This window comes from Blautia sp. NSJ-140 (assembly GCF_022868965.1).
Taxonomy (GTDB): domain Bacteria; phylum Bacillota; class Clostridia; order Lachnospirales; family Lachnospiraceae; genus Blautia_A.
The window spans coordinates 1-57,671 of record NZ_JALIFS010000016.1 but is presented as its reverse complement, the minus strand read 5'-3'; the positions used below and the strand labels follow the sequence as shown (position 1 = coordinate 57,671).

At 43.7% G+C, this 57,671-nt stretch carries 48 protein-coding genes, 2 tRNA genes, 1 rRNA gene and 1 pseudogene (1 of these 52 running past the window's edge); 9 read left to right on the top strand and 43 right to left on the bottom strand.

The features are described 5' to 3' along the window. The 10 genes from MUB50_RS15570 to MUB50_RS15525 form a co-directional block, all read right to left on the bottom strand. A protein-coding gene (locus tag MUB50_RS15570; protein WP_227574332.1) for an oligosaccharide flippase family protein crosses the window boundary here: on the bottom strand, positions 1-587 show its start. It extends 850 nt beyond the left edge of the window; only the first 587 of its 1,437 coding nucleotides appear in the window; the start codon lies at positions 585-587; its stop codon lies off the left edge, out of view. Next, on the bottom strand, positions 584-1,342 hold the full coding sequence (locus MUB50_RS15565; protein WP_118369088.1) for a hypothetical protein: 759 nt from the start codon (positions 1,340-1,342) through the stop codon (positions 584-586). Before MUB50_RS15565 ends, MUB50_RS15570 begins: the two co-directional genes overlap by 4 nt. Beyond that, positions 1,333-2,601, bottom strand: coding sequence for an O-antigen ligase family protein (locus tag MUB50_RS15560; RefSeq protein WP_227574331.1), 1,269 nt, complete (start codon positions 2,599-2,601; stop codon positions 1,333-1,335). Before MUB50_RS15560 ends, MUB50_RS15565 begins: the two co-directional genes overlap by 10 nt. Continuing rightward, on the bottom strand, positions 2,601-3,407 hold the full coding sequence (locus tag MUB50_RS15555) for a glycosyltransferase family 2 protein (protein ID WP_118369092.1): 807 nt from the start codon (positions 3,405-3,407) through the stop codon (positions 2,601-2,603). Before MUB50_RS15555 ends, MUB50_RS15560 begins: the two co-directional genes overlap by 1 nt. Before the next feature lie 16 nt (positions 3,408-3,423). Then, entirely contained in the window at positions 3,424-4,422 is a 999-nt protein-coding gene (locus MUB50_RS15550) for a Stealth CR1 domain-containing protein (RefSeq protein ID WP_118369094.1), read from the bottom strand. 6 nt (positions 4,423-4,428) lie between these two features. Beyond that, on the bottom strand, positions 4,429-5,529 hold the full coding sequence (locus MUB50_RS15545) for a glycosyltransferase family 4 protein (protein ID WP_118369096.1): 1,101 nt from the start codon (positions 5,527-5,529) through the stop codon (positions 4,429-4,431). Continuing rightward, positions 5,529-6,113, bottom strand: coding sequence for an acyltransferase (locus MUB50_RS15540; protein WP_118369098.1), 585 nt, complete (start codon positions 6,111-6,113; stop codon positions 5,529-5,531). The genes MUB50_RS15545 and MUB50_RS15540 overlap by 1 nt, the downstream gene beginning before the upstream one ends. Before the next feature lie 15 nt (positions 6,114-6,128). After that, the gene (locus MUB50_RS15535) at positions 6,129-7,409 is read right to left on the bottom strand and encodes a glycosyltransferase family 4 protein (protein WP_227574330.1); all 1,281 of its coding nucleotides are present in this window, start codon (positions 7,407-7,409) and stop codon (positions 6,129-6,131) included. Between the two features lie 64 nt (positions 7,410-7,473). Further along, positions 7,474-10,551 (bottom strand): fucose pyrophosphorylase domain-containing protein, encoded by a 3,078-nt coding sequence (locus MUB50_RS15530; protein ID WP_244791605.1) that lies wholly within the window; start codon positions 10,549-10,551, stop codon positions 7,474-7,476. A gap of 209 nt (positions 10,552-10,760) precedes the next feature. Then, positions 10,761-11,966 carry a transposase gene (locus MUB50_RS15525; protein WP_244791603.1) on the bottom strand — a complete coding sequence of 402 codons (1,206 nt, stop codon included), beginning with the start codon at positions 11,964-11,966 and terminating at the stop codon, positions 10,761-10,763. An 802-nt stretch (positions 11,967-12,768) separates the two neighbouring features. Here MUB50_RS15525 and MUB50_RS15520 point away from each other — a divergent pair. The 3 genes from MUB50_RS15520 to MUB50_RS15510 all read left to right on the top strand — a co-directional run bounded on the left by MUB50_RS15520 (position 12,769) and on the right by MUB50_RS15510 (position 14,673). Next, positions 12,769-13,335 (top strand): hypothetical protein, encoded by a 567-nt coding sequence (locus MUB50_RS15520; protein ID WP_244791601.1) that lies wholly within the window; start codon positions 12,769-12,771, stop codon positions 13,333-13,335. 263 nt (positions 13,336-13,598) lie between these two features. Further along, positions 13,599-13,672 (top strand) — tRNA-Pro (locus MUB50_RS15515). Positions 13,673-13,776: 104 nt separating this feature from the next. Beyond that, positions 13,777-14,673 (top strand): LysR family transcriptional regulator, encoded by an 897-nt coding sequence (locus MUB50_RS15510; RefSeq protein WP_244791599.1) that lies wholly within the window; start codon positions 13,777-13,779, stop codon positions 14,671-14,673. A 161-nt stretch (positions 14,674-14,834) separates the two neighbouring features. On the opposite strand, the gene ilvC is transcribed toward MUB50_RS15510, so the two are convergent. The 3 genes from ilvC to MUB50_RS15495 form a co-directional block, all read right to left on the bottom strand. Continuing rightward, entirely contained in the window at positions 14,835-15,854 is a 1,020-nt protein-coding gene (gene ilvC, locus MUB50_RS15505; protein ID WP_118515940.1) for a ketol-acid reductoisomerase, read from the bottom strand. A gap of 97 nt (positions 15,855-15,951) precedes the next feature. Further along, the gene (gene ilvN / locus MUB50_RS15500) at positions 15,952-16,449 is read right to left on the bottom strand and encodes an acetolactate synthase small subunit (protein WP_015526774.1); all 498 of its coding nucleotides are present in this window, start codon (positions 16,447-16,449) and stop codon (positions 15,952-15,954) included. A 164-nt stretch (positions 16,450-16,613) separates the two neighbouring features. After that, entirely contained in the window at positions 16,614-17,654 is a 1,041-nt protein-coding gene (locus MUB50_RS15495) for a tyrosine-protein phosphatase (RefSeq protein WP_244791597.1), read from the bottom strand. A 153-nt stretch (positions 17,655-17,807) separates the two neighbouring features. On the opposite strand from MUB50_RS15495, the gene MUB50_RS15490 reads away from it, so the two are divergent. Then, a complete protein-coding gene (locus MUB50_RS15490) occupies positions 17,808-18,752 on the top strand; it encodes an AEC family transporter (RefSeq protein ID WP_244791595.1) in 945 nt (314 codons plus the stop codon). Between the two features lie 182 nt (positions 18,753-18,934). Here the strand turns inward: MUB50_RS15490 and MUB50_RS15485 are convergent, their stop codons facing one another. The 17 genes from MUB50_RS15485 to eno all read right to left on the bottom strand — a co-directional run bounded on the left by MUB50_RS15485 (position 18,935) and on the right by eno (position 35,783). Then, positions 18,935-19,744, bottom strand: a complete 810-nt coding sequence (locus MUB50_RS15485) for a Cof-type HAD-IIB family hydrolase (protein WP_138277623.1) — start codon at positions 19,742-19,744, stop codon at positions 18,935-18,937. A gap of 17 nt (positions 19,745-19,761) precedes the next feature. Further along, positions 19,762-21,030 carry a M18 family aminopeptidase gene (locus MUB50_RS15480; RefSeq protein WP_022426517.1) on the bottom strand — a complete coding sequence of 423 codons (1,269 nt, stop codon included), beginning with the start codon at positions 21,028-21,030 and terminating at the stop codon, positions 19,762-19,764. An 84-nt stretch (positions 21,031-21,114) separates the two neighbouring features. Next, the gene (locus MUB50_RS15475; protein WP_244791593.1) at positions 21,115-22,173 is read right to left on the bottom strand and encodes an FUSC family protein; all 1,059 of its coding nucleotides are present in this window, start codon (positions 22,171-22,173) and stop codon (positions 21,115-21,117) included. A 224-nt stretch (positions 22,174-22,397) separates the two neighbouring features. Next, positions 22,398-23,672, bottom strand: a complete 1,275-nt coding sequence (locus tag MUB50_RS15470; RefSeq protein WP_280520164.1) for a peptidoglycan-binding protein — start codon at positions 23,670-23,672, stop codon at positions 22,398-22,400. Between the two features lie 123 nt (positions 23,673-23,795). Further along, complete coding sequence (locus MUB50_RS15465) at positions 23,796-23,957, bottom strand: hypothetical protein (protein ID WP_244791591.1); 162 nt, start codon at positions 23,955-23,957, stop codon at positions 23,796-23,798. Positions 23,958-24,079: 122 nt separating this feature from the next. Next, positions 24,080-25,357: an RIP metalloprotease RseP gene (gene rseP / locus MUB50_RS15460; RefSeq protein ID WP_286188081.1), complete on the bottom strand. Its 1,278-nt coding sequence runs from the start codon at positions 25,355-25,357 to the stop codon at positions 24,080-24,082. Positions 25,358-25,367: 10 nt separating this feature from the next. Continuing rightward, positions 25,368-26,510, bottom strand: coding sequence for a 1-deoxy-D-xylulose-5-phosphate reductoisomerase (gene dxr, locus MUB50_RS15455; protein WP_118625621.1), 1,143 nt, complete (start codon positions 26,508-26,510; stop codon positions 25,368-25,370). Positions 26,511-26,521: 11 nt separating this feature from the next. Further along, positions 26,522-27,316: a phosphatidate cytidylyltransferase gene (locus MUB50_RS15450; RefSeq protein WP_021652949.1), complete on the bottom strand. Its 795-nt coding sequence runs from the start codon at positions 27,314-27,316 to the stop codon at positions 26,522-26,524. Between the two features lie 3 nt (positions 27,317-27,319). Next, positions 27,320-28,027: an isoprenyl transferase gene (locus tag MUB50_RS15445; protein ID WP_118515930.1), complete on the bottom strand. Its 708-nt coding sequence runs from the start codon at positions 28,025-28,027 to the stop codon at positions 27,320-27,322. Between the two features lie 66 nt (positions 28,028-28,093). After that, entirely contained in the window at positions 28,094-28,645 is a 552-nt protein-coding gene (frr, locus tag MUB50_RS15440) for a ribosome recycling factor (protein WP_118515929.1), read from the bottom strand. A gap of 45 nt (positions 28,646-28,690) precedes the next feature. Beyond that, positions 28,691-29,386 carry a UMP kinase gene (gene pyrH, locus MUB50_RS15435; protein ID WP_244791589.1) on the bottom strand — a complete coding sequence of 232 codons (696 nt, stop codon included), beginning with the start codon at positions 29,384-29,386 and terminating at the stop codon, positions 28,691-28,693. Positions 29,387-29,400: 14 nt separating this feature from the next. Next, a complete protein-coding gene (locus MUB50_RS15430; RefSeq protein ID WP_118515928.1) occupies positions 29,401-30,426 on the bottom strand; it encodes a hypothetical protein in 1,026 nt (341 codons plus the stop codon). A gap of 228 nt (positions 30,427-30,654) precedes the next feature. Then, positions 30,655-31,146 carry an acyl-CoA thioesterase gene (locus MUB50_RS15425; protein ID WP_114002727.1) on the bottom strand — a complete coding sequence of 164 codons (492 nt, stop codon included), beginning with the start codon at positions 31,144-31,146 and terminating at the stop codon, positions 30,655-30,657. 54 nt (positions 31,147-31,200) lie between these two features. Further along, positions 31,201-31,671 (bottom strand): SsrA-binding protein SmpB, encoded by a 471-nt coding sequence (smpB, locus tag MUB50_RS15420; protein WP_021652954.1) that lies wholly within the window; start codon positions 31,669-31,671, stop codon positions 31,201-31,203. Between the two features lie 11 nt (positions 31,672-31,682). After that, a complete protein-coding gene (gene rnr / locus MUB50_RS15415; protein WP_244791587.1) occupies positions 31,683-33,974 on the bottom strand; it encodes a ribonuclease R in 2,292 nt (763 codons plus the stop codon). Positions 33,975-34,129: 155 nt separating this feature from the next. Then, a complete protein-coding gene (secG, locus tag MUB50_RS15410; RefSeq protein WP_118515926.1) occupies positions 34,130-34,363 on the bottom strand; it encodes a preprotein translocase subunit SecG in 234 nt (77 codons plus the stop codon). Between the two features lie 70 nt (positions 34,364-34,433). Next, positions 34,434-35,783, bottom strand: a complete 1,350-nt coding sequence (eno, locus tag MUB50_RS15405; protein ID WP_138277632.1) for a phosphopyruvate hydratase — start codon at positions 35,781-35,783, stop codon at positions 34,434-34,436. A 633-nt stretch (positions 35,784-36,416) separates the two neighbouring features. Here eno and MUB50_RS15400 point away from each other — a divergent pair. After that, entirely contained in the window at positions 36,417-37,274 is an 858-nt protein-coding gene (locus tag MUB50_RS15400; RefSeq protein WP_244791585.1) for a polysaccharide deacetylase family protein, read from the top strand. 177 nt (positions 37,275-37,451) lie between these two features. On the opposite strand, the gene MUB50_RS15395 is transcribed toward MUB50_RS15400, so the two are convergent. Further along, a complete protein-coding gene (locus tag MUB50_RS15395; protein WP_118515923.1) occupies positions 37,452-38,759 on the bottom strand; it encodes an O-acetylhomoserine aminocarboxypropyltransferase/cysteine synthase family protein in 1,308 nt (435 codons plus the stop codon). A gap of 261 nt (positions 38,760-39,020) precedes the next feature. After that, positions 39,021-40,109, bottom strand: coding sequence for a tRNA 2-thiouridine(34) synthase MnmA (mnmA, locus tag MUB50_RS15390; protein ID WP_118515922.1), 1,089 nt, complete (start codon positions 40,107-40,109; stop codon positions 39,021-39,023). A 205-nt stretch (positions 40,110-40,314) separates the two neighbouring features. Between mnmA and MUB50_RS15385 the strand changes: the two genes are divergently transcribed. Then, a complete protein-coding gene (locus tag MUB50_RS15385) occupies positions 40,315-42,474 on the top strand; it encodes a SulP family inorganic anion transporter (RefSeq protein WP_244791583.1) in 2,160 nt (719 codons plus the stop codon). A 32-nt stretch (positions 42,475-42,506) separates the two neighbouring features. Here the strand turns inward: MUB50_RS15385 and MUB50_RS15380 are convergent, their stop codons facing one another. After that, the gene (locus MUB50_RS15380) at positions 42,507-43,382 is read right to left on the bottom strand and encodes a LysR family transcriptional regulator (protein ID WP_118625635.1); all 876 of its coding nucleotides are present in this window, start codon (positions 43,380-43,382) and stop codon (positions 42,507-42,509) included. Positions 43,383-43,689: 307 nt separating this feature from the next. Here MUB50_RS15380 and MUB50_RS15375 point away from each other — a divergent pair, with 307 nt between their 5' ends. After that, the gene (locus MUB50_RS15375; RefSeq protein ID WP_244791581.1) at positions 43,690-45,456 is read left to right on the top strand and encodes an ABC transporter ATP-binding protein; all 1,767 of its coding nucleotides are present in this window, start codon (positions 43,690-43,692) and stop codon (positions 45,454-45,456) included. Then, entirely contained in the window at positions 45,453-47,216 is a 1,764-nt protein-coding gene (locus MUB50_RS15370; protein ID WP_244791579.1) for an ABC transporter ATP-binding protein, read from the top strand. The genes MUB50_RS15375 and MUB50_RS15370 overlap by 4 nt, the downstream gene beginning before the upstream one ends. 77 nt (positions 47,217-47,293) lie before the next feature. On the opposite strand, the gene MUB50_RS15365 is transcribed toward MUB50_RS15370, so the two are convergent. The 8 genes and pseudogenes from MUB50_RS15365 to MUB50_RS15330 all read right to left on the bottom strand — a co-directional run bounded on the left by MUB50_RS15365 (position 47,294) and on the right by MUB50_RS15330 (position 56,499). Then, entirely contained in the window at positions 47,294-47,980 is a 687-nt protein-coding gene (locus tag MUB50_RS15365) for a hypothetical protein (RefSeq protein ID WP_244791577.1), read from the bottom strand. A gap of 236 nt (positions 47,981-48,216) precedes the next feature. Further along, the gene (locus MUB50_RS15360; RefSeq protein WP_244791575.1) at positions 48,217-49,944 is read right to left on the bottom strand and encodes an ABC transporter ATP-binding protein; all 1,728 of its coding nucleotides are present in this window, start codon (positions 49,942-49,944) and stop codon (positions 48,217-48,219) included. 13 nt (positions 49,945-49,957) lie between these two features. Then, the gene (locus MUB50_RS15355) at positions 49,958-51,703 is read right to left on the bottom strand and encodes an ABC transporter ATP-binding protein (RefSeq protein WP_244791573.1); all 1,746 of its coding nucleotides are present in this window, start codon (positions 51,701-51,703) and stop codon (positions 49,958-49,960) included. Between the two features lie 66 nt (positions 51,704-51,769). After that, positions 51,770-52,396 (bottom strand): TetR/AcrR family transcriptional regulator, encoded by a 627-nt coding sequence (locus MUB50_RS15350; RefSeq protein ID WP_021977956.1) that lies wholly within the window; start codon positions 52,394-52,396, stop codon positions 51,770-51,772. Between the two features lie 461 nt (positions 52,397-52,857). After that, the gene (gene hydF / locus MUB50_RS15345; protein ID WP_118625650.1) at positions 52,858-54,087 is read right to left on the bottom strand and encodes a [FeFe] hydrogenase H-cluster maturation GTPase HydF; all 1,230 of its coding nucleotides are present in this window, start codon (positions 54,085-54,087) and stop codon (positions 52,858-52,860) included. Between the two features lie 193 nt (positions 54,088-54,280). Further along, positions 54,281-54,897, bottom strand: a pseudogene (locus MUB50_RS17285) (sugar O-acetyltransferase). Positions 54,898-55,357: 460 nt separating this feature from the next. Beyond that, a complete protein-coding gene (locus MUB50_RS15335; RefSeq protein WP_021977953.1) occupies positions 55,358-55,918 on the bottom strand; it encodes a flavin reductase family protein in 561 nt (186 codons plus the stop codon). Next, positions 55,915-56,499, bottom strand: a complete 585-nt coding sequence (locus MUB50_RS15330; RefSeq protein WP_021977952.1) for an NUDIX hydrolase — start codon at positions 56,497-56,499, stop codon at positions 55,915-55,917. Before MUB50_RS15330 ends, MUB50_RS15335 begins: the two co-directional genes overlap by 4 nt. Positions 56,500-56,732: 233 nt before the next feature. On the opposite strand from MUB50_RS15330, the gene MUB50_RS15325 reads away from it, so the two are divergent. Continuing rightward, a complete protein-coding gene (locus MUB50_RS15325; RefSeq protein ID WP_021977951.1) occupies positions 56,733-56,984 on the top strand; it encodes an RDAC family protein in 252 nt (83 codons plus the stop codon). A 105-nt stretch (positions 56,985-57,089) separates the two neighbouring features. Here the strand turns inward: MUB50_RS15325 and MUB50_RS15320 are convergent. Beyond that, positions 57,090-57,162: transfer RNA gene (locus MUB50_RS15320), tRNA-Asn, on the bottom strand. A 288-nt stretch (positions 57,163-57,450) separates the two neighbouring features. Beyond that, positions 57,451-57,671 (bottom strand): 23S ribosomal RNA (locus tag MUB50_RS15315); the annotation flags it as partial.

Below are 57,671 nucleotides of genomic sequence, written 5' to 3'. Positions count from 1 at the left end.
GGCTTAATATATTTAATTACTTGAGGCCACAAAGAAAAATTACCAATCAAGGTTATGCCATGAATTATTATTGCATATATATATAAATCATTATGTTCTCTTACCAAAGCAAAAATCAATACTATGTTTAATACTTTTATTATAATGTTTCTCATTGCAAGCATTTTGAACCATTCAAGTCCCTGTAAAATAAAAGACACATCATTCATTTGACCTAATATATAGAGACTTAACACACTATACAACAGTTTATATTGTTTTGATGCTTTTAAAATAACAACAAAGTAAATTAATAAACTTATCATTAATGTAACTAAACGCCCAAAAAATATTTCACTCACAGTTTTATGCAACAATTTCTTATTATCTCTATTTCTGGCAATTTCTAATTGTCCATATGTTGCAGTTCCAAGGCATCCAAATATTCCAAAGTATGTCACAATAGATAAAGCATAACTATATTTTCCGATTCCATCAGCTGACAAAACACGAGAAATATAAGGTGTCGTGAATATAGGTGTTATAACTGCAAGAATCTGATAGATCAAATTAAATAGAAAATTACTTTTCAAACTTGTTTGTTTCACTTATCAGTCACCCTCTTATTTTTACAGCTTGCTATTATATTCCATAAAATCTCATTGTTATATATATTAGTTTTACATAAAAAATCTATAATAATTTCATGTTTTTTTCTAATGTCTTCATACTTTCTTCCTGTACTTCCCGAAATACCCAAAAACAAAGGTCTTTCCATAAACATTTTATATTTGATTTTATATTTCTTTAGTGCTTCATAAAATACATGCTCTAAGTACTTTCCTTGAGAATCATATGTATTTTTATATACATTGAGCATATACTTTTTATAAGTATCTATAGATATACAATAAAATCTCGTATCAATTTCTTTTGAATAATGCTTTTTCATAAAACAATTTCTATCTTTTCGCAACAAGTTTTCTATATTTGAGATTCTTAGTCTTCCTGTTATTTTACAAAAAAAGTAATCACTGTCAGATATTATTTTACTATTATTCAAAACATATTTAATAATTTCTCCTTCACCATATCCTTTGCCATATGTATTCACTAAATCAGGGCTAGCCTGAAAACATAACCATTCAAATTTTTTAAACCTTATTTTTGCGAGATCTTGAATTTCTTTATCATCATATACATATCCACTATTATCGCAAAAAACAATTTTATCAAAAACTTCTGACTCTATTGCCCATTTAATTGTTGATATATAATCATCTAAGCGCAAGCGATCATCTCTTACTGCAACATATGGCGTATTATCATTTACTTTTATACATCCCGTTATTATTAATAACATTTATGTATCCCTTTCATTTCTAATTTATTGCATGAAACATATATATATTCAAACAATGCAATACATATAGCAAAACAAGGCATTCTTTGATAATTTACAATTATTAGCGTTGCACTTGTGACAATAATATAGCAAAACATTCCTATAAGCATAAGGTACTCTGAATACGAACTAATTTTACCTTTTACAGATTGTAAAACAAATAACATTCTCATAATAGGAATAATATATATAACAATAATCCCAACAATTCCAGCAATGCCTAAGAAACCAATAATTCCTATATCTTCATAATTATGATTCTGCCAATACGCAATTCCGTATTCATTCATAATTTTCTCCGGCGATATAATTCCAATACCAAGCAATTTGTTTTCAATAAAATGGCTCATATAAAATTGAATTTCATTCAATCTATAAAGTGTTGAATTACCATTATTTTGAATTGAAAATTTAGATAATATCTGGTCGATCATTCCACCAGCAATAGAAAAAAACCCTCCTAAAATCAAAAAAATCCATGTTAATATTTTAGAAAATTTGTTCTTTTTTGAAAAAAGTAACATTGCTATCAACATGAACAGCAACGCAATTGTTCCCATTCTTGTTTTTTCAACATATATTTGTCCTAATAATACTATGCACATCTTAAAAAAATCCAATTTTCTATTATGTACAACACTGTTAGAAAATAAATATGCTATAACTAATGGGGTAAAAACCGCACAATCAACAATTCGTATATATCCATTCTTTTGTGCTAGCGCATCTCCGCTTATTTTTAACAGCATAAATCCAAAATGATTATTCATAAATGCATTAATAATCAATGATATATATCCTATCACTGTTATGTTTGCAATCGTATCCAATACCTTTTCGCTATTACTATTTAACAGCAAATAAAACAATGGAATAATCCATATAAGAAAAAAATAATGCTGAGCAGCACTGTAGAAAGCACTTAATGATTGATTATATCTAGAGTGTGTGTACAAAAATTGTGGTATCACAAAACCTCCCGCTAATATAATCATGTACTTGTTTATATAATTATCTACTTTCTTTATACGTTTAAATAATATAAAAAAATATATCAATGATACAACTGAAAAAAAGCCAAAAATCTGCATATGAATATATTGATATTGTTGAGGTAAATAGAATCTATATCCTCTGCAGCTTACAATTACTATCACATACAACAGTAAACAAATTAATGTAGTTTTGTTGAGATGTATTGTTTTTTTATGAAGCATTATTTAATAATCTCCCGTTTTTTATATTTACGATAAATATCATCTATACTACTTACTATATTTCCAATCCAACTATTTTCAGATAATAGTAATTTGAAATATATATTTTTAATTTTTTGTGTCAATGATTTTGCATCAACCAATCCTAAGTCTTCCTTTATTTTCAACGTACCCAAATATGTTTTATATTTTTCTTGATTTGAGTAACCATTCATACTATAATCAGCGATTATCAAATCTACATATTTAAAAGTCCCGCCATTTAAATAAAGTCTAAGAAAAAAATTGTAATCTGCCACTCGATAAGCTAAATCAAAAAATTCTGTTTTCATAATACTTGTTTTTGTAATACTTGATTGATGGCAAAATGGCATATTCCATTTCATGAATTCAATAGGATCTGCTTTTGTCATCCATTTTTCATCTCTAGAAACTCTAACTGTATTTCCATATATAACATCATCGTCCAATTCTTGATTTGCCAAAAGTGTTTCTAATACTTCTGAATCATGAAATTTATCATCCGCATTCATAAAATTGATATATCTTCCTCTAGCCATTTGAATTCCTTTATTCATTGCATCAAAAATTCCTTGATCTTGCTCAGAAATATGACGGTACTGCACCCCTCTATTTTTAAACTTCTTATCATATGAACATACTATTTTGTAAGTATTATCTGTGGATTTCCCATCAATTAAAATATATTCATAATCTGTATATGTTTGCTTCAAAACTGATTCGATTGTACTCTTTATAGTTCTTTCAGCATTATAACAAACTGTCACTATACTTATTTTACACATGTTATTCTCTCTCTTTTTATAATTCGTAATTTGATTTTTGGGGGAATTTTTTTTCAAATGCTCTCAACACTTCTGATTTAGTTTTTTCAAAATTCGAAATTTTACTTGAATCGTTAATACAAATAGTTTTATGCTTATTCATTTCTATATCCTTTAATATTAAGGTCGTATCATCATTTATAATATACATTTTTCCAAAATCGGGAGAACGCGGTACAAAGTTTCCATTCGCAAGTTGCCAGTATCTCATCAACCATTGATTTACATCTTTGTCATCTCTGAATTTATGTTCACACACCTCTTCCAAATATTTTTCTTCTTTTTCCCAAACTTCTCTAAATGTTTCCTTTAAATAAGAATATGGTGTATGTAATTCATAAAATCCTGCAAATTCTTTCCATGGTAATAAGAATAATGTTCTTAGCATATATTTCCCATATCTCGGATTAATCCATTTAGTTAAATTTTTTTTAAATTGAAGTTTAAAATCAAAATAATCCGAAAGCACACATAAATTATTAACAATAATATGTGGAATTCCTTGTCTGTCCATTTTTATAGTATTTAGCACTGCACAATCTTTAGGTGTAGTTTCGGAAAAAAAATCCTCCGGTTTAACATAATCGTTCAAAAACATATCATCATTAAAATAAACAAATTTTTCAGTCAGATCTGGTATCCTATGTAAGTTAAGCTCAATTACATGTGAACTAAATGTGGGCAAATATTTTTCATCTATATAATCTTTATGGTCGACTAAGTTCAATTTAGGATGATTTATATTAAGCCATTCAGGTTTCTGACCACATGTTACAAAATGTATTTTCCTAACCCAAGGTGCATATTTTTCAACAGCTCTAAACCAATATTTCAAATTTTGCCAATCTCTATAACGCACTTCATTATTAGTATGATTTCCTTGTTGACCTTTATATTTATTTTTGTCCTCTATCCATATTGGATCCTGATCATCTACCCATAATATAACAAAATCAATATCCGCTTTTTCACTCATAATATTTCACCATTTATTATATATTTCTTTCATTTTTCCCAAATAGTTCTTTTCACTAAAATGTGATTGACATATTATACGATTATTATTACAAATTGCCTTTAAATCAGTGACAGAAACATAAAGCATTTCTTTATAAATCATTTTCTTATTTTGTTCATTAAATATCACAATTCCATTTACGCCATCCTCCACGATATCTGGAATACCAGCATGATCAGTTGTAATAATGAACATTCCATTTCCCATTGCCTCAAGAATACTAATAGGTTGACCTTCATTGGGATATCTGGTCGGCAATGCAAAAATATAGCATTTTTTTAGAAGTTCTCTCTTCTGTTCGCCACCTACAATCCCGTAATATGTAACATACTCTTCCAGCCCGTTTTCTTTTATATAGCTTTCAAAGTAATCTTTTTCACTGTCTTCAAAGAACTTGCCTGCAAAATCAAAATGGAATCTTTTCTCTCCACCAGCGTCTACACGCTCTTTTTCGGCTTTTGCCATTTCAAGAACGAATGAATATCCCTTACTTCTAATAAAGTTGCTCAGCCAAAGGACATGAAGAACTTTTTCATTTTCTAATGCTTTCAGCTTTTCTTCGATTTCTTGGTCTGTGAGCAAATACTGATCATCAACGCAGTTTTCTACGACAAAAATCCTGTCATCATCAATCATCCCCTCAAAAATCTTCTTCAGAGAGTTTGATAGAACAATCGCACCAGATAGTTTCTTGATAGCCTTATAATTTGCTTTGCGTTGCCAGCCAGCCATATCGTTATCGACTAACTGACGATAATATCCGCCATGGAGATGAATCAAGCATTTCTTGTGCTGCAATTCCAACAGCTTAAAAATGACCAAGTCCCGAAGATTTCCGCCTTTCGTTTGGCTGATTGTAAAATAAAACAAATCAGCCTTGCTACGGCTTATCTTCAGGAGATTCTTAATAAAGTTCTTGTTATTGGTAATATCCACCTTTTCAAATTCAAACTCCCCTTGCGAATCAATCTCAAAATTCAAATTTGAATTATAAAGAGTCTCAACTGCCTTGGATAAGCCATGCATTGGAGGAGGAAACTGAGCAATAAAACATATTTTCTTCATCAGCTATTGCCCTCCAACCTCTTAATAACTCTCGCCGGATTACCAGCAATCACACAGTTATCTTCGAATTTTCCGCATACCACAGCACCGGCACCGACAACGCAGCCATCCCCCAGCACTGTGCCTTTCAGGATTATACTGTTGCACCCGATGAAACAGTTCTTACCGATCTTGATTTCTCTGCTTGGCACCAGATCACTGTCACCACCATTTTCATCCCGGAGCAGTTTGTTTCTGGTTTCTGTTTCAATAGGATGGAAGTCATTATCCAGAATCTTGCAGTTACCACCAATGCAGGTATTCTCACCAATCGTGATCTTCTTGCGGGCGTAAATCGTAGCACCTGAAATTCCCACATTATCTCCGATTTCAATCTCTGCACCAGGTGCACGGGTAACGATGATTGTCCGGCTGTAAAGTCCAACCAGATTACTGAGGAAGCTGCTCTTAATCGTGGCGTTCTCACCGATCTTCAGCTTGGCACCACCTTTGTTGAAGATGATTGGTACGCCTTTCAGCAAGAGGTTCTTTCCATATTCAACTTTCGTCATCTTCATAACCAGCTTGAACCAGTTACTATTCATTCCCTCTCGCCTCCTTTACAGCTTCAGAATTTCTTCTGCATACTTCTGTACACTTACATTTCTGGTCAGATTTTTTTCAAGGTTTTCCCGGCTTCTGGCTCCCATGGCCTTCAGCTTTTCACTTCCAGCATTCTCAATAAACCAGCGGATGTTTTCTTCCACCTGGTCATACTCGCCCGGCTCGCAACACAGGCCACCCTTTGTGTCCTCAATAATGCAGCGAATCTCAGATCCAGATTCCAGCACTCCAATTACTGGCTTTGCAGCAGAAGCCAACCCGTAATATTTTGACGGACAGCTCACGCCTTTAATGCCTTTCGCATTCACACACCAGTGGACATCTCCAGCATTCAGACTGTAAATCAAGTCTGCCTTGTCCTGATATGGGATAAAAACTACATTCTCCATATGATGCTCGGTCACATAGTCTTCCAGTGTTTTCAACACAGAACCAGCACCGACAAAGGCAAAGACAACCTCTCGGCCATCTGCCGTCTTGGTATCAGCACCAAACTTCTCAACCACTTTGATCAGGTTCTCAAGGTCATAGTACAAACCGATATTGCCGGAGTACATGATGACAAACTTGCTATCTAGGCCGTACTTCTTCTTAAAAGCAACTACTCTCTCGTTGCCTGCTTCCAGCGGATAGATTTCATTTTCATCGATCCAGTTATTGATCATGACAGTCTTCGGGACTTTCTTGCCCTTGAATCTGCCTTCTACCGTCTCGACCAGATCCCGCCCAACTGTGATGATCAAGTCACTTCTCTTGCAGCTGAACTTGTCAAACCACATCATAACGTCCGTAACGAACTTGCTCTTGGTGTAGCCAACGGCTAGCACCTGCTCCGGATTGAAGTCCTGAATATTATAAATGTACTTGGCGTGTTTCATCCATTTGCCCCAAACGCCAAGGAGACCGCCGAGAATAGGAGGCTGAGAAATTGAGAACACATAATCCATCTTTCCAACCTTAAAGGTTGCTCCCATTGCTCCAAAGAAATAAGAAACGATGTTCTTTACACGACTCTTCTTATTGGTCTTGCTAAATTCCGGTACTCGGATCCGCAGTACTTTTACGCCGTTGATTTCTTCTTCATAATATTTTTTTGTTTTATATTTATCTTCAATCGTCCCTAAATAACTGGGCACTACACAAATGACTGTGATGTTAAATTTATCCAGCATACCCTCCGCCAGTTCACGGAGGATCTGCCCCGTTGACGCAGTATCTGGAATATAGTAATGAGCATAAATCAGAAGATTTTTCTTACCTGCTCTCTCTTTCTTCATCTGCTATATTCCTCCAAATTTACTTCATTCCTTATTAAGAAATGAAGTTTTTCAAAACTTATCTTCACACAAACTCCACGTTCCAGACATCCACTCCGGAATCCTGGAACACCTCTCTCAACCTCTGATGCAGCATCTCCTGTGTGATGCCTTTCTTCAGTATTACCTGAAGGAAACCGCCGCCTCCGGCTCCGGAGATGAATTTTCCGTCGATCATGTCTTCACATACACTGAAGATCTGGTCTATGCAGGTGTTGGTTGAGCCGGCATCCAGCTTTTTGGAGATTTCCCAGTGCTGGTTGAGAAGGTTCGCGAATTCGTCGATGTCTTCTTTTTCCAGGGCAAATTTCATGAGTGCTGCTACTTTCTGCATCTCATCCAGTGCCTCCAGAGATTCTTTTCGGCCGCCGATGTAATTTCCTACGACTTCTCTGAGAAGGTTTCGGGCAAGGCGCCGCTGGCCTGTATAGATCAGAGCGAATCGTTCCTGAAGCTCCTGTTTCGTTTTTTCCGAGATTTCTACCTTTTCTACCTTCAGCTGCTGCCGGATTCCGGGTCTTGATGTGATAAATTTGATTCCGAGTGTCAGGCCGCCAACCTGATCCTGCCAGCCGCCGCCTGTGCTCATGATCTGCTCCAGGTTGAGGACTGTATCATAGATCTGGCTGTCATCCCAGTTCTCCCCAAGAAACTCTGCAAAAGCTTTAACGCAGGCTCCTGCAAGAATACTGCTTGTTCCAAGGCCGGATCCTTTGGGAACGCCTTTGACGCAGGTGGAAAGGTAGAATCCGCCGCCCATTTTTTCCAAGACCTTTTTCAGATCGGCCTTTTCCTCCAGCGGAAGGATCCCGCAGGCGATAATGGCTGCCTTGTGCAGGGCAAAAGGATCGTATGGATTATGGCAGTCCTGGATCTCTTCTGCACTTTCTGCTGTTCCGTAAGCACCTGTGTCTGTACTTGCCAGCTCAATATGTAATTCCGGTATCTTCCGAATCTCTACCTCGATGGGTTCACAGCCTCTCAGCAGGATTGCTGCGTTAAGAACAGTTCCGCCGTGTTCGTTGCAGTATGGCGGTGTGTCTGACCAGCCACCGCCCCAGTTCACACGTACCGGCAGATTTACCTTTACCTGTTCTTTTGCGATCGTATAGCCGCTGTTTCCTGTCAGCTGTGTCTGAGATGCGATCTCTTTCTGGATCTGTGAAAAGCACTCCTGCTCCAACACATCGTATGTTTTTCCGTCAAAGCATTTTTTAGTGAATTTCATGGAGCGTGATACTGCATACAGGATCCGTATTTTCTGTGAAAAATCTGCTTTTTCAGCTTCTTTCATCAGCAGGTGGTAATGTCGTTCCTGAATTTCTTTTTCACCAAAGATCTTAAGTGCAGGAATGTAATGTCCGCCTTTTTTCAGTTCTCCCAGAAAAACTGCCACCAAGATCCTTGCTTCCAGATCTTTTTTCCAGGAAAGGATATTTTCTGTATTTCCATACCGGAAGGATTCTTCCAGACTCAGTCTCGGCTGTTTTTTCCAGCTCTCGATCTGCTGGGGTTCAGCAAGTCCTTCGCTCATTTTTACAAGAAGGTTTCCTGCCTGTGCTGCTTCCTGGAATGTTTTGCAGACCGGATACAGTTTTGCATTCCAGAGTGCGTGGGTTTCGCCGGTCCAGATATCTTCCAGCGCCAGTCCATTGGCCGAAAGAAAATCTGCCAGGTTTCCCCGCAGAAAGCTTCCTAGTTCTTCCAGCGTTTTCTTCGGATTATCCATGACTCCATATGTACGGATCACGCATCGTCCTGTCTGACCGCCGCAAAGCTCTGTGATCTCGTCCTTCAGCTTCACACCGTGAAATACTGTGTTCGCCGGTATATGTACATCCTTCAGGGAGAGTCCGGATACTACAGCGCCCTTTCCGACGTGGGTTCTTCCCTCAAGGCAGGTGTCTTCAATATAGGTTCCTTCCTCGATGTCAGCTTCCGGTCCGATCAGTGCTGTGTGCAAAGCTCCCTGGCAATTCAAGTCATTGGTGAATACGTGTTTTTTCCAGTCAAGGAACTCATAATCGGTTACTTCTTCTGTCATCAGAGCACGCAGTTCTCTCGTTGTTCCGAAATGGATAAATTCTGCAGGAGAAAGACAGATCAGCTTCATCTGAAAAGGACTTAATGCCTTCCATATTTTTTCTCTGCAGGTAAAAAGCTCTGTGCAGAATTCGCCTTCTGGTTTTTCTTTCTGATATTGTTCAAAGGTGGAATCTGCCGCCAGCGGATACAGAAAATCTCCGTAAAAGCTGACTCTTGCTTTTTCATTTACAAAGCTTTCGTATTTATCCGGATCTGCTTTTTTTCCTGATGCATCTGCGATCAGACTGAACAGTGTTTCCAGTATTTCGGCGTCCAAAAGTACGGCGCCTGTGTCAAGATCCACGCAGTCCTGTCCATTCACGGCTCCCAGCCTGCGAAGTGTTTCTGCCGGCTGTTTGTGAAGAAACATTTTTACATGGTCGCTTCCATCGTTTAAAAACACTCCATGATCGACTCCCACTTCTACCGGAGATTTCATGGAGATCGCCGCAGCTCCGCGGAACTGGGCATCTATCTGTAAAGGATTAAAAAGGAGGAGCACATCCCCGGAAAGTACCAGCATTCCTTCTTTGAACCTAGCCGGAACGCCTGCCATACTGATGAGAAATTCATCAAACAGTGTGGAGCCTCTTCCATCCGGAAGTTCCCTTGGTACTGGTGAAAAAAGCTTTCCGCACACAGAATACTGTGGGACTCTTTTGCTGTCTCCGCCGGAATGGATCACAAGGATTCTTTTGTTATGGAAATCTCCCCGGAGTCCTTCTTCCTCCGAAAGAAATCGGAGCACATTCAGGGTTGCTCCGCCGGAGCCTACTCTTTTGCCTTCCGGATCCGGGAGCACGAAATATTTTGTCCATCCCGGCAGTACGCCCTGTTCCAATCTGTCTGCGATCTGGCTGCGGAAGGATCTAGCCTGTTCTTCATTTGATGAGGTCAGGATCACATAGTCCCATCTGGGAAAATTTACTTTGCGGATGCTTCGTGCATAGTCTTCCCATGCATCCTGGCAGCTTTGCCGCAGAAAAAGATTTTTCAGTTTCCTGTATTCTGTGTTCATTGCTTTCCTTATCCTTTGCTTTTTCATACTTTCTTTTTTTACATAACTTCGAATACTCTTATCCGCTGTCACGGCTGTGCCGGAGCTTCTGGCGGAAATTCTTGGCCGACTCTTCCTTATGATAAGGGAGACACGACAGGCGGTATTCAACCTGTCAGCATCTGCCTGTAGCAGAAGCTGAGTTGTGCTCTCGCTCTATAAAACAGTGGTCATACCACTTGTTTCCCAAACTGAAGAATACATTTATGGCTCAGATTTCTGGCACTGTTCAGGCTTCGACTTCCTCGGTGCCCGTTCTCACAGGTATATTCATCTGTTTTGCGGTTTGCTGTCTTAACTGGCGCACCGCAGACAGAGCAGGTTTCGGATATCCCTTTTGCATAGGTTTCAATGACCAGAATGCCGTTTTTCCATGCTTTATAGGGCAGATTGCTCCTGATCCCGGAGCTTAGATGCATAGTGCTCCAGTTTCCTGATCCGATCATCACATAGTCTGTGTATTCTTTTTTGTATTTTGGAAGGACGATCAGCGAAACCTGCTTTTCCAGGCAGAAGCCTATGATCTGTGAACTGATCTCATGGGCATAATGCTCCGACAGATGCTTCAGATGCATCCAGTATTTCCTGTTTTCTCCGGGCTGTTTTTCCCCGCCGAGAGATTTCCGGGCTTTCTCGATTTTTTTCCTGATCTGATTGCAGCGGTGCGTATATTCTTTTCCGCCGCCCCAGAATTTCACATCTGTTTCCTTCCCCATGCCGTCACATACTGTCCCCACAGCAAAAACATCTCCATTTGTAAACTGGATGGCACAGATCTTCCGTCCTTCCTGGATACGCTGTTTTACTGTTGCAGTGTCTGCTGTAAATTCCTTTACGGGAACATGCAGCATGAGATATTTCTTCTCAAATGTTACTGAGGGTGACATCAGCTCTGCTTCTGCGGGAAATTCTCTGCCGTACAGCCTGCATCTCATCCATTTCCACTGTTCTCCTGTCCATACCTTCAGTGTGATCTCCTTATGGGAAAAATCTCTGTACATTCCTTTATAATAGGTAACTGCCGAATGAAGCTTTTCTGCTTTTCTCCCCGGAATGGACTTTTGCCTGGATATGTGACTCTTTGCTGCGGCTATGGCACTGTTTATCGCAGCACGCCTGAAATACAATGGGACTTTTTCCCAGGGAAGGGGATTCTGTGGAACCTGCTTATCTCTTCCCATAATGGTCAGGACTTCCAGGGCCCGAAGAGTTTTCTGGCTTCCTAGTTCTCCCAGTTCCTCATGAGCCAGCAGAAGATCATAATAAAAGCTTTCAATTTCATTATAGAAATCCTGGGTTTTCCTGAGCCATTCCGGATGTCCGCAGCAAAGTCGGAGTCTTCTGGTTGTTATGCTGTAGCCTGTATTGGACGGCATGTTCTCTTCCTTCCGTTTATTTATATAACTTATCCAATATTATTATCCTGTCGCTTAATGTTAGATTAAGCGACAGTAATTTTTTTGGATTATTCTGTTGTTTGATCCAAGATTTTGAACCATATGTAATGATAACATCCGCTTTAATGCTTGTCAAGCGATCTGAAACTGCCATAGCTGTCCAATTATGTCGTTTTTTGTGCCGTTTTACGCAACTTTTTATATATCAGAGAAAGAAAAATACATATCAATATATAAAAGTGGTCATGATAAGTGGTCAGATGTATAGTCCCAGGGACCTGTATTTTGCGGGAAATATCAGGCTTCTTGGTATAAGATTCATGGTCATAAGTGGTCAGCTTTTGTGGTCAGAAAAATGGCGAATTCCCTTATATACAGGTTTTTTCAGGTCCTGTCGCTTAATCTAACATTAAGCGGCAGTTTTCACATTCTCTTCATTTTCCTTTCACACAATGCACACATTTTTTTACTATATTATTAACCGTAGATAGCAAATGCAAATGCTAAATAATCTTTTTCTTTTTCATACTTTTTTGCCGGGAGTCTGCACAACTCCCGGCCTCCTTTTTTTGTTCTTCAGGCAGTTCGCCTGCATTTTCTATTATTATTAAAGATATAAAAATATGTCTTGTTTTTTCCTCTTTCATATATTATACTGATTAAGAACTTATTGTTCCTGTCCAGTTTGTTCTTTGATAATTTCATAGACTTCACACTCGAAACATGATACAATATCCGCACAGAGAAATATGCGGTACAGTTTTTATGGGAGGATGCGCATATGTTAGATCAGAAAGATTTGGAATTATTAGCTGGTATGATAAACCCGATCAATGTCCAGCTGGGCAATATAAATAACCGATTAGATGGTATCGACGCCAGACTGGATGCTGTGGATGCTCGTCTCGACGGTATCGACGCTCGTCTCGATGCTATGGATGCTCGTTTCGACGGTATCGACGCTCGTCTCGATGCTATGGATGTTCGTTTCGACGGTATCGACGCTCGTCTCGATGCTATGGATGTTCGTTTCGACGGTATCGACGCTCGTCTCGATGCTATGGATGTTCGCTTCGACGGTATCGACGCTCGTCTCGATGCTATGGATGTTCGCTTCGATGAAATAGATGCCCGCTTCAACCGGGTAGAAAACAGACTTGAAATGATCGATCTGAAATGTGATACCAACAGAAAACGCCTAGACGACCTTTCACTGGATGTTAAGCTTGCAGAACGGGATATCCGAAAAGATATCAAGAATTTACAGGACACAACAGAAACTCTTGTTGTTGTACTTCAGGGAAGAGGTATTTTACCTGACCCGGGTAACACAATACAGACAGCCTGAGCATACCATGTGAAGAGTGTGAAGCCTATGAAAGTATCAGTTACTGTTCACTGGTAATGTTCCGCGAGGTGTTTTTTGTGAGCGAAGGTCACAGAAAACCCGAGACATACCGCGCGAATTTATGCGATCAGCATAAATTCTGTGCATCGCGAAGCGTGTTACTGAGAACGGAGTGAACAGTAACAAGTATCAAGGGATCACACTCTTTCTCCTCAAAAAATGGTTGCATTTACAATTCGTTTATGTTATAGTTATATGCGTTGCGGGGTATGGCGTAGCTTGGTAGCGCGCACGGCTGGGGGCCGTGAGGTCGCAGGTTCAAATCCTGTTGCCCCGATTGAATATCATAGATATTATTACAGCTAAGGTTTCCGAGGTCTGATGACTTCGGATTTTTTATTACCTTTATTATCTTACTATTTTTCGAAAGGAAGGTTTTGCATGCAGGATAATCTGTCTCTTTATCATATTTTTTATACGGTAGCACGTACCGGCAGTATCTCCCACAGTTCCCGGGACCTTTATATCAGTCAGCCTGCTATCAGCAAGGCGATCCAGAAGCTGGAGCAGAATCTGGATACCGTTCTTTTTAAACGAAGTTCCCGGGGTGTCACGCTGACCCCGGACGGTGAGCTTCTTTTTGAAAAAGTAAAAGAAGCTCTTTCACTTCTGGATGAAGGAGAAAATTCTATTCGCCATAACCGTTCCCGGGACATTCCAAAGCTGCGTCTGGGTGCCAGTTCTACTCTTACCAGATATGTACTGCTCTCCCACCTGAAAAATTATATTGCTCGTTTTCCTCATGTACGTATCACAATTTCCTGCCAGTCTACTTATCAGACTCTGCAGCTTCTGGATGAGGAAAAAATCAATCTGGGACTCATCGGGCGGCCACAGAAGCTTCGGGGATATCATTTTCAACCTCTTTTGAAAATCCAGGATACCTTTGTCTGTACACAACAGTATCTGGAAAATCAGAAACAGCTCTATCCTGATGAACCTCTGATCCAGGCAGCAACTTTCATGATGCTGGATGAGGACAATATTACACGTCAGACTGTGAACACTCAGCTGAAAGAACATCATGTGGAATTAAGCCACATTCTGGAAGTAACAACTATGGATCTTCTGATCCAGTTTGCGGAAATTGGTCTTGGGGTTGCCTGTGTGATCCGCGATTTTGTAAAAAAAGAGCTGGAAGAAGGAACTCTGGTGGAAGTACCGGTAGGATTTTCTTTTCCGCTGCGTGAGATCGGGTTTGTATGCAGACAGAAAGATGCTGATTCGGCTTTAATCGCGCCGTTTTTTGATGATGAAACAGGGCATCCGGATAGATAAAGAATGTAAAAAAATCCCATCTGATCATTACGACCAGATGGGATTTTTAGATTTCAAAAAAGTTTCCTGCCACTGTATTACATATGTAACTTTTTTGACTCAAACTTCGCTGCGCTTCGTTCGAGTAGCGCAAAATTTATTGCACCTGCAATAAATTTTGCTTAGTTATTAATAAGCTTATCCTCGCCGTTCCAGCTGTAGAGTTTACGGATCTCCTCGCCAACTTTCTCAGACTGATGCTCAGAAGCTAATTTTCTCATAGCCTTGAAGTGTACCTGTGCACCTGCATCGGACATGTCGAGTAAGAACTCTTTTGCGAATGTACCATCCTGGATATCAGAAAGAACTTTCTTCATTGCTTTCTTTGTATCCTCTGTGATGATCTTCGGTCCTGTGATGTAATCACCATACTCAGCTGTATTGGAGATAGAATATCTCATTCCGGCGAATCCTGACTGATAGATCAGGTCAACGATCAGTTTCATCTCATGGATACACTCGAAGTATGCGTTTCTTGGGTCATAACCAGCTTCAACAAGTGTCTCGAAACCAGCCTGCATAAGTGCGCAAACACCACCGCAAAGTACAGCCTGCTCACCGAAGAGGTCTGTCTCTGTCTCTGTACGGAATGTTGTCTCAAGAACACCAGCTCTTGCTCCGCCGATTCCAAGTGCATATGCAAGTGCGATATCCTGAGCTTTACCTGTAGCATCCTGCTCTACAGCGATCAGACAAGGAACACCTTTGCCAGCCTGATACTCGCTTCTTACTGTGTGTCCAGGTCCTTTCGGAGCGATCATTGTAACATCGACATATGCCGGTGGTTTGATACATCCGAAATGAATGTTGAAACCATGAGCGAACATAAGCATGTTGCCTTCCTCAAGGTTCGGCTCGATATCGTTCTTGTAAAGTGCAGCCTGTTTCTCATCGTTGATCAGGATCATGATGATATCTGCTTTCTTAGCTGCTTCAGCAGCTGTATATACCTCAAAGCCCTGCTCCTCAGCTTTTTTCCAGGATTTGCTTCCTTTGTAAAGGCCGATGATTACATTACATCCGGACTCTTTAAGGTTCAATGCATGTGCATGTCCCTGGCTTCCGTATCCAATAATCGCAATTGTCTTACCATCTAATAATCCGAGATTACAGTCTTCCTGGTAAAAAATCTTATTTGCCATTTTACTTTCCTCCTCTGATGTTTACAACATCTTCTTCATAAAAATTATTTATCGTTAAGAGAGTATCTGCTCTCCTAGCAAACATATGTAAAAATTTTTACAGGTACCGGACATCGTCACTGCCTCGTGACAGACCTGTGATTCCTGTTCTTGCAAGCTCAAGGATCTCATAGTCAGCCATCAGCTCCACAAACGCTTTCAGCTTGTTCTGACTTCCGGTCATCTCCATAATAAGTGAATCCTTACTTACATCCACCACCTTGGCACGGAAGATATCTGCAACAGAAAGAGCTCCCTGTCTCTGTTCCGGCTTCACAGCAACTTTAACGAGCATCAGCTCACGGGCAACGCTGTCGTCCTGTTCAAGGACCTTAACATCCCGTACATCTTCCTGCTTCGCCAGCTGCTTAGTGATCTGCTGGAGCATCTGGTCATCTCCCTCACAAACAACTGTCATACGGGAATATCTCTGATCTGCAGTCACTCCTGCGGTAATGCTATCAATATTATAACCACGGCGACTGAAAAGGCCAGCCACACGGCTAAGGACTCCGGAGGTATTATCCACAAGGATGGATAGTATTCTCTTTTCCATAATACACCTGCTTTCAACACTTTTATGTATAGAAAACCGACTTCGTCAGTTAACGCTTTAATCTAATAAACCCTTGCTTTCTTACCATTATAACAACTTCGAAAATTTTGTCAATCAAAATTTCCTGCAAAATCCATTCAGGATGATAAGAAATGTTTTTATCCTCAGATCAGATATTTTTTCTTAAGCTCCTCGGATGCCTTTGATGTTAGGTAGAGTTTTTTCCGAAGGAATCTTTCAATTCCTCCGTTTTCTTTTTCGATGACATCAAAAACTGTATTGATATAAGACTCCTTCACCTGATAGAAGGCATTCAGATCTGCAAGCTTCCGGCTATTTTCCGGCCGGTCTGCCCGGTAAAGCCTGCGCATATACTTCAGTTCATCTTCCAGACATGGATTCGACCGCATATAATCCCTTCTTATCGTTTCCTTAGGTACACCCAAAGCAAAGAGCAAAAGTGCCGTTCCAACTCCTGTCCGGTCTTCTCCTGTGGCACTGTGAAAAACAACAGCTCCGTTCTTTACGTGAAGCAGGACATCCAGAAAACGTGCATACTGCTTCAAAGAATATTCATCCGTAATATAATTCCGGTACCAATCCTGCATATATCGGTCTACATCACCATAACAGGACATCACATGTTCAAAAAAACTGTTTCCACTGCTGTCTTCATCCCGAATCGGAATATGATAATATTCCACTCCTGCCATGATATCATCTGGTTTTTTCTTTACTTCTGCGGCTGACCGGAAATCGATCACTGTTTTTACATTATATTCTTCTGAAAGGATCCGGTTGTCTGCAGCAGAAGCATGATAGATTTCTCCGCTGCGCAAAAGCTTTCTGGGAAGAATATGCGAACCGTCTGCTGTCATCAATGCACCCAGATCTCTTGTATTCGGAAGATTCTGAAGCGGAAGCCTGCTTCCTTTTGGAAAGCCAACCGCAAGATCCGGATTCAGTACTTTAAGAAGCTGAAGACAATCCTGTACCTCCTGCTCTGTCATATCAAATTTATAACGCTTCTGACGTCTGGTTATGATTACCAGATAATTGATGATCAGCTGCTTTTCACCGGTTTTATCGGTTCCCTCACGGCGCATGTACGCCCAGAGAATATCTTTACACGGAAGACTGTTGAGCATCATATGTCTGGTAAACACAAAAAAGCCATCTTCAATCCGTATTTTTCCGTATCTCATTTTCTTTCCTTTCTCCTTCTCAACCCCTGTGCTGCTTTCTTCGCAACACTTTTTATCATACCAGAAATCTCCAGTCCCGTATACCTCGTTTGACAATTTTCGTAGTTTGGATATAATAAACAAAGAAATTTTACCACAGGGAGGCTTTCTTTTATGGACAATCTTATTTTCTGTCTGAATGTTACCGTGCCCATCTTTCTTACACTGCTCCTGGGATATTTTTTCCGGAGGATCGGACTGTTTGATGAAACATTTGTCAATCGTATGAACAAATTTGTGTTTGTCATCCCCCTGCCTGTGCTTCTGTTTCAGGACATCGCTAAAATCGATATCTATGAGGCCTGGGATCCCAAGATGGTTCTTTTCTGTTTTGCGATCACATCGCTCAGTATTATGATCTCCGTGCTCCTGTCCCGTTTTCTCCACCCTTCCGATATCCGGGGCGAGTTTATCCAGGCATCCTACCGCAGCAGCGCAGCGATCCTTGGTATCGCCATTATCCAGAACCTTTACGGAAATGCAGGTATGGCACCACTGATGATCATTGCCAGCGTCCCTCTTTACAATGTAATGGCTGTTGTAGTTCTCTCTGTCTTTAAACCAGGTCAGGGAAAAATAGATGGTACCGTTCTGAAGCGCACTTTAAAGGGAATTGTCACCAATCCTATCATTCTCGGCATTGCAGCCGGTACACTCTGGTCCCTTCTTCGTCTTCCATTTCCGAAGATCCTGGACTCTACGGCAGGCAATCTTGCAAAAACCGCCACTCCTCTTGGCCTCATGGCTATGGGCGGATCTCTGCACTTCGGAAAAGCCTTTTCCCGGCTGAAAGCATCTGTTGCCTGTACATTTATGAAACTTGTCGGTTATGAAGCACTTTTTCTTCCTCTTGCCATCCGTTGCGGTTTTACAAAGGACAAGCTGGTTTCCATCATTATCATGCTGGGGTCTGCCAGCACCGTTACCTGCTTTGTCATGGCAAAAAACATGGGACATGAGGGCTCTTTTTCTTCGGGAGTCGTGCTTCTTACCACATTATTCAGTTCCTTTACCCTGACACTCTGGCTGTTTATCTGCAAAGGTCTGGGACTGATCTGATATTGCAGCTTCTGCATATTATCTACCCGGAAAAATCTGTAACATAAAAAGCTGTAAGAACTATGATTTCTGGTTCTTACAGCATTTTTTTATAAAAGCATATTCACATAAAGCTATCATTTCTGATGTGGATGTTTCTGTTCTTACAATCTCATAGCCTACAAAACAAACGAAGCATTTTCTCAGATCAGCTTCAGATATTTCAAGCCATCCCGAATGCCGTAGTGGAACATATCAGACGTAACATAATCTGCCAGTTCTTTGATCTTCGGAGAAGCATTTCCCATGGCAACCTTTGTTGCAGCGTATTCAAACATGGCAAGATCATTGTTGCTGTCTCCAAAAACAACGGTATTCTCCCACGGAATATCAAACAGGCGGATCACAGTTGCGATCCCAACAGCCTTGTTAAAGCCCTTTGGCACCAGTTCAATGGTATTTCCCACAAACGAACTGCTGCCTTCATGGCGAATGATATCATAGTATTCTGATAAAATGGATAACGCTGCCTCCGCATCACATCCCTCCGTCATTTTTGCACTGATCTTATTGATCCGCATACAATCCTCATTTCCACGGATAGGCCTCCATTTATCGCCCAGGGATTCTGTGATCAGACTGGCATACCAGTTCACTTCATCGGTATACTCCTCTTTGTCATAATACATAAAATCCGCGCCTTCCATTACCGGGATCAGTCCGTATTTTCTGAGAACCTCCACAGAAAGCTTTGCAACCTCCGGCGTCATCTCTTTATTAAAAAGTCTCTTCCCGTCCTTCTCAATGGTGGATCCGCAGGCACTGATCATTCCCGTAAAAGGGACCTGCTCCAGATACCAGGATACAAACGCACGACTTCTTCCTGTGCAGAGCCACGCTTCATGTCCGTTATCTACCAGCGCACGGATGGCTTCTATGGCACTGTCCGGCACTCCTTTTTTCATATCACAGACTGTTCCGTCCGCATCAAAAAATACTGCTTTTCTGCTCATTTTCCTGTCCTCCGATATCACCTGTAAAATACCTTTGCCGCACGGATCAGGCTTTCCGTATCTTTCACTCCGGCTGTTTCATAAGCGGAATGCATCGCCAGCTGCGGCAGACCGATATCGACCGTATTTATGGCTGCCTGGGTATTGGAAATATTTCCCAGAGTGGAACCACCGGCAATATCAGAACGGTTCACAAATGTCTGATATGGCACATCTGCTTCTCTGCAGAGTTCCTTAAAGATTGCTGTGGAAATCCCATCGGTACAATATTTCTGATTGGCATTATATTTGATCACAATTCCACCATTCATCACCGGACGGTTTACAGGATCTGCCTTGTCTGTATAATTCGGATGTAATGCATGTGCATTGTCCGCAGAGATCATAAAGCTCTCTGCAAGGGCCATCAGATAACTTTCCTGATCTCCGCCAAGGGCCAGATTGATACGAAACAGTACATCTTTAAGAAATGTGGATGCAGCTCCCTGCCTGGTAGTGCTTCCCACTTCTTCATTATCCAGTACACAGTGGACTGCAATGACCTTCTTCTTATCTGCCTGAAGAAAGCCTTCCATTGAAGCGAAAGCACACTGCAGATCATCCAATCTTGGACTGGAAACAAATTCATTCCTGGATCCCCAGATCGTTCCGGGCATCCGGTTATAGAGAAACAGATCATGGCCCAGGATATCCTCCGGACGGATCTCTGCCTCTTCTGCCAGCATCCGCATGAAGTTGCCTTTTTCGCCACTGCCACTGTACAATGGAAGCATATCCTTCTGGACATTATAATGATAGCCTCCGTTAATATCTCGGTTCATATGGATCGCAAGGCTCGGGATCATGACCAGATCTCTGTCAATATCTACAAGCTTTTCCAGAATTTTTCCGTTTTTGTGGACGATCATGCGGCCTGCCACAGAAAGGGGACGGTCAAACCAGGTAGAAAGGATCATTCCTCCATACCGCTCCACATTCAGCTTCACATAAGCTCCGTTTACAGACATCTCCGGATTTTCTTTTATTTTAAAAGACGGGGAGTCACTGTGACTTGCAATGATATGATATCTCCTGCAGTCATTGACAGGAATGGAAAATCCGATGATCGCGGAATGATTTCTCATGACAAAATATTTTCCGCCCTTTTCCAGCTCCCAGCGCTCCTCTTCCTTCAATTCTGTAAAGCCTTCCTCCAAAAAACGTCTTCTTGTTTCCTCTGCCGCCTGAAAGGCTGTAGGACTTTTACTGATAAATTCCAGCAGTTTTTCTGTTGTTTCTTCGTACATAATCTTCTCCTCTATCGGCCCGGTAATATCCAGGCTGTTATGCTATTACCCATTATACGGCAAAACTTTTTTCAGGGCAATATCTCAGATTTCTGCACTCTTTCGTACCCACATATGCTGCACAAGCTTATCCCCAAGCTTATTTACGAGCATAGTATAAATTGAACTAAATACATTGGCTCCAATACGGAGCAGCACTGCTGCCGGCATTCCAAACAGTCCTGATGCAATGGACAGTGCTCCAAATGTATTAAATGCAGTCTGCCACGCATAACCTGCGGAATATCCCACACCGATTCCTCCGATCATTCCAATATAGGGATACATAGATTCCGGAAGTATCAGATAAAGCACTGCAAACAGAATACAGCCAACGATGTTGAACATAGCTCTTTTTCCGGCTCTTCCCCTGCAATCCGCGGTAAACGGCAAACACACGGACATACAGGCAATTCCGGCCCACATTGCTCTTGGGAGTCCCAGAAGAGACATGATCAGCATAGCGCTGGAAACGATCAGCGTCAGTCTTAAATACCACCTGCCTCTTGCGGAATGCAGATCAAATTCCCGGAACAGGTCCAGAAATGTCCTGCGATACGGGCGGTTTTTCTGATTCTTATAAAAAACTACCATGCAGAGAACCATTCCGGCCAAAAGCCCCTCTACACGAAGCAGATACGCCTTTCCGGTTACGTCATATCCCATCAGAAGCAGATATCCGAGAACAAATGTGGAATGGTTATACATAATTACATTATGGCATCCCAGGATCATCAGTAACAGGATGCTTATCGCATTAACAAAAAATGCCGGTACCGGTGAAACCATGTTGGATAATCTCGGCCCTGCGATCAGAATACAGAAAATCCCGGCAATGGACAACAATCCGTGGGACGTCCGGATCCCGAAATCCGCCTGTCTTAAAACCAGCACTGCCAGCAGTACGGTTACTCCTACAACACTGTTGTCATTGCCGGTTATCTTACTGTACAATGTCACAACCGCCACACAAAATGCCATGACAAGATACACTTTAAAATTATAGATCAGAATATGCCTTCTTTTCTCCTTTTTGTCTGTGGTATTTCTGATCAGCTGTTTTGATCCGGTTGAGCTTAACTGCAGTTCCTGATAAAATGTCATTTTCATCACTCCTTTTGTAAAGCAGACATTCTCATTTCGCTTTTTTCACATGCTCATAAACGCAATCTCTTTACAATTTACGTTCAAAGATACAAACAGCCATTATACTTGGTTTATTCTGAAACGTCAAACATTTTTTTCTGAAATCATGTTCACGCATTACACTCCCAGCCCCGATCAGATCACTCCGAAAATGGCCAGGAACATTTTTATTATTTTTATATTTACTGTAGCTCCGCTATCCTGGTCACTGCTACATAAATGTCCTGTATCTTATACCAGGTTGGATAATCCACCACTCCGGATGCAGGAAGCCCAAATATATTCTGGAATTTTTTTACAGATGCAGCAGTAGCCGGACCATAAATACCATCCACGATCACTGACGGGATGGCAGGATAGGCTTTTGCTATGGCATTAAGCTGTTCCTGGATCTGCTGTACCTTTTCTCCGGTAACACCGATAGTCAGGTCATATCCCGGCCAGGATGCGGGAATCCCGGAAACTGCTTCCGCCACATTGATATACATATCGTTTCCATAGAAGCTCCGCAGGATCTCAATGGCGGAATATCCCTGATCTCCCAGAGCTTTGCTTCCCCACTGGGTCATCCATCCCCGGTCCCTGCACTGCACCTGGCGTCCGTCACAGTACTGGGTCAGGATCGGCTGACGCACATTCGGTCTGGAAAGGTAGTTTTCAAAAAGTTCATCCACGATCCGGTCGATACTCTCAAAAATATTCCTGCCATAGATCCATTTGTGGTCGTATGCTGTAGAGGACGTAATGGTGAAATCATATCCCTTATTCCGGTACCACTCTGTATAAACTCTGTTCAGAGTAAACGACATAATCGCCAGAACATTGGCACGTATCGTGTCCTCCGGCCAGGTTGCGTAGATCTCACTGCTGGCCACGTTTTTGATATAATCCTTGTATCTTACATAATAATCCTGTGCAGAGGTATCCCCTACCGGTCCGTCATGGACTACGATATATTCCGGGATCACCACTTTGTTTAATACGATCTCGCCGGTTTCATTTATCGGCTTGATCTCTGCTTCTGGATTTTTGGGAGGATATTCCCCAAAAAGCGTATGGGGTCCGATGACGATCCGCTGATAATCCACTCCATTACCCTGCTGTCTGCTAAGGGATGCTCCCTGCCTGGCAATGGAATAGGGAAGAACTTCTGTCCCAGCTATTTCTTTTGGTGTAAAACCCTCCGCACTGATCCGAACTGTATATTCTGCATAGGGCTGCTGCTCCACCGGTTTCATGCTGTATTCCAGCGGAGGAGCTGCCAACTCCAACATCGGCGTTTTTCCGGAGGAATCCGTGTGAACTTCTTCGATCACATTGTCCGGGACTCCTGTGTACGAGATCCGCACTGCAGCATTTTCCACAGGACGGTTACTAGCACTGTCCAGCACCGTCACCTGCAGCTGTCCCTGATCCGGCATATCCTGCTGCATTGAAATATAAGAATGATTTTTCATAAACAGAGGCTCCTTTTTGTGCCTGAAAGCACACTGGTTCTCTGCTAGTATATGTACAGAATCTCAAAATGCCATATCTCCTACTGTGCTTCTTCCCAGTAATCTTCCGCATCCTGGATATCATCAATCCATGCATTCTTCCGCTTTTTCATAACATTCCCTATTCTGTTTTTCCTTAAATTCCTCATTTTTAATCTGGATTGCTTCTTCTGCCTTTGTAGCCAGAAAAGGAACTGCTATAACAACTGCTATCAATGCCGCCAGTATTAAAATATCCTTTTTCAAATTTATATATCCCCCTTTACTCTGATGCCTTTATTATATAATAAATATCTGCACAAAAAAAGTGCTGTACCATCTCCTCACAGATCATACAGCACTTGATATTTACCTTCTCCCGCCAGATATCAGAATATCTTCAGAATATCATTATACATAACTATAACCATCAACGCCATCAAAAGCATCAGTCCCGCAAAATGGATCATGCCTTCTACCTGACGGTTTACCGGTTTTCTCCGGATTGCTTCTGTCACCAGAAATACCAGCCTCCCTCCATCCAGCGCAGGAAGAGGAAGAAGGTTCATCACTCCCAGGTTTGCAGAAAGAAGGACTGCCATATTCAACAAATTCATCCAGACCATCAGCGTTCCCTCACTTTTGGACTGTTCGTAAGTGTCGCCAATGGCATCCACAACACCCACAGGACCACTTAAATCTTTCATTCCAAGGTTACCGGTCACAAGCTCTTTCAGGCTTAAGATCGTAGTACGGATCATGTATTTTACTTCCACAGCACCATATTTCAGAACATTAAAGCCGGAAGTTTTTTCACTGTATGTGTTATATCCAAAACCGGAAACCGGTGTTCTGTATTCCCTTGGCGTTATCTCTGCCTCATATTCCAGTCCGTTACGCTCATAGGTGATCGTCACAGGTTCATTGGATAACGGATGCTCCTCGATGTATTTTTCATATGCATTTCCGTCCGGAACCTCCACTCCATTGATCTTCGTGATCACATCACCGGCTTCCAGACCTGCTTCTTCCAATGGCATTCCCTTGATCAGTGATTCCACAGTCATGGAATTTACATCAGAACGATTAAAGCCAAGAAGATACCGCACATTTATATCTGGTTTATAGGAAATCTCCAGTTTCTTTCCATCACGTTTTACTTTCAGCCGAATAGTATCTCCCTCTTTCAGTTCATTGAGATACGAATATACATAGAGATCTTTCCCCAGATCAATATGGTAGCCCTGATATTCCGTGATCACATCACCCTTTTTCAATCCTGCCTTATCCGCAGCAGAATTTTGGGTTACTTCTAATACGGTTGCCGGATCATAGCCCATACAGCCCACAATGATCACAGACAAAATAAATGCCAGAAGAAAATTAAATACCGGACCGGCAGCAACCACTGCGATCCTGCCCCACACAGGAGCAGAATTAAAGGTTCCCGGACTGTCATCTTCCGCATCCTCTCCGGCCATGGCACAGGAGCCTCCAAGAGGAAACAATTTCACAGAATAACGTGTACCACCCTTTACTGTACTTATGATCCTGGGTCCCATACCAAGAGAAAATTCCAATACCTCGATGTGATTCTTTTTTGCCAGAAGAAAATGTCCCAGCTCATGGATCAGTATCACAACGCTGAAAATAATTACAGCAATCACAAATCTCAATTTACCACCTGCTTTCGATCCACTGATAAGTATCCTGCTCTACAGAAAGGATCTCATCCAGATCCGGATGTGCGATTTTTTTATGTCTTTCCATAGACTGTGCAATAATCTCATAAATATCCAGAAAACCGATCTTTTCCTCAAGGAATTTCTTTACTGCAAGCTCATTGGCTGCATTAAAGACAGTCGGCATACTTCCGCCCTCCCGGGACGCCTGGATCGCCATAGGAAGTCCCCGGAATGTCTCCATATCCGGAACCTCAAATGTGATCTCATGAAGCTTTGTGAAGTCAAGGCGATCTCCGTCCAGATATCGTCTGTGTGGATAGTACAGAGCGTACTGGATCGGAAGTCTCATATCCGGAGTTCCAAGCTGTGCCATGATCGCACCATCCTTAAACTCCACCATGGAATGGATGATACTCTGTGGCTGCACCACCACCTGAATATGATCCAGATCCATGTCAAACAACCATTTGGCTTCCATAACTTCCAGCCCTTTGTTTACCAGGGTTGCAGAATCTACGGTGATCTTTCGTCCCATTACCCAGTTTGGATGCTTCAGAGTATCTGCAACAGTGACCTTTCGCAGCTCTTCTGTGGTACGTCCGCGGAAGGGGCCACCGGATGCCGTGATCAGAAGCTTGTGGATCTCTTTGTTTTCTTCTCCATGGATAGCCTGGAAAATAGCGCTGTGTTCACTGTCTACCGGAAGGATAGATACGCCATACTTTTTTGCCATCGGCATGATCAGATGACCGGCTGTGACAAGGGTTTCCTTATTTGCCAGGGCAATGTCCTTTCCGGCACGGATTCCCTCCATCGTAGGACGGATTCCGATCATTCCCACGATCGCAGTGACAAGAATTTCTGATTCCGGCATGGACGCAAGCTCCAGAAGTCCCTCCATTCCGCTGACTACCTTTGTATCCGTGTCCGCAATACGCGTTTTCAGATCCTGGGCTGCTTTTTCATCCCAGACTGCTGCCAGAAGTGGATGAAACTCCCGGATCTGCTCTTCCAGTTTCTCCACACTTTTGCCTGCACTGACTGCAACAACACGAATATCTTCGTTTTTTCTTGCCACATCCAGTGTCTGGGTCCCGATGGAGCCGGTAGAACCTAAGATTGCAATATTCTTCATTTCAATGTCTCCTAAATTCCAAGAATCGTTTTTGCAAGATAGTAAATAACAGGGGCTGTGATGATCACACTGTCAAAACGGTCCAGGATTCCTCCATGGCCCGGGATCAGCTTTCCATAGTCCTTGATGTTCTGGTTTCTTTTGATCGCAGATGCAGCCAGATCACCCACCATGGAGATCAGAGCTCCAACTGCGCAGATCAAGGCATACTCAGCCATTTTTCCCTGTGTTGCCGCTGCATAGATCACTCCAAGAAGCGCCGCTCCCGCAACGCCTCCTACAGCTCCCTCGATGGATTTTTTCGGGCTTAAAACCGGCGCCATTTTATGCTTTCCGATAAGCATTCCCACACAGTAAGCACAGGTGTCACATCCCCAGGAACACAGGAATATCAGCCAGACCAGGAATTTTCCATCCGGAAGGCTTCTGGTAAGATAGATAAAGGAAAGCATCACAGCAACATATACAACTCCAAAGAATGCTGCCATCACCTGTTCCGCATGATATTTCGGATAACCGAATACGTAAACAAACAGGATCAGAATCATACTGATGATGATTGCCATAGTTCCGTAATTTCCGAAATCAGCTTTCATGGCAATATAATAAAGCACTGCTCCAAGATATCCTACAAGTTCCAGCACGGTAACATGCTCATCACTTACCTTCATTACCTTGTAAAGTTCTCTCATTCCGATCAATGAAACAGCCAGAAGTGTAAAAAATAAGATCCAGCTTCCGGAAATGATAGTTGCCAGGGCAATAATGACAAGGACGATACCACTTATCAGTCTTGTCTTAAACATGATCTACTCCTCCTTGACGCCACCGTAGCGTCTGTCTCTCTGATTGTATTTCTCGATGGCTTTGATCAGCTCTTCTTTATTGAAATCCGGCCATGCAACCGGTGTAAAATAAAACTCGGAATAAGCAAGCTGCCAGAGCAGAAAATTGGAAAGCCGCTGCTCCCCGCTTGTACGGATCAAAAGATCCGGATCCGGTACACCTGCAGTATCCAGATAGCTCTCAATAGTATCTTCTGTAATGCTGTCCGGCTCAACTTTTCCGTCTTTTACATCCTGTGCCATCCTCTGCATTCCACGGCGGATCTCATCACGGCTTCCGTAATTTAATGCCAACTGAAAATAAATACCGTCAAAATCTTTGGAATATTCCTCTAATTCCCGGACACTCTTCTGGATATCCGGTGCAAAGGCAGTAATATCTCCGATGACTTTCATCTTCATATTATTTTTCTTGGAAATCTTGATACATTTCTTAAGATAACCACGAAACAGTTTCATCAGTGCCTCCACTTCTTCTCTGGATCGTTTCCAGTTTTCTGTGGAAAAAGCGTAGACCGTAAGATATTTCACACCAAGGTCTTTGATATCATAACAAATGTTTTCCAGATTGGCACATCCCTTTACATGTCCGTAGGTTCTCGGCATTCCACGTTCCTTTGCCCAGCGTCCGTTTCCGTCCAGAATGATCGCGATATGATTTGGTACGTTCATAAATCTCCTCCATACAGAAAGAGAGCTTCTTCAAAGAAGCCCTCTCTATCCTCGTATTTCTTACACTTATACAGTCAGAATCTCTTTAGACTTGTTCTCGATCGCCTTGTCAACTTCCTTGATGTACTTATCTGTAAGTTTCTGAATCTGATCCTCAAGCTCTTTGATCTCATCCTCAGAAACATCCTGTTTTGCAAGCTTCTTAAATGCATCGTTGGCATCACGACGGATATTTCTTACTGCAACCTTGGCACCCTCACCTTTTTTCTTAACGTCCTTCACCAGCTCTTTACGACGCTCCTCGGTAAGCTCCGGGAAAACAAGACGGATCATTTTTCCATCGTTGCTCGGGTTTAATCCCAGATCAGAGCAAAGGATCGCTTTTTCAATCGCTTTGATCATGCTGGATTCCCACGGTTGGATCTGGATCATACGTGCCTCCGGTACAGAAATGTTTGCAACCTGCTGGAGCGGAGTTGGTGCTCCATAATAATCTACGGTAAGTTTATCAAGAATATGCGGGTTTGCACGGCCGGCTCTGATGGTTGTCAGCTCACTCTCCAAAGCATTCAGTGTTTTTCCCATTTTTGTTTCGTATGCCTGAATTCTCTCATCCATTTCACATATCTCCCTGTATGGTTATTTTTTATTATTCCCTTTTGATCACACGGTTACCTTTGTTCCGGAGAACTTGCCATGTACGGTATTGACGATGCTGTCCTTTTCATCAAGGCCGAATACCAGCATCGGCATCTTCTGCTCCATACACATGATGGAAGCGGTAAGATCCATAGCTGCCAGCTTCTTTGCAACTACTTCATCAATGGAAATCTCATCATACTTCTTGGCATCCGGATTTACCTTCGGATCACTGTCATAGATTCCGTCAACAGCCTTGGCAAGAAGAATGGCATCTGCGCCGATCTCAACAGCACGAAGTACAGTAGCTGTATCTGTAGAGAAATACGGATGGCCGGTACCACCTGCAAAGAATACAACCTTTCCTTCTGCGAAGCTCTCCTCTACCGCATCCTTGGAATAAAGTGTGGTAAATGCGCCACATACAAACGGGGTGAACACCCCTGTCTTAAGTCCCACATATCTGCAGATGTCAGACACATAGATACAGTTCATGATAGTAGCAAGCATGCCGATCTGATCTGCCTTGCTTCTGTCCATGGCTCCGCTGGTACGTCCTCTCCAGAAATTTCCGCCTCCGATCACGATACCAACCTGAAGTCCTTCATCCACTATAGTCTTGATCTGTTTGGCAACCTCTGTAACAGTTGCTTCATCAAAGCCTCTCTTCTGCTCTCCTGCAAGAGCCTCTCCGCTTAATTTCAGTAACACTCTTTTCATATGTTTATTCTCCTTTACCATACGCCGGATACAACTTCATTGCCGTCATCATCAAAAGTTGTGGATACCGTAAACGTATCATAATAATAATAACCTGTCTTACCGGACTCCGGCTCGTCCTCATAATCACTACCATTTGGGCTGCCGCATGCATTCTCAAGTTCAGACATGGGCCGACCAATATATCTTGCTGCTACAGATGACGGATCATCCTCGCCGGATGGTGCTTCCGTAGGATCCGGTGCATCAGAAGAATCAGATGAAGCCGGTGCAGATGTTGGATGATCCGGTGTGGATGTGGAGTCCGAAATGCCGGACGAACTGCTGTCTGTACTGCCTCCATTATTATCAGAGTTCTTCGGAGTCGGAGTCACGACCGTACTGTCCGAAGAATCTGTACTGTCACTGTCACTTTCATCCTCAATGCCAAGCCTTGCCTTTACATCCTTCAGAGTAGACACCTCTTTGGTGCTTCCGCTCGCCAGATATGTAGCATATGGGATTCCGTCTTCACCCTCACCATCCATACAAAGACTCAGCTGTGAGATTGTCAGAAGCGGCAGCTGGCGGAAGAAACATTCATTCTGATCTTCGTCAGAAAATGTGATTCTTACATCAAAACTTGTTGCTGTATCCCCGTTATCATCCTTCTGGCTCTTCTCCATATAATAAACAGCCTTGTCGTTGGAAGCCAGTGTGAATTTACCATTTACAAGATCACTTCCCCAGGTCTCATCACTGTCATCGCCATCATCTCTGGTAGGACGGACATAAATTGCAGAAATCGTGGAGTTCATCTTGTTGGTAAATACAATACTGGTAGTGGTCTCACTCTTGGTTCCCATTACATTCTTGATATTTGCTGTTTCATCAGTAGAGGTCTGCATCTCCACCACATCCGTTTTTGCAGCTTCCGTTACCGTCGGGGTTGCCGTTGCCTCCACCTTCTGCTCCGGTGCCACAGAGTTCTTCTTTCCGCAACCGGCTGCAAGCATGCTCGCTGCAAGAATTCCGGCAAGAATCAAATAGCGTTTTTTCATTATATCTCCTCCATATTAAATGGTCTTATTCGCTGTCAGTTTTTCCTTTTCTATTATTACAGAGTATCACTTTCTTGTCAACCTGACCGTTCTGAATTTCACAGAATCTTTAGATATTTTGTTACTGTTCATTCCGTTCTCAGCAACACGCTTCGCGATGCACAGAATTTATGCTGATCGCATAATTCGCGCGGTACGTCTTGATGTTTCTAATTGGAACAGCTGAGGTCAGAATCCGTTTTCCCTTCGCTGCCTGCGCATATCACGGCGCATTTTCGCAGCTTCATTCCGGGCTTTTTCCGCTTCTGTGGTAATGATCAGTTCCGGTACCTGGATCGGTTTCTGGTCTTCATCTACAGCCACCATCACAAAAAATGCCCGGTTTACAGTATGACGCATGCCATCCGGCTGTTCCACATACGTATCGATCTCAACCTCCATGGAAGTTCTTCCCACATAAGTCACATATCCCTTAAGTACTACGATCTCTCCCTCATAGATCGCATGCTTGAACTGAAGATTGTCCACTGCCGCAGTTACTACCCGATATGTCTCCGCATGACGCATAGCTACCACTCCGGCAACCTCATCCAGCCACTGCATCAGCGCTCCGCCAAAAAGTCTTCCGCCTCCGTTCAGATGCTGCTGCATGATCAGATGAACCTGCTCCGTCATTGATGCTTCTACCGTTTTTTTACGTCTGTCCTGTACCTCTGTCATTTCTCATTCCCCGCATTTTATCATACTTTTATTTTTTCGGTTGAAATCAGCTGATCAATAAAGATTTTTTACTTTAAAGTCCCGCTCCGCTTCTCTTCTCTGATCCTTCTTTGCAATATCCTGGCGCTTGTCGTAAAGCTTTTTACCACGTGCCATGCCAATCTCTATTTTTACCAGACTGTCCTTGAAATAAACCTTCAGTGGTACCAAAGTCAGTCCTTTTTCCTTTAATTTAGCTTCGATCTTATTGATCTCGTAGCGATGCAGCAGAAGCTTACGCACACGAAGAGGATCTTTGTTAAAAATATTTCCTTTCTCATAAGGAGTAATATGCATTCCATATACATAAACTTCTCCGTTTTCCACACGGACAAAGGCCTCCTTGATGCTGCATTTACCGGAACGTAAGGATTTCACCTCGGTTCCTGCAAGTGCGATCCCGGCCTCATAAGTATCCTCGATAAAATAATCATGAAAAGCCTTTTTATTGTTTGCGATCAGTTTCATTCCTGTTTTTTTTGCCATTTCGCGCTCCCTCAGTCTTCCTCAGCCAGGACAAAATCCACGGTTTTCAGCATTTTATCCGCATCTGCCACACGGACACGGACCTTCTGCCCAAGGCGGAAGATCCTTCCCGTCATGTCTCCCCGCAGTTCATATGCATCCTGGTCAAATACATAATAGTCATCTCGTAATGTATTGATATGGATCAGTCCTTCCACGGTATTCGGAAGCTCCACATAAAGTCCCCATCCTGTAACGCCGGAAATGATCCCCTCATACTCCTCTCCAAGATGATAGGACATATACTCTGCTTTCTTCAGCTTATCGGATTCTCTTTCCGCTTCGTCTGCACGCCGTTCGCACACACTGGACTGGCGTGCCACTTCATCCAGGATTTCCTTGTAATGCTCGGTACGTCCTTCCCTTACCAGTCTGCCTCTCAGACGGTCATGGATGATCCTGTGGATCTGAAGATCCGGATATCTTCGGATCGGAGAAGTAAAGTGGCAGTAATACTTCGCTGCAAGTCCGAAATGTCCGCTGCATTCCGTAGTATATTTTGCCTGTTTCATGGTACGCAAGGTCAGGCGGCTGATCTGTGCCTCATTGGGCATTCCCTCAATACTTTCCAGGATCTCCTGGATCTCACCAGGCGTGATCTCCTGTCCGGATTTCTGTATGTTGACTCCTTCATTATGAAGAAGCATCAGAAGACTTTCAATCTTTTCCGGATCCGGATTTTCATGAGTTCTGTATACAAAAGGATAATCTCCGGTGCAGTATTCCTGTGCAACTGTTTCATTAGCAAGAAGCATAAAATCCTCAATGATCCTGGTTGCCACATTGGCCTCATAAGGCTGCACATCAATAGCTCTTCCTGCAGCATTCAGGATGATCTTACTCTCCGGAAAATCAAAATCAATGGAACCTCTTGTATGTCGACGACTGCGCAGGATCCCGGAAAGCTCTTTCATCAGGAAAAACATAGGGATCAGAGCTTCATAGCGTCTCTTCGCCACATCATCGGTATCTTCCAGAATATTTTTCACATCTGTGTAACACATACGCTCATTTACACGGATCACTGTTTCTGCGATCTTATGGGAAATCACCTTTCCTTTTTCATTAACATCCATCAGACAGCTTAAAGTCAGACGGTCCTGTCCCTGGTTCAGAGAACAGATACCGTTGGAAAGTCGCTCCGGAAGCATGGGAATGACACGGTCTGCAAGATAGACGGAAGTTCCTCGCTTCAGTGCCTCTCTGTCAAGGGCACTGCCGCCCTGAACATAGTTGCTCACGTCTGCGATGTGCACACCCAGATGGTAGATTCCATCCTCCTTTGTCAGGGAAATTGCATCATCCAGATCCTTTGCATCCTCACCGTCAATGGTAACTGTAACAAGATTTCTGAGATCCAGTCTTCCATCCAGATCCGCTTCCTGTACATGATCCGGCACACGGTCAGCCTGGCGAAGTACTTTGTCAGGAAATACACTTGGTATGTTAAAGCTCTTCACAATAGCAAGGATATCTGTTCCAGGTGAACGTAAGTTTCCCAGCACCTCTGTGATCTTTCCTTCCGGCTTCCGGTTTCTCGAGCCGTAATCTGTGATCTCTGCAACTACCTTGTCTCCGTCCTTTGCTCCCATGGAGTTTTTTCTGGAAATAAAGATGTCTTTGGAAAATTTGGGGTTATCACTGATCACAAAGCCATAATCACGACTGCTCTGGTATGTTCCCACGATCGAAGGCATTCCCCTTTCCAGAACCTTCAGCACAACACCTTCCTGACGTTTTCCCTCTTTATGTCCGTTCCGTACAAGGATCTGCACCTTATCCTGATGCATGGCGCTTCCCGTGTCATTTTCCGGAATAAAAATATCCTGTTCCTGATCCTCCACTTCCACAAAGCCAAAGCCCTTGTAATGGCCAATAAAAGTTCCCTCCATGAGGGTTCCGTCCTTCTCAGAGAAACGATATTCCTCATGATTCTTCTCTTTGCGTTCTCTTCCCTTACGGCCACGCTCCGGCTTTTCTGCCTTCAGAGCTTCTTTATTCTTTCGTCTGTCTCTGCGCTTGCCGGAAACCTTGCTGTATCTTCCTTTATTATCTACTTCAGCCTTGCCCTGGGCGCAAAGCTCGTCCAGCACATCAAAAAGCTCTTTTTTCTCACTCTTATCCAGTTGAAGGAGGGATGCGATCTCACGCAGGCGCATGGGCTTATACAGCGGATCTCCCAGAAGCTCCATTATAAATTTTTTTCTTTTTTCAAAATTTTTCGATCTTTTCACATTTTCTCCTGTTTCATATTTATATTTCATTTTTACCCTGTTATCATTCCGAAGGAAGGTTCACCCGTGCCCCTGTATCAACGCAAAAACACTCCTGCTGATTAACAAAAGAAGTCCCCATCCGAGTTTCTTCTGCATGCTAACGCAGCAAGAGTGTTACCAACTTCCGTTCTGCCCCTGGCAGATCAGATAATGTTCAGTACGACTGACAGTACAAAGAAAATAACTCCCATGATAATGGTACCTCTTACAAGACCACCTTCCATGGAACGGCCCTTATTCTTACCCCAGTAAGTATCAGCTACTCCGGCGATAGAGCCAAGACCCTGCTGCTTGCCCTCCTGCATCAGTACGACAACAGTCAGAGCGATACAATCTATTGCATAAATTACAGTCAGAATAATCTTCAAAATGTTCACGCGGTTACACCTCCTAATCAACTAGAGGTTATTTTACCATAGCTAAACCGGGATTTCAACCATTTTCCGTTTATTTTATGCAGGGCTTTTTCTGAGATTTTTTTGCAAAAGGATCTGTATATCTTCCAAGAGTTCCTAGCTGTTCATGGATCCGCAGAAGCTGATTATATTTGGCATTCCGGTCCGAACGGCAGGGTGCGCCAGTTTTGATCTGTCCTGCCCCACAGGCAACTGCCAGATCTGCGATAAAGGAATCCTCTGTTTCCCCGGACCTGTGAGAGATCACTGCACGATACCCGGCATGCTGAGCCATCTCCACCGCATCCAGAGTTTCCGTGAGAGTTCCGATCTGGTTTACCTTAATAAGGATAGCATTGGCAACATCAAGCCCGATGCCGCAGTGCAGCCGTTTGATATTGGTGACAAACAGATCGTCGCCTACCAGCTGGATCTTTTTTCCCAGGTGTTCCGTCAGATATTTCCAGCCTTCCCAGTCATCCTCCCAGAGACCGTCTTCAATGGAAACAATGGGAAATTTTTCCACAAGTTTTTCATAATACTCTGTCATCTCACCAGCATCCCGGTAGATCTTTTCTCCTTTCATGCGGCTCTCCCCAGGGAAAAAGTACACGCCCTTTTCCTCATCATAAAGCTCGCTGGAGGCTGCATCAATGGCAATGGTGATCTCTTCTCCTGGTTTATATCCTGCTTTTTCTATGGCATGAACGATCAGGGTAAGCACTTCCTCCGAATCTGAAAGATCCGGAGCAAAGCCGCCTTCATCTCCAACCGCTGTGGAGAGTCCTTTTTCCCGGAGAAGAAGCTTTAAGTGCTGGTAGACTTCCACACACATGCGGATACCCTTTTCCAGGCAGTCAGCTCCGGTTGGCATGATCATAAACTCCTGAAGATCTACCGTATTGTCCGCATGCTTTCCCCCGTTTAAAATATTCATCATCGGTACCGGAAGCTGCATGGTATGGCATCCGCCCAGATACTGATAAAGAGGAAGCCGAAGGGCCCCGGCTGCTGCACGGGCTGCTGCCAGAGATACTGCCAGTGTGGCATTGGCTCCTGCACTGCTTTTGTTCTCCGTTCCGTCGGTTTCGATCAGAAGATGGTCGATCCATGCCTGGTTCAGAGCATTCTCTCCGATAATGGCATCTGCCAGACGTGTATTGATATTTTCCACTGCTTTTTTTACACTCTGGCCCAGATATTCCTCACGGTTTCCATCCCGCAGCTCCACAGCCTCAAATTTACCTGTGGATGCTCCGGACGGCACCATGGCTCTTCCTGTGTATCCGTTGATCCCCACAATTCCTTCACCTACAGTCACTTCCGCTTCCACTGTAGGATTCCCCCTGGAATCAAGGACCTGTCTTGCATGAACTTTTCGAACAGGCAGATAACGTAGCATAAGTTTTTCCCTCCTTGAAAATAATAATACTGTTTATGATCTCCTGCACTTTCTGATTTTCTTCTTATGTTCATGAGGGTAGCTTGTCCGAAAAGGTTTTGGTCTATACCTTTTATCTGGTTCCGATATTATCTGATTTTTTTAGTTATTTTATTTATATTATTTTTCTTTTTAAATTTATTTTTATTATTTTTCAAATTCAGTATTGACAATATCTATTTTATCTGTTATAGTTTAACCATCAAATAAAACAAACGGAAAACAAAAAACTAAATCAAAAAGGAGCGTGAACCCACCGAAAACATAACTTACTTCCCATAATCTAAGAAAGAGAGGTACAGTCCACCAGAAGATTTAAAGATTTTCCATCATAATTAAAACAAGGAGGTACGGACCACCGAGAACGTAAATTTTAATTCCGTATAAGTTTTAAATCTAAGAAATGAGAGGTATATTCCATTGGATAATGAAAATTAAAAGAGTCATCGGCAGAAGAAATCAATCGCTGATGGCTCTTATTTTTTGCTTATTTTTATCCCGTTCTTACAAACATAGCCTCTTGATCTTCTGCTTTCATATCTTCTTCTTCGTGTTCATAAATATATTAATAACTCCATTTTCTCTGAGGTTCCCATGAAACAAAAACACATCTACCGTCTTATTTTTTTCTTTGTCATGGCTTTTGCTCTTGGCAGTCTTGTAGGAAAGATCTATTCTCATTTTACTTCCGACCCACGATCCGATCTGGATTCTACCAAAAACAGCCAGACCTCTTCTGCTTCTATGACATTCCAAAATGAAAACTGGGGGCTCGGTTTTCAGGAAGAAGGCAAACGGCCCACAGGAAATGCTTCTATGGAAGAATTAAAAAAATACAATGCCTGGTATGCAGCCGATAGCGATGAGAAAAAAATCTATCTTACCTTTGACGCAGGCTATGACAATGGAAATATGCCTGCCATTCTGAATGCCTTACATAAGCATCAGGTACATGCCACATTTTTTGTTGTGGGGACTCTGATCCGTGAAAAACCGGAACTGATCCGTGAGATCGTAGATGCAGGCCATACCATAGGCAACCACACCATGACACACCCGGATATGTCCGGTATCTCTACAAAGGAAGCCTTTCAAAAGCAGCTTGAGGATGTGGAGGTTCTTTATAAGGAAGCCACTGGGAAAGAAATGACAAAATTTTACCGGCCGCCCCAGGGCATTTACAGCGTGGAAAATTTAGAGATGGCAAAAGAGATGGGATACCACACCTTTTTCTGGAGTCTGGCTTATGTGGACTGGTATCAGGATAAGCAGCCTTCGAAAGAAGAAGCTTTTGAAAAGCTTCTGGGACGGATCCATCCGGGTGCCATCGTGCTGCTGCACAGCACCTCTTCCACCAATGCTTCCATTCTGGATGAGCTACTGACAAAATGGGAAGAGATGGGATATACCTTTGGAACATTAGAAGAACTTGTAGCATCGGGATCCGCCTGAAAAAAATCGCACATGATCCATGCATCCTCAGTGCCATCGACACGGATCTTCCCACTTTTGGATTTTCCAGATAAACGCACAAAAAATCTGCCCCGGGACTATGTTCTCATATGTCCCGGGGCAAATTTTTCTGTGCTATTGATTTCAGAAGGTGTTCTTCTTATTTAATTGTCTTATTTACTGGACAGCCTTGAATGCCTCATCAAGATCCTGGATGATATCATCGATATTCTCAGTTCCGATGGAAAGACGGATCGTGTTTGGCTTGATTCCCTGATCAAGAAGCTCTTCCTCTGTGCACTGGCTGTGTGTTGTAGTAGCCGGATGGATAACAAGGGATTTCACATCTGCAACGTTTGCAAGAAGTGAGAACAGTTCAAGGTTATCAATGAAATCCTTTGCCTTCTGCGCATCTCCTTTGATCTCGAATGTAAAGATGGAACCGCCGCCGTTGGGGAAATATTTCTTATAAAGCTCCTGCTGGCTTGGATCTGCGGATACAGACGGATGATGAACCTTCTCTACCTGTGGATGAGCATTCAGATACTGTACAACCTTCAGTGCGTTCTCAACATGACGCTCTACACGGAGTGACAGTGTCTCAAGTCCCTGAAGGAAGATAAAAGAGCTCACCGGAGAAATTGTTGCTCCTGTGTCACGAAGAAGAATCGCACGAATCTTTGTAACAAATGCAGCCGGTCCGCATGCTTTTGTGAAGCTTACGCCATGATAGCTTGGGTTTGGCTCTGTAAGAGATGTAAATTTACCGGATGCCTCCCAGTCGAACTTACCACTCTCTACGATCACACCACCAATAGTAGTTCCGTGGCCACCGATGAATTTTGTTGCGGAATGAACAACGATATCTGCGCCGTACTCAATCGGTCTTACGAGGTATGGTGTTGCAAATGTATTATCTACAACAAGCGGAATTTTATGTTTGTGAGCAATTTTTGCAAGAGCCTCAATATCTACAACATCAGAATTTGGATTTCCAAGAGTCTCAATATAAACAGCTTTTGTGTTCTCCTGAATCGCATTCTCCACTTCCTCGAGATTGAATACATCAACAAATGTTGTTGTGATTCCGTATGCCGGAAGCGTATGCTCCAGAAGGTTTGTTGTACCGCCGTAAATATTTTTGGCTGCTACAATATGATCTCCCTGCTGTGCAAGGTTCTCGATTGTGTATGTGATAGCTGCTGCGCCGGATGCTACTGCAAGTGCTGCGGAACCACCCTCAAGTGCTGCGATTCTCTTCTCGAATACGTCCTCTGTCGGGTTTGTAAGACGTCCGTAAATGTTACCGGCATCTGCAAGTCCGAAGCGTGCTGCTGCATGATCGCAGTTGCGGAATACATAGGAAGAAGTCTGGTAGATCGGTACTGCTCTTGCATCTGTAACCGGATCCGGCTGTTCCTGTCCTACGTGAAGCTGTAATGTTTCAAATTTGAATTTTCTCTGATCTCTTGTAATTTTGCTCATGTGTTTGTCCTCTTTTCTTTTATTCTTATATTCGATAAAATAGTAATTTCTTATCTTATGATCATCTGCTTATCAGCGACAACAACACATTCGCTTTTCTTCGATAAACACCCTTGTTGACTTCTGTAAAACCTTCATGATTTCCTCCTGATCATCACATTGCTCACCTTGTTTTGTGTGCTCCGTTTTTTGATGATGCAATCATATCACCATTTTCCTAGTATGTCAATGGGATTTATCTGTTTAGGTTCTCACCTTTATTTATGACTGGCTATAGATTTTATTTATAACGCCACCACCTACAACCTCATCTCCGTCATACATCACCACAGCCTGACCTTTTGTGATGGCTCTCTGCGGTTCATCAAATTTCACATGAAGGATACCATCCGGTGTCTGCCATGCAGTGGCAGGCTGCTCTTTGTGACGGTAACGGATCTTGGCAGTCACTCTTTTCGGCTCAGTTAAACTGTCCACAGAAATCAGATTTACACTGTCTGCCTCAAGTTCACTGCTGAAAAGATCTGCGTTGTCCCCGAGAACTACCGTATTGGTCTTCGGAGAGATTTCACAGACATAAAGACGACTGGCTGCCGGAATGCCAAGACCGCGACGCTGGCCGATCGTGTAATGGATGATTCCCTTATGGCGTCCGATATAGTTTCCCTCTTTATCTACAAAATCACCCTCAGGTGTTTTTTTACCTGTATACTTTTCAATAAATTTCGCATAGTCGCCGTCCGGGACAAAACAGATATCCTGACTGTCATGCTTTCTGGCATTGATAAAGCCATGTTTTTCGGCAATGACACGGACCTGGTCCTTCCGGAGACCTCCAAGCGGAAGCTTTACATGTGCCAGCTGTTCCTGGGTCAACATATAGAGAACGTATGACTGATCCTTTGTATCGTCCACTGCTTTTTTCAGAAGGTAGCGGCCTCGTTTCTCATCGTACTCCACTCTTGCATAATGTCCGGTTACAATATAATCGTAGCCGATCTCCTGCATACGGTGGAACATTTTATCAAATTTCAAATATCGGTTACAATCGATACATGGATTGGGTGTGCAGCCGTTTTCGTAGGCCTCCACAAACCTGTCCATAACCTCAGTATGGAAATCTGCGGTAAAATTGAACACGTAGTAAGGTATATCCATCTGATAGGCTACGCTTCTGGCATCCTCAACATCGTCCAGGGAACAGCAGGTCTTTTCCCTGCGGACACCGATATCTTCGTTGTTGTAAAGTTTCATGGTAGCGCCGATGCACTCGTCACCGGATTCCTTTGTCAAAAGAGCTGCCACGGAGCTGTCTACACCGCCGCTCATTGCTATGATCGCTTTTTTCATTTATATCTTAACCTTTCCTGATGATTGATGATTTCTCAGTTTTGCAGCCTGTATTCTCTTACGGTTACTGCAATTTCGCATTTATTATAATATGGCAGTTATTCTTTGTCCACGATTTTTCACCCGGAACCTTTGCTTTGCTTCTTTCCTGCAGACTCTCTTTGGTATATAATAGAAAATATTTTTCAGAAAAGGATGTGACTATATGAAACTTTCCCTGTTTTCCACGCTGCGGGGATATCGGAAGGAATACCTTCCCAAAGATATTTTCTCCGGCATCATCATAGCAGCTGTTTCCATCCCTATTTCTATGGGATATGCCCAGATTTCCGGGATCCCGGCGGTATATGGACTGTACGGTTCTGTTCTGCCGATCCTTTTGTTTGCTCTATTTTCCACTTCAAGACAGTTTATATTCGGAGTTGATGCTGCCCCCGCTGCTATTGTAGGCGGTGCACTGTCTACTCTGAGTATTGCTGCTGAATCGGAAGCTGCCATGGATTATGTTCCTGCCATCGCACTTTTTGCAGGTCTGTGGCTGTTTATCTTCTTTCTGCTCCACGCAGATAAGATCGTGGACTTTATCTCCACACCTGTTATGGGCGGTTTTATCAGCGGTATCGCAGTTACCATCATCCTGATGCAGATCCCGAAACTTATGGGAAGTCCTGCAGGATCCGGAGAACTCCTGGAACTGGCAGAGCATATTTTTGCTGCCGCCAAAAATATCAGCTGGCTTTCCCTCTTCATGGGACTTGGTACTCTGGTGCTGATCCGCACATCTAAAAAGCTGGCACCGAAATTCCCCATGGCTATCGTTATTATGGCTCTGGGTGTTCTTTCCACTATTATTTTTCATGTAGACGAAAAAGGCGTAGTCCTCCTGCAGTCTGTAGAACGTGGGCTTCCCTCCCTGATGATCCCGGATTTCGGAAATATTGATCTGACCCAGGCGGCAGGCCGCGGTCTTATGGTTGCCGTTGTCATTATGGCAGAAACTCTTCTTGCAGAAAATACTTTTGCGTTCCGCAATGATTATAAGCTGAACGACCGTCAGGAAATCCTGGCCTGTGCCGCCGGAAATATTGCTGCCGCCGCAGTAGGCTGCTGCCCGGTAAACGGCAGTATCTCCCGCACCTCCCTCAATGAACAGTACGGTGGAAAATCTCAGGCGGTTTCCATCACTGCCGGGATCACCATGGCTCTGATCCTTCTTTTCGGCACCGGTTTTATCGGATATCTTCCGGTTCCTGTACTGACAGCCATAGTGATCTCTGCTTTGATGGATGTAGTAGAAACCCATCTGGCTGTACGTCTTTTCAACGTAAGCCGTACAGAATTCTACATCTTCATGGCTGCCGGTTTCAGTGTACTCTGTCTCGGAACCATTTATGGGGTTATCATTGGTATCCTGCTCTCTTTCGTAGCTGTGATTCTGAAGGCCACCAACCCGCCGCGCTCCTTCCGTGGTATGATCCCTGGAAGAGATGCTTATTTTGATCTGTCCAGAAACCGTTTCGCCTACCCTATTAAGGGCGTTGTGATCTACCGTTTCAGTGAAAACCTTTTTTTTGCAAATATAAAGATTTTTCAGGAAGATATTGAGAACAGCATCCGAAAAGACACCAGGGTGGTGATCGTAGATGCCAGTGCTATCAACAGCATTGATGTCACAGCAGCAGACCGTCTGGATGCCATCTCCGCAAGCTTGAAAAAACGTGGGATCCGTTTTTACCTCACAGAGCATTCTACCCAGATCAATGACCAGCTGCGTCAGTTCGGCATCGGTCATATGATCAAAGATGGTATGGTCCGCCGTACCATTCTTGCTGCTCTGCATGACGCAGGGATCGAAGCTCCTTATGAGCTGGATGTTCCAAAGGAAGACGAGACAAAACTTCTGCGCCGCAGTATCGCTTTTCTTCCGGCAGAGGAAGAAAATACCCTGGAAGAGTTCGCCTGGGCTTTTGGTGACGATGCAGTAAAAGAGATTGAAGAATCTGTCCATCACATTATCGAACAGCTACACCAGATCCCGGATATCCAACGTCTCTCCGAAGAAGGTCTGGAAGAGCTTCTGGATAACTGGCATGGGCTGGGTGTTCTGGATGAGGATGAACTGCTTCGAAGAATTGAATTACATATGGATGAACTGCCTGAAGAATTAACTTCCGACCGGAAACTGATCCTTCAGCTTCTGGAAAAGCGCCGTGGCAAGCTGAAAGAAAAAATCCTTGCCGAGCATCCGGAAGTCCTGGAACGACTGGAACAGCGCCGGAAAAAGCTGGAAGAACGGCTGGAAAAGCAGAATCCAGAAGCTGTTCAGAAATGGAAGCACTGGAAGGAAGAGCATCTCAAAGACTGATTTCTGCATACATCCCCTTTCCAGGTCCATGATCAGATTGCAGGGTTTCCTGCATATTTCTCACAGATATTGATAAAATCCTGCATCACGGCAGAAGGCCTGCGATCCTTTTTCCAGGCAAGAAGGATCCTGGTCTTCAGCTTCTCTTCTTCAATGATGCGGATCGGAAGATCTGTACAGAGATCTTCCATGGATCTTGGAAAAACGGCGGTTGCAAGACCTTCCTGCACCCAGAGCATGGCGTCTCTGGGATCATCGCAGACACAGAAAATATCCGGCTGAAGATTTTTTTCTCCAAAAGCTTTCATCAGAAATTCTTCGTACCGCCGGTAAATAATGAGAGGGCATCCGGTCAGCTCTTTAAGGCTGATGCCCTCTTTTTTTGTCTCATTTTCCGGGATCTCCGGAGGAAGGACCGCGATCATGGGTTCCTCATCCAGTTCCAGATAATTTAAACCTTCCAGCTTGATAGGTGTACGCACTACCGAAACATCAATGATCCCATCCATCAGATAATTCAGAAGTGTAAAGGTGATCGCATCCCTTACCTCAAAATTTACATCACAATTTTCCCTGGAAAATCTGGAAATATAAGGCATAATGGTGGTCACTGTGGTTGGCGTGATCCCGATACGTAAAACCTGTTTTTTCCCTGCTTTGGATACTTCCAGTTCTGTGGAACGAACGTAGCTCAAAATATTCTCTGTCCTGTCATAAAGAAGCTTTCCCGCTTCTGTCAGTGTCACCCCTGCCCTGGTCCGCTCAAAAAGCTTCACATTCAGCTCTGCTTCCAGCTGTTTGATCTGGTAGCTTAAGGGCGGCTGGGACATGTTCAGCCTCCTTGCGGCCTCATGGATGCTTCCTGTTGCCGCGATCTCATGAAAATATTCCAACTGTCTGATCTCCATATCCTTCTCCTTTTAATTGCATATAATAATTTCTGTAATTTCCGCATTCCGTTCCCGGATGATCCGCATCAAACACTCTCTGTCTTTGTGTCAAGCGGATATTCGCAATCTATATTCTTCTGTACTGCATACTAATGATTTTTTCATTTTTGTAGATACTATGATCATCTTCCCATAAACTCACGTTTTCTTCAATATAATTTTTATATTATAATACATTAAAAACAATATTATACGTATCATCCCGGAGGGAGTATAATAACAGAGGTTTATTGTAATAAAAAGGAAATGGAGGAAAGAAAAAGAAATGCGAACACTCGCAAAATATCTTCGAAACTACAAAAAAGAAAGCATTCTGGCTCCTTTTTTCAAGTTTCTGGAAGTTGTGTTTGACCTGCTGGTGCCTATCGTCATCGCCCAGATCATTGATGTGGGTATTGCTCACAATGACCACGGCTACATCGTACAGAAATTCTTTATCCTGATACTGATGGCAGCCGCAGGACTGGCAGTCAGCATCACGGCCCAGTTTTTTGCGGCAAAAGCCAGCGTAGGTTTTGCCACAGAAGTACGCCAGGCAGTCTTTGACCACATCCAGAAGCTTTCCTATACGGAGCTGGATACCCTTGGAACCGATACCCTGATCACCCGTCTGACTGACGATGTAAACCAGGTACAGAACGGTGTAAACATGGGCCTTCGTCTTCTTCTTCGAAGCCCGTTCATTGTTTTCGGTGCCATGATGATGGCCTTTACCATCAACGTGCGCTGTGCGCTGATCTTCGTAGTTGCCATCCCGGTACTGTTCCTGGTTGTCTTTGTGATCATGTTCTTAAGTATCCCTCTTTTCAAAAAAGTACAGGGACGCCTGGATACTGTCACACGCCTTACCAGAGAAAACCTGACCGGTGTCCGTGTGATCCGTGCATTCTGCCGGGAAGATCACGCAGTTGCGGAGTTTGACGAAAGTAACCTTGCTCTCACAAAGCTGAATGAGTTTGTGGGAAAAATCTCCGCACTTTTAAATCCGGCCACCTATGTACTGATCAATATCGCAACCGTGATCCTGATCCAGACTGCAGGCGTACAGGTCAATCTTGGAAACATGCAACAGGGTGAAGTCGTTGCCCTTTACAACTACATGGCACAGATGATCGTGGAGCTGATCAAACTTGCTTCCCTGATCATCACCCTGAACAAATCCATGGCCTGTGCAGACCGTGTTGCCGGAATCCTGAAAGTAGATTCCACCATGACTTACCCGGAGAAAACTTCCGCACCGGCAGCTGCAAAGAACGACTGTGCCGTTGCTTTTGACCATGTGACCTTCTCCTATGCAGGAACCGGCGCACCCAGCCTTTCGGACATCACTTTTTCCGCAAAAAAAGGCTCTACCATTGGAATCATCGGCGGTACCGGAAGCGGTAAGTCCACTCTTGTGGATCTCATCGCCCGTTTCTATGACGCAAGTTCCGGAACTGTTATCCTGGATGGTCAGAATGTACAGACCTATTCACAGAATGAGCTCCGGAAAAAAATCGGCGTGGTTCCTCAGAAGGCTGCGCTTTTCCAGGGAACCATCCGTGAAAACTTAAGCTGGGGACGGGAAGATGCCACAGATGAGGAAATGTGGGAGGCTCTTACTACTGCCCAGGCCAGTGAGATCGTGGAAAAGAAACAGGGACAGCTGGATTTCCGCCTGGAGCAGAACGGCCGGAACCTTTCCGGAGGACAGCGCCAGCGTCTTACCATCGCCCGTGCTCTTGTGAAAAAACCTGAGATCCTAATCCTGGATGACAGTGCCAGTGCTCTTGACTTTGCCACAGATGCGGCACTTCGGAAATCCCTCCACCAGCTTGGCGGAAACACCACCACCTTCCTGGTATCCCAGAGAGCAGCCAGCATCCGTCAGGCCGATCTGATCCTGGTACTGGACGATGGCCAGCTCGCCGGAAAAGGGACCCACCAGGAGCTGGTTTCCACCTGTGAAACTTACCGTGAGATCTTTTTCTCACAGTTCCCGGAAGAACGGATCAAATATGAAAAAGCAACGGGAAAGGAGGTCCTGGCATGAGTAAAACAGGCAAAAAATCCCAGAACAAAAACAGCATGGCAACCTTCTTCAAGGTGCTCCGTTTTATCGGAAAATACCGTTTTCTTCTTGTATTAAGTGTGATCCTTGCCGCAGTTACCGTAATTTTACAGCTGTATGTTCCCGTACTTTTCGGCTATGCCATTGATGAAGTGGTTGCTGCCCATGAGGTTGATTTTTCCAGAATGGGATTCTATCTTTTCCGTATTCTTGTCATGATCGTGCTTTCCGGTATTGCCACCTGGGTCATGAGCATCATCAACAACCGTATGACCTACCGCACAGTACAGGATATCCGTGCGAAATCCATCCGCCATATCCAGAAACTTCCGCTGTCCTACCTGGACGGACACAGCACCGGTGATATCATCAGCCGTGTCATTGCGGATACGGATATTCTTTCTGATGGTATGCTCCTTGGATTTACACAGCTGTTTTCCGGTATCATCACCATCATCGGAACTCTGATCTTCATGTTTTCCAAAAACGTGTGGATCACACTGATGGTCATTGTCCTGACACCGGTGAGCTTTTTTGTGGCAAAATTCATCTCCTCCCATTCCTTCCAGATGTTCCGTGCACAGAGTGATGCCCGTGGACGTCAGACTGCACTGATCGAGGAAATGATCGGAAATCAGAAAGTGGTTCAGGCATTTGGCTATGAGAACCGTTCTTCGGAGCGTTTCGCTTCGATCAACGAGGAGCTTCGAAATGCCAGCCAGAAGGCTGTTTTTTACAGCAGTCTCACCAACCCGTCCACACGATGTGTCAACAACATCATCTATGCAGGTGTAGCTCTTGTAGGTGCATTCCTGATCCCGGGCGGTCATCTGACGGTAGGTGGGCTTTCCGTCCTGTTGGCCTATGCTAACCAGTACATGAAACCATTTAATGATATCAGCTCCGTGATTACAGAGCTTCAGAACGCTCTGGCCTGCGCTACCAGGATCTTTGACCTTCTGGAAGAAAAACCGGAAAGCCCGGACCTGTCCGGAACTCTTGATGATGTAAAAGGTGCCGTAGATATCCAGAATGTTTCTTTCCGCTACGAAGAGGACAAACCTCTCATTGAAGGATTTAACCTTCACACAGAGCCTGGCCGACGAATCGCCATCGTAGGTCCTACCGGCTGTGGTAAGACAACTTTTATCAACCTGCTAATGCGTTTCTACGACGTCACCGGCGGAAGTATCTCCGTAGACGGAAAACCGATCACCGAAGTTTCCAGACATGCCCTCCGCGGAAGCTATGGCATGGTTCTCCAGGATACCTGGATCAAACATGGAACTGTCCGCGACAACATCTGTATCGGAAAACCGGATGCTTCTGATGAGGAAGTGATCCAGGCAGCAAAAATGTCCCACAGCTGGGAATTTATCCGCCGTCTTCCAAATGGCCTGGATACCCTTCTCTATGAAGACAGCTTAAGCCAGGGACAGAAACAGCTTCTCTGTATCACCCGTGTCATGCTGTGCCTGCCACCAATGCTGATCCTTGACGAGGCAACCTCCAGCATTGATACACGAACCGAAATGCTGATCCAGGAAGCTTTCGACCGGATGATGCAGGGCAGAACAAGCTTCATCGTTGCCCACCGTCTCTCTACCATCCGTAATGCGGATGAGATCCTTGTCATGAAAGACGGAAGCATCATTGAGCAGGGAAATCATGAGGAACTTATGGCAAAAGGCGGATTCTATCAGAATCTTTATAACAGCCAGTTTGTGAAAGTTTCTGAATAAAATATCAAATTTATAAAATTCAAAAATCTCCGGATCACAGTTTTTCTGTGCCGGAGATTTTTTTATACCATTTTGTTCTATTTATATTTTGACCGGAGAAGCCACTTCTGATCGATCACTTTCAATTCTTCTCCAAACCGGATATGAAGCCTTACTGAGCCTGGAAGCTGCTCCACATGTTCAATGTTTCCGGTTCCGAATTTCGGATGGCTCACATCTTCTCCGATCTCGTAGCGCACAATGCTGTTCCGGGTATTTTCATGCTGCTGCTTTCTCCGGTAAGTATCCCGTACTGTTACTGTCCGGTCATGGATTGGGCTTCGGAGCTTTTTCTCGTAGTCGTGTTTCATCAGGGCTTCCCCTGCCTTATAATATGGCGTTGGCGCCGCGCCGGTCAGGGAGCAGCAGTATTTCCAGGCACTTCCGTGGGTTCCGTGCTGCCACTGATACTCTTGGGGAATGTGAAAATTATGCTGCATATAATGGGCATATTCATGTTTGTAAAGGTCCAGCCTGTCCTCTTTTTTCAGAGGATTTTTTACCGCGTAGCCGATAAACAGCAGGGAAAAATGAAAATGCTCTTTTTCGTGGTAACTGCCTCTTGTATAGGATCCCAGAAGATCTGTCTCCATACCAAAGGTAATGGGAATCTTCGCTCCATTGAGATGAAATTTTTTATCAAATTCCGCATAAAGGCTGCGGATCTGGGCTGTAAGTATGGGAATTTCTTTTTGCAGAGCCTGTGCAAGTGTCTGGCCGATCATTATTTACAACTCCTAATTTCCATATTTATACAATATTACTACAGAATAACAGACATTCTCTGGATTATCTGTTGTAGATAAATGAACGCCTGCCTATGTTTAAAAATACAAACTCTAGTAATATAGCACTTTCTCCCGGAATTGTAAACATCTCCTGAACACCATTTTGCCGGCAGTCGTTAAGAACTGCCGGCAATACCCCTTATTTTATATTTTATCTCAGGCATAAATCTGCCTTACGCCAGTTTCCAGCTGGCTGCCTCTTCTCTTGCATGAATAAAATCTGCATAAAGGCCGCTCTGGGCGGAAAGTTCCTCGTGGGTTCCTCTCTGGGTGATCTTTCCTCCGTTTAATACCAGGATCTGGTCCGCATTTCGGACTGTTTTCAGTCTGTGGGCGATCATGATAATGGTCTTGTTATGAATCAGCACATCGATTGCCTTCTGCAGCTCCGCCTCATTTTCCGGGTCCACACTTGCAGTTGCCTCATCCAGGATAATGATCGGCGCATCTTTCAGCATGGCTCTTGCAATGGAAATCCGCTGTTTTTCGCCACCGGAAAGAGTTCCACCACCTTCTCCGAGAACCGTATCGTAACCCTCCGGAAGGGACATGATAAAATCGTGGCAGCAGGCAGCTTTTGCAGCTTCTACCACTTCCTCATGGGTGGCATCCTGTTTTCCGAAGCGGATGTTATTTTCGATGGTGTCATTAAAAAGATATACATCCTGGAATACCATGGAAATATTTTTCATCAGGCTGTCCAGCTTGTATTCCTTTACATTGTGGCAGCCTACCAGAATCTCTCCGCCCTGTACATCCCAGAATCTGGCGATCAGATTGCAGAGCGTAGTTTTTCCGCCGCCGGAAGGTCCTACTACCGCAGTGGTGCTTCCTGCCGGGATCTGGATGGAAACGCCATCCAGGATCTTACGGTCACCATAAGAGAAACTTACGTTTTTAAATTCCACAGATGCATCTTCCGGACGGATTTCACTGCCGTCGGTATCCATCGTCGGTGTGTCATCAATAGAATTTGCTTTCCGCATGGATTCCCCAAGCATCTGCAGATTGTCGGACATATTTCCTGCATTTTCCAGCTCCTGATATACCATAAAGGAAGCGATCAGCATCAGGATACATCTGGAAAGATCCAGGCTTCCACTGTAATAAAATACAAGACTTGCCACTGCCAGCGCCGCGCCAAATACCTTTGCAGTTACCTGTCGGATACCGATCCACGGTGTCACAGATCTTGTCAGAGCCAGCGCTTTTTTGCAGCTGTCATCCACTGCCCTAGCTGCTGCCTGATCGTTATCTTTTTCCAGACCATAGGATTTTACCACGCTCATGCCCTGCACATATTCCAGAACAGATTTTACCAGTCCTTCCTGCGCCTGCTGTCTTCCAGGGCCTGTTTTTGCGGTTGCTGCCGTGGAGCATTCTGTTACTGCAAGGTAAACCAGAATACCAATAATAGCGATCACTCCAAGACGCACATCGATCACAAACAGCGCCAGACAGAAAGCCAGAGTATTTAAAAATCCTCCGATCACAATGACCAGACATCTGGACGCATTGTTTTCCACATCCGAAAGTGTAGTAGTAACAACTGCTGTGATATTTCCGAGGCTGTTGTCATTAAAAAATCCCATTGGGATATAGCGCAGACGGTCTCCGATATGGACTCTTTTCTCTGCTGCCATAAAATATCCGGTTTCTGTCTCCGCATTGGTCGCATAGTAAAAGCAGGCCTGCCTTCCCAGCATGGAGATCAGCATTACTGCAAATACCGGAAGAATATGTGCTTCTTTCCCACCTACGATGATATCCAGCGTCATCATCAGCGCCAGAAACTGCAGTGCTCCAAAGACCGCTCCGATAAAGGAAACGATCATGGCTTTTGTAAAAAGTTTTTTCTTTTTGCCTGAAAAGGTGATGATTTCTTTTAATATCCGGATCATTTCTCTTTCCCCCTTATGCCACGTCGCGGACACCCAGATAGGAATTCCACATCTTGCTGTACAGCGGGCAGTTTTCTTTCAACTGCTCATGGGTTCCCTGTGCCTCAATATGACCATCCTGAACCACTACAATGTTGTCCGCATCGATGATGGTTCCCAGACGGTGTGCGATCACGATCAGTGTCTTCCCTTTTGTCAGTGCGGAGATGGCCTTCTGGATCATGGCCTCATTTTCCGGGTCAATGCTTGCGGTGGCCTCATCCAGGATCACTATCTTCGCGTTTTTCAGCATGGCTCTTGCAATGGAGATCCGCTGCTTCTCTCCTCCGGAAAGATGTCCGCCGCCTTCGCCGCAGATGGTATCATATCCTTTATCCAGCTTCCGGATAAAACCGGCACATCCGGCAGCTTTTGCCACTGCCTCCACTTCCGCATCTGTGGCATTTAATTTTCCCATACGGATATTGTCACGGATGGTACGGTCAAACAGGTAATTATCCTGGGAAACATAGGCGATCTCCTGATTCAGCTGATCCAGAGGGATCTCTTTGATATCTTTTCCCCCAAGGGTAATGTTTCCTTCGGTTACATCCCAGAAACCTGCGATCAGTTTTGCAATGGTGGATTTTCCGGAACCGGATGGTCCGACCAGTGCGGTAACTGTTCCCGGGTTGATGGTAAGGTTTACGCCTTTCAGCACTTTTTCATCCTGGTTACCATAGCTGAAGGATACCTGTTTCAGACAGATCTTCTCATCAGAAAGAGAAGTTTTTCCCTCCGGACGGTTCAGTTCCGGGCTGTCCAGGATACCGTTGATTTCTTTTACGTTGGCACCCACAATGGCAAGCTCATCCACAAAGGACAAAGCCGCCAGAAACGGGCCCGCAAATCCCATGGAAAGGACAATAATGGTGAAAAAATCCGAAGCGGAAAGGCTGCCGTGAGACCACAGAAGAAGTCCTACAGGCAACACGGTGATCAGGACGGACGGCGTCCAGGTCTGCATGGTGGACATATATTTCTGGTTGTCATGCATCCAGTCCACATAGTACTGTGCGTTCTCTTCCACTGCTCCGGAATATTTTTTATAAGATCCGGCGGACTGGCTGAAAGCCTTTACTACCTGGATCCCGCCTACATACTCGATGATGGCATTTGCCATACGTTTTCCTACTGCAACTGCGCCTTCCCAGCGGACTGCATAGGTTTTTCCGCTCTGGCTCATGATGGCCATACCGATCACAGTTGTGACAAGGGAAGCAAATCCCATTCTCCAGTCCAGTGCAAAAATATATACTGCAATGGCAACCGGTACCAGAAGGTTGGCTGTCATCTCCGGGATCAGATGGGCCAGCGTGGGCTCCATCCCTTCCACACGGTCTACGATGGTTGTTTTATACTGTCCGGATGGAGTATCCAGAATGGTTCCCATTGGCACTCTGGAAAGCTTGGCCAGCATTTTTTTACGGATATCCCGCAGAGTATAGTAGGTTGCTGTATGGGACATGGACGTGGACCATGCAGAACCCACAGACTTCACCAGATAACCGATCAGAAGAAGACCGCACCATGGCAGGCACTGGCTGAAATCTCCATTTTCCAGAAGAATGCGTATCATCGCCGCAATACTGAAATACGCAGCCATGGTTCCTGCCACACCAAGTACAGCCAGAACTACTGAACCATAAAATTTACTGTGATATTTTTCTGCCCATCCCCATACGACGGATATTGGAGATGGTTCTTTCTTTTTTTCCATATGTATCAACTCCTTTTTGCAGATATCAGATAATTAAACTGACTTCCACTACACTCTTCTGCTTTGTCACGATCCGCTGATTCCCAGTAACCGGAACCATCCGGCAGAATAAAATTCCCGCAGGCTGTTCATATAGGAAATGGCTTTTTCCCTGGGCATATCGTGACGTACCGTTTCAAACATGCCGTTAAACATGCTGCTCGCCACCATATGGATCAGATTCTCATCCAGTTCTTCCGGCTGATAACCCGCCTCTTTCATTTTTTCCATAAGGACAATGCTGGAATTAACCTCGATCTCTGTGAGTACGTCCAGATAATGTTCATAACGGGTTCCTGCAGAACAGCATACGATCAGTTTAAATGCATCAAAATGATCATAAATATATTCCACCATCCAGGAATGGCCTTCATCAGACACCTCCGGAAGTGTCTGCACCTGGTCCTTCACCGGCTGATCTGCAAAGTTTCTCTGGATCGCCCGGTATCTCTCTTCCAGCACTCTGGCCGGTTCTTCCACCAGTACATCAAACAGAGATTCCTTGTCTGTATAATAGCGGTACAGTGCTCCTGTGGTCACAGACAGTCTGGATGCGATCCCACGCATGGAAGCTCCCTGAAATCCTTTTTCCAGAAATTCCTGCTTTCCTGCTTCCAGAAGATCTGCTGCCAGTTTCTCATTTACAGGTCTCATATGATTGTCTCCTTTATTCAATAACGCCGTTATTTAATAACAATGTTATTTTAAGATAACTTTCTTTGTTTGTCAATTGGTTAAGTTAAATAAAACTATCTTTTTTCAAAAATTTCCAGATTTACGAATGGCATGCAAAAAGCAGCTGCTCTCTGCACAGAAATCAATTCTGTACAAAAAACAACTGCTTCATAAATTTACTATATCTTTCTGTTCCATCATTAGCGTAGCATAATTCTCTACGCATCCGAAACCTAATGTCACTGTTGTATTTAACATCTGGCTTTTTTTACAGACTTTTCGTCAAGCGGATATTCGCAATCCGCTTCGCTACGTAGCTCTACACCAAATAACTGCTCCGCAGTTTATCAGGAGGAGCTTGCACTCCTCCTGATACAAGCAAGTCCCCACCCACTGCTTATTGCTTTTCGCAATTGAAGCAGGGGACTTACTTGATTTGGTTAAACATCCAGCTCTTTTCTTACATCCGGGAACATTTCCACACATCGTTTCAGGATTCCCTGCATGTAAGCAATGGCAATTCCATAATTGGTAATGGGGATTTCCTGGTCCAGCGCACATTTCTGACGGTAGCGCATTTCCCGCTCATTGAGCATACATCCACCACAGTGCACGATCAAGTTGTACTTCGTCACATCTTCCGGGAAATCTCTTCCTGAAGAATACTCAAATTCCAGATCTTTCCCCGTATAATTTCGGATCCAGCGTGGAAGCTTGACTGTTCCGATATCATCACACTGTCTATGATGGGTGCATCCCTCAGAGATCAGGATCTTATCTCCGTCTTTCAGTCGGTCAATGGCTGCTGCACCGGCTGCCGCTGTTTTCAGATTTCCTTTAAATCTGGCAAACAGAATTGAAAATGAAGTGAGCCAGATATCCTTCGGTGTTTCTTTGCTGACCTTTGCAAAAACCTGGCTGTCTGTGATCACAAGCTTTGGCTTCTTACCCAGAGTTTCCAGAGTATTGGAAAGCTCATTCTCTTTGATCACAATGGCTGCTGCTCCAGCCTCCAGCACATCCCGGATTGTCTGCTGCTGTGGAAGGATCAGGCGGCCTTTTGGTGCGGCTTTATCGATCGGTACTACAAGAACCGCAAAGTCTGACGGCTCCAGGAGATCTCCTACCAGACGTAATTTCAGATCATCGGTTACTGCAAGAGATGCGATCTTTTCTTTCAGTTCATAGATGTTCTGACCTGTTGCCGCACTGGCGTAAATGAAGGGTTCCTGATTCCGATCCGGAGAATCCGCATTTATTTTCTGATTTTCCGAAAGAAGGTCGGATTTATTGTATACAACCAGGTACGGAATTTCCTTTTCTTTAAAAATGTGGATCAGCTCCTCATCCACATTGGTTTTTCCAAGGGTAGCATCCACAACAAGAACTGCCACATCCACACGGTTCAGTACCTGTTTTGCCTTTCGGACTCGAAGTTCTCCAAGATGTCCTTCATCATCAATACCCGGCGTATCAATAATTACAACCGGTCCCATTGGAAGCAGCTCCATGGCCTTGCTCACCGGATCCGTGGTAGTTCCTTTAACATCGGAAACCACAGCAAGTTCCTGACCTGTCACTTTATTTACAATACTGGATTTTCCTGCATTTCTTCTGCCAAAAAAACCGATATGTACACGGTCTGCTGACGGTGTTTCATTCATTCCCATAATTTTTCCTCTTTTCTTTCAGCATCAGACAGGTCCTCATCCATTCCTGTTCTCATCCACCTGTTTCATATTTCATAAGATCATTCGACCTTTGCTCCCGGCATTATCTGTTGATGTGCAAAAGCTTACGCCTCTGTTCCTGCCCTCTGCTTATTGCTTTTCGCAATTGAAGCAGGGGACTTACTTGATTTGGTTAAACGATCTCAGAATAATCAATTTTTCTGTCTTTAAAATAATATTCTTTATCCCGCTCATTCATTTCTCTCAGCACCCTGCATGGATTACCGACTGCAACCACATTGGAAGGCAGATCCTTCGTTACTATACTTCCGGCCCCAACTACAACATTATCACCAATAGTAACTCCCGGTAACACAACAACTCCAGATCCCAGCCAGCAGTTCTTACCGATATGAACTTCCATATTATACTGATATCCTTTTTCACGAAGCTCCGGTAAGATCGGGTGCCCCGCAGTTGCGATGGTCACATTTGGACCGATCATGGTATAATCGCCAACATAAATATGACCGTCATCTACCAGTGTCAGGTTAAAGTTGGCATAGACATTTTTCCAAAATGGACATATGCACCTGCCATATTGGCGTGAAGCGGTGGCTCGATATAACAATCTTCACCAATCTCCGCAAACATCTCTTTCAGCATTTCTTTTCTTTTATCCAGCTGTGTAGGGCGTGTCATATTGAAATCATAAAGCCTGTCCAGTTTCCTGATCTGATCCTGAAAGATTTCATCGTCATTAGGGAGATATAATTCTCCTGTATGCATTTTTTCTCTCATTGGGCGCATGGCAGCTCCTCCTTTTTGTATGTTTTTTACAAAAAATAATATATGGATTATGTTATCATATCGTATATTTACATACAAGCATGAAATTTCTGAATAATCCGAAGTTTTTTCGTGAATCTGTTATGTTCATATATGATCTGTAGCTTCATCTGCTGTTTCTTTTATAACAAAAAGTAATGATCAGGACGGGATTTTCCAGGCATGTCAAGCGGATATTCGCAATCCGCTTCGCTACGTGGCTCTACACCAAATAACTGCTCCGCAGTTTATCAGGAGGAGCTTGCACTCCTCCTGATACAAGCAAGTCCCCACCCACTGCTTATTGCTTTTCGCAATTGAAGCAGGGGACTTACTTGATTTGGTTAAAGAGTTTGGAATATTATAAAAAAAGTCTCTTCCAGAAGGCAGGTTTTTCAATCCTTTCTTCTTAAAGAGACTTTTTTGTTTCCATAAATATTATTTATTTCAATGCAGCTCCAGCTTTAAAAGCATCGCCCACCTTTTCGCCAAGACGGATATATGCGTTGTTAAACGGATCAAACGTGATCGGTGCAGCTTTTGCTACATCTACATTTCCGTTTTTGTCCAGAACACGTTCGTCCACGCTGACATTTACGATCTCACCAACCAGACGGCAGGTTTCTTTGTCGTAGCTTTTCAGTTTACATTCTACACAGATGGGAAGCTCTTTGATGATGGGGGCATCTACTTTTTCGGACTTTTCTGCTGTAAATCCGGCTTTTGCAAATTTATCCGGCTCTTTGTTTCCGGAAACAATTCCCACATAATCGCAGGCTGTCATATGATCCACATCCGCCATGCTTACTGTGAAAGCGCCTTTTTTCAGAATATTTTCGGTTGTTTTGTGACTCTCACTGACACAGATGGAAATTTCCTTATCATCACTGATTCCGCCCCAGGCAGCATTCATAACGTCCGGTTTGCCATCCTCGCCATATGTGGCGATCATTAATACTGGCTGTGGATAGGTATAAGGTTTTGCACCAAAATCTTTTCTCATGACTGTTTCTCTCCTTTATATTCGTTATTGTTGTTATTTTTTATGAATTCCCGCACAAGCTGCAGGCCTCCTAATGGAACACAGAATTTATCTCTGTGCTGTCTGCACTGCTGATACGTTTCTTCCAGATCAAACCACTGTACCTCTTCTACTTCTTCTTTCTGAAGTGTAAGACGATCGATCTCTACCGGATGATCGTAGATATAAACAAAGGCAATCTCTTCATCCCGGAACATTTTTCCATGAAATTCTTTGGCAAAAGATATCGGGAATTTTCCTGCAAACTGCAGATCTTCTGGCACTGCATGTATCCCCAGTTCTTCCTTTAGTTCCCGCAATGCTGATTCCAACGGTTCATCCCCTGCCTGTATGTGACCTGCAGATGAAGTATCAAATTTTCCTGGAAAAGAATCCTTGTTTCTGGATCTTTTTTGAAGAAGGATCTCTGTTCTTCCATTTTTCCGGCGGATGATCCAGATATGCGCAGTGCGATGGCGGATTCCCTCTGCATGGGCAATGCTCCGTTCTACGGTCTTTCCGGTGGGATTTCCGTTTTCATCTATGATATCAAATATTTCCATTCTTATCTGTCTGCTTCTTTCTCTTATAATTATTCTTAAGTGAATCAGATGATTTTTTATCTGATTACCAAAATGTCTGGGAACTGACAAAATTTACTATAGTATATATTTTAACATGATTTGAAAACAGTTTCCAGTCTGTTGTCGGAAAACCGGCATCTGTATTGCCTGTTTTTCTTTTCTTTGCTATGATATTTCTAACCACAATAATTATTTGACGGGAGGTTGATTTTATGTATTGTATTTCTTTTAATGATATCATTGAACTAAATGGACTACTTAAAGATCAGGGACTTCATTTTCGCATTCATCTTCGTGATGCTTGTGGAAAACAATCCTGTTGGATCGAACCGCTTGGGAATTGTGCATGTGAAGGACATTTTGATGAAATGTATCAGGTTCTGGAGAATTTTTTTGCAGGAAAAAGAGCCTCGATCGAGTATGATGAGAGTAAACTGAATTTCTGGATTTTGTCTGCAGATTGAGGATTCGCCATCCCGCAGGAGACTTGCCCGATTCAGTTAAAACAGATATTATGTGAAAATATAAATATGCCTGTAAACAGCACTCTGTTTACAGGCATAAAAAAACTCCCCCTGTTGGACTCGAACCAACGACACTGCGGTTAACAGCCGCATGCTCTACCGACTGAGCTAAGGAGGATTATTTATTAAGGTTTGTACCTTAAAAACTACATACATGTGTTTGTTGATGGTTAATCATTTTTGTTGAATCAATTTTTAACCTGCGTGCCGATTTGCCTTTTTTCACGGGCTCGCAGCTTGCGCTGCATCGCCTGTTCTTTTAGGCTACTCCAGCGGGGGTCATCTCACGACTCCATCGTTCGATGTCATTTGCTTCGCAAATGTTCAAGTCAGCTAATGCTCATACGTCCACAAGCAAGCTTGCTCCCGTATGACCCTTACCTGCCTTGCCCGCTTCCTCGGCTGGTTGGTCAAGCCCTCACCCGATTAGTAACAGTCAGCTCCATGTGTTACCACACTTCCACCTCTGCCCTATCTACCTCGTCGTCTTCAAGGGGGTTTACTTCACTAAGAATGGGATATCTCATCTTGAGGGGGGCTTCACGCTTAGATGCCTTCAGCGTTTATCCCTTCCGGACTTGGCTACCCGGCCATGGCTTTGGCAAGCCAACCGGTCCACCAGCGGTC

What these genes read in the sequence shown, in the direction of transcription:
- MUB50_RS15565 (WP_118369088.1), bottom strand. Translation starts at nt 1,342, where the DNA reads ATGTTATTAATAATAACGGGATGTATAAAAGTAAATGATAATACGCCA.
- MUB50_RS15560 (WP_227574331.1), bottom strand. Translation starts at nt 2,601, where the DNA reads ATGCTTCATAAAAAAACAATACATCTCAACAAAACTACATTAATTTGT.
- MUB50_RS15555 (WP_118369092.1), bottom strand. Translation starts at nt 3,407, where the DNA reads ATGTGTAAAATAAGTATAGTGACAGTTTGTTATAATGCTGAAAGAACT.
- MUB50_RS15550 (WP_118369094.1), bottom strand. Translation starts at nt 4,422, where the DNA reads ATGAGTGAAAAAGCGGATATTGATTTTGTTATATTATGGGTAGATGAT.
- MUB50_RS15545 (WP_118369096.1), bottom strand. Translation starts at nt 5,529, where the DNA reads ATGAAGAAAATATGTTTTATTGCTCAGTTTCCTCCTCCAATGCATGGC.
- MUB50_RS15540 (WP_118369098.1), bottom strand. Translation starts at nt 6,113, where the DNA reads ATGAATAGTAACTGGTTCAAGCTGGTTATGAAGATGACGAAAGTTGAA.
- MUB50_RS15535 (WP_227574330.1), bottom strand. Translation starts at nt 7,409, where the DNA reads ATGAAGAAAGAGAGAGCAGGTAAGAAAAATCTTCTGATTTATGCTCAT.
- MUB50_RS15530 (WP_244791605.1), bottom strand. Translation starts at nt 10,551, where the DNA reads ATGAACACAGAATACAGGAAACTGAAAAATCTTTTTCTGCGGCAAAGC.
- MUB50_RS15525 (WP_244791603.1), bottom strand. Translation starts at nt 11,966, where the DNA reads ATGCCGTCCAATACAGGCTACAGCATAACAACCAGAAGACTCCGACTT.
- MUB50_RS15520 (WP_244791601.1), top strand. Translation starts at nt 12,769, where the DNA reads ATGTTAGATCAGAAAGATTTGGAATTATTAGCTGGTATGATAAACCCG.
- MUB50_RS15510 (WP_244791599.1), top strand. Translation starts at nt 13,777, where the DNA reads ATGCAGGATAATCTGTCTCTTTATCATATTTTTTATACGGTAGCACGT.
- ilvC (WP_118515940.1), bottom strand. Translation starts at nt 15,854, where the DNA reads ATGGCAAATAAGATTTTTTACCAGGAAGACTGTAATCTCGGATTATTA.
- ilvN (WP_015526774.1), bottom strand. Translation starts at nt 16,449, where the DNA reads ATGGAAAAGAGAATACTATCCATCCTTGTGGATAATACCTCCGGAGTC.
- MUB50_RS15495 (WP_244791597.1), bottom strand. Translation starts at nt 17,654, where the DNA reads ATGAGATACGGAAAAATACGGATTGAAGATGGCTTTTTTGTGTTTACC.
- MUB50_RS15490 (WP_244791595.1), top strand. Translation starts at nt 17,808, where the DNA reads ATGGACAATCTTATTTTCTGTCTGAATGTTACCGTGCCCATCTTTCTT.
- MUB50_RS15485 (WP_138277623.1), bottom strand. Translation starts at nt 19,744, where the DNA reads ATGAGCAGAAAAGCAGTATTTTTTGATGCGGACGGAACAGTCTGTGAT.
- MUB50_RS15480 (WP_022426517.1), bottom strand. Translation starts at nt 21,030, where the DNA reads ATGTACGAAGAAACAACAGAAAAACTGCTGGAATTTATCAGTAAAAGT.
- MUB50_RS15475 (WP_244791593.1), bottom strand. Translation starts at nt 22,173, where the DNA reads ATGACATTTTATCAGGAACTGCAGTTAAGCTCAACCGGATCAAAACAG.
- MUB50_RS15470 (WP_280520164.1), bottom strand. Translation starts at nt 23,672, where the DNA reads ATGAAAAATCATTCTTATATTTCAATGCAGCAGGATATGCCGGATCAG.
- dxr (WP_118625621.1), bottom strand. Translation starts at nt 26,510, where the DNA reads ATGAAGAATATTGCAATCTTAGGTTCTACCGGCTCCATCGGGACCCAG.
- MUB50_RS15450 (WP_021652949.1), bottom strand. Translation starts at nt 27,316, where the DNA reads ATGTTTAAGACAAGACTGATAAGTGGTATCGTCCTTGTCATTATTGCC.
- MUB50_RS15445 (WP_118515930.1), bottom strand. Translation starts at nt 28,027, where the DNA reads ATGAACGTACCAAATCATATCGCGATCATTCTGGACGGAAACGGACGC.
- frr (WP_118515929.1), bottom strand. Translation starts at nt 28,645, where the DNA reads ATGGATGAGAGAATTCAGGCATACGAAACAAAAATGGGAAAAACACTG.
- pyrH (WP_244791589.1), bottom strand. Translation starts at nt 29,386, where the DNA reads ATGAAAAGAGTGTTACTGAAATTAAGCGGAGAGGCTCTTGCAGGAGAG.
- MUB50_RS15430 (WP_118515928.1), bottom strand. Translation starts at nt 30,426, where the DNA reads ATGAAAAAACGCTATTTGATTCTTGCCGGAATTCTTGCAGCGAGCATG.
- MUB50_RS15425 (WP_114002727.1), bottom strand. Translation starts at nt 31,146, where the DNA reads ATGACAGAGGTACAGGACAGACGTAAAAAAACGGTAGAAGCATCAATG.
- smpB (WP_021652954.1), bottom strand. Translation starts at nt 31,671, where the DNA reads ATGGCAAAAAAAACAGGAATGAAACTGATCGCAAACAATAAAAAGGCT.
- rnr (WP_244791587.1), bottom strand. Translation starts at nt 33,974, where the DNA reads ATGAAATATAAATATGAAACAGGAGAAAATGTGAAAAGATCGAAAAAT.
- eno (WP_138277632.1), bottom strand. Translation starts at nt 35,783, where the DNA reads ATGCTACGTTATCTGCCTGTTCGAAAAGTTCATGCAAGACAGGTCCTT.
- MUB50_RS15400 (WP_244791585.1), top strand. Translation starts at nt 36,417, where the DNA reads ATGAAACAAAAACACATCTACCGTCTTATTTTTTTCTTTGTCATGGCT.
- MUB50_RS15395 (WP_118515923.1), bottom strand. Translation starts at nt 38,759, where the DNA reads ATGAGCAAAATTACAAGAGATCAGAGAAAATTCAAATTTGAAACATTA.
- mnmA (WP_118515922.1), bottom strand. Translation starts at nt 40,109, where the DNA reads ATGAAAAAAGCGATCATAGCAATGAGCGGCGGTGTAGACAGCTCCGTG.
- MUB50_RS15385 (WP_244791583.1), top strand. Translation starts at nt 40,315, where the DNA reads ATGAAACTTTCCCTGTTTTCCACGCTGCGGGGATATCGGAAGGAATAC.
- MUB50_RS15380 (WP_118625635.1), bottom strand. Translation starts at nt 43,382, where the DNA reads ATGGAGATCAGACAGTTGGAATATTTTCATGAGATCGCGGCAACAGGA.
- MUB50_RS15375 (WP_244791581.1), top strand. Translation starts at nt 43,690, where the DNA reads ATGCGAACACTCGCAAAATATCTTCGAAACTACAAAAAAGAAAGCATT.
- MUB50_RS15370 (WP_244791579.1), top strand. Translation starts at nt 45,453, where the DNA reads ATGAGTAAAACAGGCAAAAAATCCCAGAACAAAAACAGCATGGCAACC.
- MUB50_RS15365 (WP_244791577.1), bottom strand. Translation starts at nt 47,980, where the DNA reads ATGATCGGCCAGACACTTGCACAGGCTCTGCAAAAAGAAATTCCCATA.
- MUB50_RS15360 (WP_244791575.1), bottom strand. Translation starts at nt 49,944, where the DNA reads ATGATCCGGATATTAAAAGAAATCATCACCTTTTCAGGCAAAAAGAAA.
- MUB50_RS15355 (WP_244791573.1), bottom strand. Translation starts at nt 51,703, where the DNA reads ATGGAAAAAAAGAAAGAACCATCTCCAATATCCGTCGTATGGGGATGG.
- MUB50_RS15350 (WP_021977956.1), bottom strand. Translation starts at nt 52,396, where the DNA reads ATGAGACCTGTAAATGAGAAACTGGCAGCAGATCTTCTGGAAGCAGGA.
- hydF (WP_118625650.1), bottom strand. Translation starts at nt 54,087, where the DNA reads ATGGGAATGAATGAAACACCGTCAGCAGACCGTGTACATATCGGTTTT.
- MUB50_RS15335 (WP_021977953.1), bottom strand. Translation starts at nt 55,918, where the DNA reads ATGAGAAAAGATTTTGGTGCAAAACCTTATACCTATCCACAGCCAGTA.
- MUB50_RS15330 (WP_021977952.1), bottom strand. Translation starts at nt 56,499, where the DNA reads ATGGAAATATTTGATATCATAGATGAAAACGGAAATCCCACCGGAAAG.
- MUB50_RS15325 (WP_021977951.1), top strand. Translation starts at nt 56,733, where the DNA reads ATGTATTGTATTTCTTTTAATGATATCATTGAACTAAATGGACTACTT.